The sequence below is a fragment of the Sporosarcina contaminans genome, from assembly GCF_042679045.1.
Classification (GTDB): Bacteria; Bacillota; Bacilli; order Bacillales_A; family Planococcaceae; genus Sporosarcina; species Sporosarcina contaminans.
The window spans coordinates 1-57671 of sequence record NZ_JBHTLT010000042.1; the positions used below are offsets into that span (position 1 = coordinate 1).

Consider the following 57671-nt stretch of genomic DNA (forward strand, 5'->3'; position numbering starts at 1 on the left):
ATCCGAATTCAAGCGAAACTAAACAGCCAATCGCCGGTTGAATACCGACTAAAGGCTGCTTAGAAGGTGTTTTATTATTGTCTCAAAAACGACAGGCAGTGCCTTCAGCTGATGGTTTATCATTATTTTGCAGGAACAACTGAACCGTTCCACTCTTCCAAGATAAAGTCTTGAATCTCTTTTGATTTCAATACTTCCACGAGCGCTTTGACCGCTTCTTTGTCCTCGTCGCCTGCACGCACTGCGATGATGTTGACGTAAGGTGAATCTGTCGCTTCAAGTGCAATCGCATCTTCCAATGGATTCAAGCCAGCGTCAATCGCATAGTTGGAGTTGATGAGCAATGCATCGCCCTCATTGTTTTTATACAATTGCGGCATCATTGCTGCTTCGTAATCAGGCTCGAACTTTAAGTTTTTTGGATTGTCGACAATGTCGCTTATTTCAGCTTTTACTTTTTCGACGCCATCCGCAAGCGTAATCAAACCGTTTTCTTCAAGCATTGCAAGCACGCGTCCGTGGTCAGCTACAGAGTTGCTAATTAGGATTGTCGCGCCATCCGGTAAATCATCCAAGGAATCGTATTTTTTCGAATAAATGCCGATCGGTTCAATATGGATGGCACCCGCATTTACAAAGTCGTATCCGAAATCAGCGATTTGCCCTTCGAAGTAAGGGATATGCTGGAAGTAATTTGCATCGATAATGCCAGATTCCAAATCTTTATTCGGTAAAATATAGTCTTGATAAGGCTCAATTTCCAACTTGTACCCTTTTTCCTCCATTAAAGGCGTTGCTTTTTCTAAAATAATGGAGTGAGGTGTATTGGACGCACCAACTTTAATCGTTTTTTGCTCTTCGTTGCCGCCACTTGCATTATCGCCTTTATCTTTCGTTCCGCATGCTGATAGCGCGAGGATAAGAGCAAGCAGAATGAATAGCGAACTGATTTTCTTCATAATAAGTACCCCCTACAATATTTTATATAATAAACAGGCATATCCTGTTATTAACGTTTGTCCACTTTCTTCACAGATAGGTCTCCAATGAACTGGATTGCAAATACAATAATTAAAATAATGACAGTAGCAACAAGCATGACATCGCTCCGGCTTCTTTGGAAGCCTTCATAGTATGCCAAGTTCCCTAATCCGCCTGCTCCGATCACACCAGCCATCGCAGTATAACCGACTAACGCAATTGCCGTAACTGTAATGCCCGAAAGCAAAGCAGGCAATGATTCAGGCAATAACACCTTAAAAATGATCGTTTTTGTTTTCGCACCCATCGATCTCGCAGCTTCAATAACACCTTTATCAATTTCTTGCAATCCGATTAACACCATCCGAGCATAAAACGGAGCAGCACCGATTACGAGAGCAGGTAGAGCAGCTTCCGGCCCACGCATTGAACCGACGAGTAACGTAGTAAACGGGATCAGTAAAATTATGAGTATGATAAACGGAATTGAACGAAAAATATTAACAATGGCTCCCGTGAATATGTTGACAATCCGATTTTGCCAAAGTTGCCCTGGGCCCGATAAAAACAACAGAATGCCGAGTGCTAATCCGAAAATGAAAGTAAATAAAGTTGATACACCCGTCATATATAATGTTTCGACGGTCGCCTTCCACATTTTTTCCCAATCAATATTAACAAATAAAGATTCATTCATTGCCTATCACCTCTGTTTTTACACCTTGTTCATGAAGATAGGCAATTGCCTCATCCATTTCCGCTTTCTCCCCTACAAGCTGGAGCAATAGCGTTCCGTAAGCTCCGCCTTTCGTTTGCGAAATATTTCCTTGCACAATATTCACTTCAACATCGTATTTACGAATCAAGTTAGCCAACACTGGCTGTTCTGTTCGCTCTCCGATAAAGAATAGCTTGATGATTGTGCCTTCGGAATAGTCCTTTTTCAAATTGCCAAGTGCCTCATTTGTCCCAGCAGGCTCCGTCACTTGCGAAACAAATCGTTTCGTAACAGGCGCTTGCGGTGACTGGAAAACATCTAATACTTGTCCGATTTCTACTACTTTTCCTGCTTCCATTACAGCTACCCGATGACAAATTTTCCGAATTACGTGCATCTCGTGTGTAATGAGGACAATTGTCAATCCTAACCGTTCATTGATGCTCGTCAATAATTCTAAAATCGAATCCGTTGTTTCTGGATCGAGAGCTGACGTTGCTTCATCGCATAGAAGAACTTCAGGATCGTTCGCCAATGCGCGTGCAATTCCTACCCGTTGCTTTTGCCCGCCCGATAATTGTGATGGATACGCATTTTCCCTTCCGGCCAAGCCGACTAAATCGATTAGCTCGGAAACCTTTCTGTCACGCTCCGCCTTTTTCACATCTGCTATTTCCAGTGGAAAGGCGATGTTTTCCTTTACGGTTCTTGACCAGAGCAAGTTGAAATGCTGGAAGACCATACTAATTTTCTGACGGGCTTTACGCAGCTCTTGACCTTTCATTGCAGTAATTTCCCGCTTTCCAATCTTGATGCTCCCCGAAGTCGGCATATCAAGTCCATTCAACAAGCGGATCAATGTACTCTTTCCTGCTCCGCTATAGCCGATAATCCCGAAAATTTCACCTTCCGTTATCGTAAAGGACACGCCGTCTACAGCAGCTATGCCGTTTTCTTTGGAACCGAACCTTTTTTCCACTTTAGATAATTGAATCATTTTCCCACCTCATATTTCTGATCATCCGAACGTGCAAACGCCAGCACTTTCCTTCATTTATAATTAACATAAATGAAACCTTTTTATCTTATAAAGTAAAACTCCCATAAATGAGGTTTTTCTTCAAAAATAAAAAACCTTCCTGCAGACAAGCAGAAAGGTTCAATATGTTATAGTACTATAAACATTTGTCCAATCTCTCATCTTCCAAAGCAAAAGCTTTGCGTGACTTGGCACCATTTCACATTCATGACGGTTGCCGGGCTTCATAGGGCACTTCCCTCCACCTCTCTTTATAAGAGTGACGTATTGAATTGTTAAATACATTTATATCATAATTACAGTTTAGAAGTCAACTTAACTTTTCAAGAAGATACGGGATTGATTGAAATGCGTAGATTTTATGGGTGATTTTACCGTTCTTTTGGATTAGCAGGCAAGGGACGCTTTCTATTTGGTAATCGACCGCCAAATCTTGCACGTAATTCATGTCGGCTTTCCCAATCGGCAAATCAGGCTTCATGACAGAAATGACCTCCAACATTTTGGAAGCTACCGCACATGTGCCGCATAATGGCGTATATAAATAATAGACCGATAAAGGTTTTTCCTTACTGTTTTCCCATTGTTCTCTCGTCCAATTTTCGATTCCCAACTTAACCACCCTCAATATAAAAGAAATTCGGGATGCACTTTGAAATCTGCTCTTAACAAAATTTCTGCTATTTTGCGCAAAGGGGTTTTCTCCACCTGTCCATAAAGGTGCTCCGTATAGAGATGGATCGCTTCGGGATATTCTCGGATGAATAACTGTCTAAGCTTATCGCCGGAGTCATCTGCATCCATGAAAACATAGAGATCATATCCTTCAAATGGATATAAAAGCTCTTCCACTCGATACGAGCTGACCGTTCCATTCGTGCAAATGATGGCAACTTGCTCTGACAACACCTTCTGGATTCTCTTTTTGTCGGATAAACCTTCAACAATTAAGAGCTTTTCTGCCTTCATGACATGCTCCCTCCCGAAGAAAAACGAAAAGCCCCAGTTTTCACCGGCGCTTTCACGTATGATTATTCACCAACAGTCATTTTGTCATACTCTTCAGCAGACATTAGCGCATCCAATTCTGACTCATCTGTTGCTTCAACGACGATCATCCATGCACCTTCATATGGAGATTCATTAACCAATTCAGGGCTATCTTCCAACTCTTCGTTCACTTCAATGACTTTACCGCTAATTGGAGCATAAAGTTCAGAAACAGTTTTTACAGATTCAACACTGCCAAAAGGCTCATCCACTTTCACTTCATCACCGACTTGAGGAAGTTCAACGAAAACGATATCCCCCAATTCAGATTGAGCAAAATGTGTAATACCAATTCGATATTTACCGCTTTCATCTTTTACCCATTCGTGTTCTGCAGAAAAACGCAAATCTTTAGGTGTGCTCATCCCATAACCCCTCCATCACTCTACATTTATTGATTCTATTTAATTCTGACATAATTCCATCTTAAAGACAAGGGAGTTATTCACTTCCCCCATACTTCCTCGAACTGCTCTTCTTTAAAGCCTACCGTCACTTTTTCACCATCTGTAAGAAGCGGTCTTTTCAGTAGCATGCCGTCTGAAGAAAGCAGTTTTATCTTCTCTTCGTCCGTCATTGCAGGCAATTTGTCCTTCAAGTTCAGCTCACGGTATTTCATGCCGCTCACATTGAAAAATTTCTTGAGCTCCAAATTGGAGGCTTTTATGATTTTTTCAAGTTCAGCTGCTGTTGGCGGATTTTGTGTAATATCGATTTCCTTAAATTCGATGCCTTTGTCTTCAAGCCATTTTTTAGCTTTTCTGCACGTGCCGCATTTATTGTAGCCATAGTACGTCAATGCCATACTTCTCAACACCTCCATTTAGCCCCATTATAACAGAAAAGCCACCCAGGTATACAAGCATACCCGAGCGGCATATGTGGCAATTCAATTACGATGTTTTTACGTACAGTTCATGAGTAAGACCCATGCAATCAAAACTACATAACGAAATGGTAGACTTCAACAGCTCGATATTAAAGGATATATTTTTCCGCTTCAATCAATTTTGCAGCTGCTTCACGTTTCTTCGCAATGATATTGTAAGGATTCGAACGAGTTAGCTTGCGCAGTGCTGATAACATCATGCGCTGATTGTCTCCTTCCACTGAAGCAAGCAATGTTTCTTTTGCATCCTTTTCGATTGCTTCGAATGCTTCCTGACAGAAGATTTCAGTATATAAGATCTTTTGTTGTTCTTTATCAGCGCCATTTTTCGCCACTGCTTTTTCCGTACGCAATAGTGCAGATTCCATTGCGAAAATATTGTTCGCGATATCCGCGATATTCACAAGCACTTCTTGCTCTTGTTCAAGCTTCGTTCCGAAGCGTTGCGCAGCCATTCCAGCTGCCAACAAACCGATTTTCTTCGCGTTTTTCACTAAAACTTTCTCTTGTGCCAAAGGCTCGTCGCCAATTTCTTCTGGCATCATCATAAGCAATTCTTCTTGCAAGCCTTGTGCTTTTTCAAGCAATGGCAGTTCGCCTTTCATCGCTTTTTTCAAGAATGTGCCAGGCACGATCAACCGGTTAATTTCATTTGTACCTTCAAAAATTCTATTTATGCGTGAATCGCGGTAAATACGCTCTACTTCATACTCTTGCATAAAGCCGTATCCGCCATGCAGTTGAACAGCCTCATCAACAATGTAGTCAAGCACTTCAGATCCAACAACTTTGTTAATGGAGCATTCGATTGCATACTCCGCAATCGAAGCTGCAACAGCTTTACCGTCTTTTTGCTCTTCAGGCGTCATGTGGCTATTGCGCTCTTCAAAATAACCGACTGTACGGTAAATTAAACTTTCAGTTGCGTACAATTTCGATGCCATTGTCGCAAGCTTTTCTTTCGTTAAATTAAATGAAGAAATTGGCGTTTTGAACTGCTGGCGCTGATTTGCATACGTGATCGCTAATTCAAGAGCACGTTTTGAGCCTCCGATTGTGCCTACGCCTAATTTATAGCGCCCGATATTAAGAATGTTAAACGCAATTACATGTCCTCGACCGATTTCTCCTAATAGGTTTTCAACAGGCACTTCGGCATCTTCAAGAATCAATGTACGTGTAGAAGAGGATTTAATACCCATTTTCTTCTCTTCCGCGCCGACAGATACGCCAGGGAAATCTTTTTCAACGATGAACGCAGAGAATTTATCGCCGTCAATTTTTGCGTAGACAACGAATACATCTGCAAAACCAGCGTTTGTAATCCACTGTTTTTCACCATTCAAAATGTAATGCGTTCCTGCCTCATTTAATTTTGCAGTCGTTTTCGCGCCTAAAGCATCCGATCCGGAACCTGGCTCAGTCAATGCGTAGGCAGAAATTTTTTCACCCGTTACGGAGTTTGGAAGGTACTTCTTCTTTTGCTCTTCATTTCCGAAAAGAACGATCGGCAATGTACCGATTCCAACGTGTGCACCATGCGTAATGGAAAACCCGCCAGCTACTGACATCTTCTCTGCGATTAGTGCAGATGAAATTTTGTCAAGGCCCAAGCCATCGTATTCTTCAGGAACATCCGCGCCAAGCAGACCTAATTCTCCTGCAGTTTTCAATAGTCTTACAGAGTGTTCAAATTCATGGTTTTCCAAGTTTTCAATAACGGGAGCAACTTCATTTTTTACATAGTCCTCTGTCGTTTTTGCAATCATTTTATGCTCATCTGTAAAATCCTCTGGCGTAAAGACACGTTCAGGTTCAATGTCTTCAATTAAAAATGCTCCACCACGAATTAAGTCAGTCGTTTTTGTTTCAGCCATTTGAAATTCCTCCTTAATATTTTATGAGAGGCAGCCACTTACACTTATTTAATTTAGCGTACATAAATGTAATGACTGGCACCCAAGATCGTTGATTATTGTTCAAGTAAATGCGTTTTGCAGGAATGGTTTTAGATAAAGATGTGCTGCTCTTGTATTTATGTGCACTCTACACATTGCTTTTGTTCGATGTGACAGGCAGGGCGAAGTGGTGCTCTCAACGCTGCGCTTTTGTTCGCAAAGCCTGTTCGATGTGACAGGCAGGGCTTTTATGTGCTCCTAACGCTGCGCTTTTACTCGCAAAGCCTGTTCGATGTGACAGGCTTCGCAAAGCCCGTTCTGCGTGACGGGTAGTGCAAAGATTGTGCTCCTAACGCTTCGCTTTTGTTTCCATCCAGACTCCGGGCGGCAACCCCTCGGTCACTTCAGGATTGGATTTAGGGCAAAGAGCGCCCTAAGTCCAATCCTTCCAGTGCCTGTCGGGGTTGAGCAGCCGCCCTACGCTTTAGTCACATCCAGACTCCGGACGGCAGCTCCTCGGGTCGTTTCAGATAGGAAGCTAAGGCAAAAAGCGCCTTAGTTTCCTATCTTCCGACATACAGGACGTATTAGTGCCGACGTTGCCGCAGGACGCGGCGCTCTTAGTCGGCCAACGCCTGTCGGAGCTAAACGCCCCTCTCCGCTTTTGTTATAGCATTTCAAATACTCCGGCTGCTCCCATTCCTCCACCGATGCACATTGTGACGACGCCGAATTGTTTGCCTTGGCGTTTTAGTTCGTTCATTAATTTCAATGTCAGGACAGATCCGGTTGCGCCTAGTGGGTGGCCAAGGGCGATTGCGCCGCCGTTGACGTTTACTTTATCCATATCCAAGCCTAAATGGCGGACGACTTGCAATGATTGGGAAGCGAATGCTTCGTTCAATTCCCAAAGGTCAATATCGTCAATGGAAAGCCTCGCTAATTTAAGTGCTTTCGGAACTGCTTCAATCGGTCCGATTCCCATTACTTCAGGGGGCACTCCGCCTACCGCAAAGGAACGGAATTTGGCGATTGGCTTCAAGCCTTTTCCTTCAGCCACTTCGCGATCCATTACTAGCACGGATGCTGCACCGTCTGAAGTTTGCGAAGCGTTCCCTGCTGTAACAGAGCCTTTTACTGAAAATGCTGGACGCAGCTTCGCCAACACTTCCATTGTTGTTCCGTGACGGACACCTTCATCCATTTCGAACATAAAAGTCTTTTCTTGATATTTGCCGCTGTCGTCGACGAATCGCTTAACAACTTCAACCGGCACGATTTCATCTTTAAATTTCCCCTCTGCAATCGCTGCCGCCGCTCGTTCATGCGATCTTACAGCAAATGCGTCTTGGTCTTCACGGCTCACGTCATACTTCATCGCAACTTGTTCAGCAGTATGCCCCATGCCCATATAATATTGTGGTGCTGTTTCCGCCAATTTGAAGTTTGGACGGATCGTATTGCCCATCATCGGCACCATGCTCATCGATTCAACGCCGCCAGCGATAATCGCTTCAGAATGACCTAACATAATGCGTTCTGCCGCATAGGCAATCGATTGCAATCCAGATGAACAGAAACGGTTCACTGTAATTGCAGGCGTCGTATCTGGCAATCCTGCCAAAGCGCCGATATTGCGTGCAATATTCATCCCTTGTTCAGCTTCAGGCATTGCACAGCCCATAATTAAATCATCTATCGGTCCATCATAATCATTTGCCCTCTTTAAAGTTTCCTTGATAACCAAGGCTCCCATATCATCGGGACGGACAGTCGCAAGTGAACCTCTGCCCGCTTTTCCGACCGGCGTTCTTGCACCGGCTACAATTACTGCTTCACGCATTCGACTTCCTCCTTTTTACTTTGACGCTAATCAGTTGCGCAACGGTTTCCCTTTGAGCAACATATGCTGCATGCGCTGTTGTGATTTCGGTTCAGCTACGAGGCTCAAGAACGCTTCACGCTCAAGGTCCAACATGTATTGCTCATCGACTAAAGTTCCATATGGCACTTTGCCACCAGATAATACATACGCTAATTTCTTCGCGATTTTCAAATCATGGTCGCTAATGTAACCAGACAAGTACATGCCTTCAGCACCTAAGAGCATCGTTGCATAGCCGGAATCTCCAGTCACCGGAATCTTCTCTTTCTTCGGAGGTGTATATCCACCTTCATACAATGCCAATGCCGCCTGTTTCGCATCATAAATTAAGTGATCCGGATTTACGCTAATGCCATCTGCAAAATCAAGGAAGTTGTTTTCACGCGCTTCTTCAGCAGATGTCGATACTTTTGCCATTGCAATTGTTTCAAATACTTTGTTCGCGACGTATTGATAGTCTACTTGAACACCGTTCGGTAACCCTTTCAAATGCTTTGAATAGAGGTTGACGTTTCCACCGCCGCCAGGGATTAGGCCAACTCCTGCTTCAACAAGACCTATATATGTTTCCATGGATGCTTGGATATGCGCTGCTGGCAAGCAAACTTCCGCTCCACCGCCCAACGCCATTTGGAATGGTGCAGCAACGACCGGTTTACGGCTATACTTGATTTTCATCATAGCGTTTTGGAATGAGCGGACGATGAAATCAAGCTCGAAAATATTATCGTCTTGGGCCTCCATTAAAATCATGCCAAGGTTTGCCCCTACGCAGAAGTTCTTGCCTTGGTTACCAATGACAAGACCTTTGTAATTTTTCTCAACTTCGTCAATTGCAAAGTTGATCATTTGAATGACATCAGGACCAATCGCATTTGACTGTGAATGGAATTCCAACAATGCGATGCCATCTCCAAGATCGATCAAACTTGCACCCGAATTCTTTTTAATGACGCCATGTTTCTTTTTGTAGCGCTTCAAATCAATCGCTTTTTCGTTCACTGGTACTGGTCGATACCCTTCCCCATCGTAGTAGAGAAGATCCCCATCTTCCTCTCTATAAAACGATTCGATGCCCTTTGATAGCATCGTTTCTACGAATGCAGGAATTTGTGAGCCTTCCTCTTTCATCTTCTCGACGGATTTCGCAACGCCAATCGCATCCCAAATTTCGAATGGACCTTGCTGCCAGCCAAAGCCCCATTTCATCGCATTGTCAATCGCAACGATGTCATCGGCAATTTCACCAGTCAATTGGGCAGAATAGCGTAATGTCGGCGAAAGAACATTCCATAATATTTCGCCTGTACGGTCGTTCGCGTATACGAGCGATTTCACTTTGTTTGCAAGCCCTTTTTGTTGCTTCGCCATTTCAATTGAAGGCGTTTTCAATTTCTTCGTCGGTACGTATTCAAACGTCTCAAGATCCAATTCAAGAATTTCTCTATCTTTCTTTAAATAGAAACCTTGTTTTGTTTTTGCACCTAACCAGCCATTGTCAATCATTTTCTTCATGAAAGGCGGCAATTCAAATACTTTCTGCTCTTCGCCCTCTGTTTTATCAAAAGCATTTTTCGCGACATGCATGAATGTATCCAGACCGACGACATCTAATGTTCGGAATGTTGCAGATTTCGGGCGGCCAATCAATGTACCTGTAACCGAATCGACTTCTCCGATTGAATAGCCTCGCTTCTCCATTTCTCGCAACGTAATAAGCAAGCCGTACGTTCCGATCCGGTTCGCAATAAAATTCGGAGTGTCTTTCGCAATGACAACGCCTTTTCCTAATTTGTCCTCTCCAAACTGCAACATGAAATCAAGCACTGCCGGATCTGTTTTCTTGTTTGGAATGACTTCCAATAATTTCAGGTAGCGCGGCGGATTGAAGAAATGCGTGCCAAGGAAATGCTTTTGGAAGTCTTCCGATCGCCCTTCCGCCATCGCCTCAATGCTAATCCCAGACGTATTCGATGTAACAATCGTTTGCGGACTTCTTACCGCATCTATTTTTTCGTACAGCCCTTTTTTCACATCTAAGTTTTCAACCACTACTTCGATGATCCAATCAACGTCTTTCAATCTATCTACATCATCCTCTAAGTTGCCAATTTCAATGAGTGATAGATTTTTCTTCGTCGCCAAAGGTGCAGGTTTTTGTTTCAATAATTTTTCCAGTGCAGTAGCAGCGAACTTATTGCGGATTTTCGTATCCTCTAACGTTAGTCCTTTCGCTTCTTCCTCTTCTGTCAATTTGTTCGGAACAATATCCAGCAACAATACCGGAATACCGATATTCGCCAAATGAGCCGCGATCCCTGAGCCCATGACACCAGAGCCGATTACTGCTGCTTTTTTAATTTGATATGTCACGTTAGCGAGCCTCCCTTTCTTCTTTTGAATGAATGCTCATTCATTTCATAAGTAAAAAAAATAGAAACGCAATCTATAGTCATAGTTTAGACCATTTATCCCCTTTTCGCAATATTTAATTCTATATTTATTCGAAAAATTATTGTTATCAGCCTTTTGTCGATATCGTGGGCATTTCATTTCCTCGTACGATGAAAAGATTGTAAACTGAACAGTGAAGGAGATGATATAGGATGAAATCAATTACTACTGCAGAGCAATTCAATGAAATTATTAACAAAGACGACAAAGCACTCATTAAGTTCCAAGCCGGCTGGTGTCCTGATTGCAAACGGATGGACATGTTCATTGATCCTATCGTCGAAAAATATAATACGTTCACATGGTACGACGTTGATCGCGACGTGTTGCCTGAAATCGCTGAAAAATATGAAGTGATGGGTATTCCAAGCTTGCTTGTTTTCCAAAACGGGGAAAAGAAAGCTCATTTGCATAGCGCAAATGCAAAAACGCCAGATCAAGTAGAAGATTTTCTTGAAGAAGTGAAATAATTGCTAGCAGCGGCATGACAAACTTTGCCGTTGCTTTTTTTATTCATTATAATAGATTTAACGAATTTATTATATTGAGGTGGTCCTATGGATTACGAAAAAGAGATTGAAAGGTTAAAAGGAAGGATTGCTTGTTTAGAACAAACGATACGAGAAACATCGGTTCCAATCATTTCTTCTATTGTCAATCATACAATTTTAGTTCCAATTGTCGGATATAGCGGAGGTGAGCGTTTTGAATTGATCCGGACTAAAGTGCATGAATACATAAGTAAACATCCCGATGTCAATTGTGCAATATTTGATTTTTCAGGCGCAGATTTGGATGAAAAGGATCATGCGGAATTTGATCAAATGGCAATCGAGTTAGGACTACTGAACAACACATTGAAGCTGATGGATATCCGTCCCATCTTAGTAGGCTTCAACCCGCAAATCGTCCGTAAAATAGTACTCGCTGGCATCCATATGGATTTTGAAACATACGGAACGTTCCGCGCCGCCTTGAAAGTGTTGTTAAAGGAAGAAGGCCGTTCACTTAAAAAGTAGATAGGGGCAAACATGATGAAAACAATAAAAGGATTCATTGGCAAATCGCAATTCGATGAAGATATTGAAGCCAAGTTCCGTGCTTCTGCATGTGGGCCTGTCACTGCCTTTGTCATCCTTCGCCATTTATCAGAAGCCGAGCCTCACCTTTCCATTAACAAACTATATCGCAGCTTAGGCGGAACCAAAATTGGCTTAAGCAAATATCGAATGATCCGCAATTTAAGAAAGCTATTAGGGGCGGGCTGGAACATAGAATCTTGCGGAATTGAAGATGTCCTGTTGGAAATAGATGAAGGAAGACCAGTTGCCGCCAAATTCGATAAATGGTTCACGTTTCATTGGTTAGGAAAATTTACTTTTGATTATCACTGGGTGCCGATCGTCGGCTATGAGAAACACGGAAATGATCTCATTCTACTTATACATGATAATGGCGGCCGCAATCGGACAAGCCAATTGCGTAAAGTATCTTATGAGCAGAACAAGAAAATCCTTTCTTTCGTAAAAATGAAGAAAACCGCTGCTTTTTAAATTTCAAGCAGCGGTTTTCTGATCGACCGTTTTCTTCTATTGCATTGGTGCTAAAAGTTCTTTCTCGACTAATAAAGAAAAATCACCAATAGCCGGCAAGACCCTGAAAACGTAGTACGGAGTCGTAAATAATCTTCTAATATAAGAGTCTTTGGTGTTTTTCATTTCGTACATTACTTTGTATTTCAATGCTGTGGCGATAGGAATAAGGAGTCCATTTGCCTAATGATCATGCGATAGCCTTCTTGCTCTAATTTTTCTCTTAATGACTCACCGAAAATCGGCACTGCCAATTCTTCGATTGGATCTCCGAATGACAGCTCACAATGGATTTGGGCTAATTCCCTCGATAGCATAAGCATTTCCATATCGGTTTCAATCTTTTTGCGCATGCCGGGCGTCAGCTCATCCAGTGCATTTACGACACCATCAACCGTTCCATACTCTTTAATCAATTTCAAAGCTGTTTTCGGACCGATTCCTTTAACGCCAGGATAGCCATCGCTCGGATCGCCTGTAAAAGCCTTTGTATCGACAAAACGGATCGGTTCGATTTCATATTCCTCCACGAAGCGCTCTTCGGTATAAATGTCGTAAACTGTATAACCTTTTTTCATAAGTGCGATGCGGACGCCTGGTCGCAATAGCTGCAATAAATCTTTATCGCCTGTGACGACAGTAATATCGGCACGCCCTTCCCATTCACAAATAAACGATCCGATCAAATCATCGGCTTCCATGCCTTCCACTCCGTAATTTTTCCAACCGACCCATTCCGAAACTTCCCTCGCCATATCGAATTGCGGCACAAGCTCCGGAGCCGGTTCTGGGCGATTTGCTTTATAGCCGTCGTATAAATCATTTCTGAAAGTATGGGCGCCCATATCCCAACAAACTGCCATATGTGTCGGTTTGAAAATTGAAACGGCTGTCATAGCATGACGCACGAAACCTTGTACACCATTCGTCGGAACTCCTTTATCGTTCGGAAAATAATGGCCCATCGCTGAAGTGGCAAAAAATGATCTGAATAATAGCGCCATGCCATCTACTAGTAAAATATGAGGCTTTTGTTCGCCCGTCATTGCTTTCATCTCCTAAAATAGTATAGTTTGCTTTTCCATTTTTGTTGAAATAGGTAAAGTTCGTGAAAGAGGGATAAGTACTAAACTGCCCAAAAGATCAGTATATTAGCCTACAATTTATCAAGCATCACAAAAATGCAAGTCTGCTAAAAAAGCGGATTGTCGCGTTGCTTCTATTGTTAGTTGTCGGATCCGGAACACTCATAGAGCCAACGCTCATAGTCCACGACACAAAAATGCCATATTGAAAATAACCATTCGAGGTTGGCAGTGCGTCTGTCTATACAAGTTTTATATAACACTCTAATGATAGCATGCTTCATGCATTGATTGAACAAATTGGACGCATCGATGCAATTGATTATTATCAAAACTACTTTCAGATGATAACCAACTGCCGCCAATCAAAGGGGGAGAGGAATTGTTACAGATGAATATTATTAAACGTGGAAAGCTGCAGCTATGATTTAAGAAATACGAACATTAAATAAGCGGGTCCTAAAAACCTCATTAGGACCCGATCCTCTTCGATCGCTCTCTAAACCGAAACTTCTAAAAAAACCTATGGATTATAATAGTAATTTCATGCCTTCATGGCTTGCAATAAAGCCTAAACGATCATAAAAGCGATGGGCATCCTGACGTTTTTTGTCAGTTGTTAATTGAACCATTCCACATTTTTCAGATTTTGCAATCGCGATTGCTTCTTGAAACAACGCTTCTCCTACCTTTTTTCCACGGTAATTTTGAGCAACACGAACTCCTTCAATTTGCGCTCGTTTCATGCCTTGTCTGGCTAATCCGGGAATCATTGTGAGCTGCAGGCAGCCAATCACAGAATCACCGTCAATAGCTAAGATGATTTGATTCCCGGTTTGTGCCTCAATTGCTTCAAACGCCTCATAATACGATTGTGGCAATGGAGTTTCGTTACGCTCGCGTTGAGAACCTAATTCATCATCGGCAAGAAGATTTACGATTGCTGGTACGTCATTAATCGTAGCTTTTCGAAAGTTCACTACAACTTCACCCCTCTGTGTATAGATAAGTAAACTGTTTTGAAATAAGAACACCGTTTTCTGATTATAGTGACCCAATTCTATAATTATCACCTGAAAGGCCGAGTCGCTAACCCCGCCTTTTAATCATATGCACAAAAACTGTTCGATTTTCTGAATATCCGCTGCGAAAATTCGATCTTGATCGATCGGCGATACGATATCCCTTAACGCTTCAAGCTTTTCTCTTGTACGTGGGGCCATGTTTTCAACATTTTGATACATGCATGCTGTCATTGCGCATAATGCTTCAATGGCAAGGACGTTACGGACATTTTTAATAATTTGATAAGCATGCCTTGAACCGATCGTGCCCATCGACACATGATCTTCCTGATTGCCCGAAGATGGAATGGAGTCAACAGATGCTGGATGCGCCAATGTTTTATTTTCCGAAACGAGGCTTGCAGCGGAATATTGCAAAATCATCGCGCCCGACTGTAATCCGGGCTCTGAGCTGAGAAATGGCGGTAAGCCTTCGTTTAATTGCGGATTGACAAGCCGCTCAATGCGTCGTTCGGATATATTCGCAAGCTCAGCCATACCGATTTTCAGGAAATCCATTGCAAAGGCAATTGGCTGGCCATGGAAATTTCCTCCTGAAACAACGATCTCCCCATCATCAAAAATGAGCGGATTATCCGTTGCGGCATTCATTTCAATTTCCAATTTCTCTTTTACATACGATAGAACTTGAAAAGTTGCGCCATGGACTTGAGGGATGCACCGAATGGAATATGCGTCTTGCACACGCAGTTCGCCTTGTTTTGTCGTTAAACCGCTCCCCTTCAGCCATTCCAACATCCTTTCCGCAACACTGATCTGTTCAGCATAGCCGCGCGCTTCATGGATAGCGGGATGAAAAGCATCTGTTATACCCTTTAGCGATTCCATCGTCATCGCAGCAATCCATTCACTGTCATATGCCAACTTTTCTGCTTCTAAATAATTGACGACGCCTTGAGCAGTCATCGCTTGTGTTCCGTTAATTAACGCAAGCCCTTCCTTCGCTTCAAGAACGATCGGACTTAGTCCATGTTCTCTCCAAACATCTTTAGCAGAAATTGGCTTGCCATCTTTCCAAACGAATCCTTCCCCTACTAAAACGAGCGCCAAATGGGAGAGCGGTGCAAGATCACCTGATGCGCCAAGAGAGCCTTGTTGAGGAATGACAGGATGAATTTTGTGATTCACCATATACGCAAAGCGCTCCAGCACATCAGCCCTAATGCCCGAAAAGCCTTTCATTAACGCGTTGAGCCTGAGGACGACCATCGCTCTAGAAACGACTTCAGGAAAAGGCTCTCCTACTCCACAAGCATGCGAACGGATCAAATGTAGTTGCAAAGCTTTCGTATCCTTTTCATCGATTTTCACATCACTGAATTTGCCGAAGCCCGTATTAATGCCATAGACAGTTCGATCATTTTGAACGATATTCTCGACTGCTTCACGGCCCTTCTTCACCCGTGCCAACGCATCGCTATTCAAGGTGATCTTGTCATCATTATATAAAATCTCTTCCATTTGCTTTAACGTCAATGAATCCCCAGTTAGTTCAACCATTTCAAACACCCTTTCGCCAAATTAATTTCGTTCCCTTATTCCTATCGTACACGAAAATAAATTAATTTTGTTGACTTTTGCGAAAGTTTGTTCTATGGTAATGTGCTGTTGTTTTAGTGTATTGATGCAATAAAAAATCCATGGTGATTGCCATGGATTTTTTACTATTTGATTTTCACACGGACATCTCCTTTTATATACGTTGGATAGGCATGTAGAGGGAACTCCAAAGGATTCGCAAAGTCCTCATTAGGTAATTCGACTCCGATTGTAACTTTTTTATCATTTACCCTTGAAAAAGAACCCGATTTTGAACGAAGCTCTTTCCCTTCGGCGTCATAAAATGTGGAAAATGGATCATGGTAGTAATCCTTTCCACCTTGTAATTCGACTTCCATAAAAGAAGACCCATGCATCTTTACATTGCTGAATCGTTTATCCTTTGGCTGCTGTAGAATATCTTCAGTTTCGGTATGAATAACGATAAATGCTTCGTCTTTCTCTAAAGCCATTAGCTTGTTAAATTCCAAATACAGTTCATCACTGCTTTGAAAATAATTGCTTTGTAAATAATAGATTACTTTATATGGATCTTCTACATACCTCGCGGAAATGCCGTTTTTGATGGACGTCCATTCTTCTCCATTTTCATCTACAATTCGTAGATCTTCAAAACCAAATATTTTTTTCGTATTTTCAGGAGCGTACTCAACTTCTACTGCTGTTTTAATTGGACCGACTGTGATGCTGTTGATCTTAATTGCTTGCCCTTCCACGATGGTCGTTTCATTGATCTTCATTTGTTCTTTCTTCACAGGCTGCAGTTGCACTTGGAATGGCAAGCGAACAGTTTCTGTAATTTTGGATCTGTCCGTGTCGTTTGCAAACTGAACTTCCAGCATCAATTGCTCCATTGGCAATGGTTCGTTAAATTCGATTTCCACTATGCTTGTTAGATCTGCTCCATCTTCATCGTGATAGCTACTGGATGAGTTCTTTACATTGACAGCATCTTTTCCATCAACATCCACTATCCGATAATCGGAAACAAAATCTATTTGTTCATTTGTTTTGTATTTTATTTCAATAAATGCAACAAGGCTCGATTCATCAGTAATGATCCCTTTCAATGTCACTTCCACATTTTCTGTCGAATCGGTTGAGTCGATTACTTGGAAATGATCATTTTCAATCGCCATTTGCAGTCCTTTATTGTCCTGAATCATTTCAACAATCCGCTCCATACCTGGAAATGAAGCAATTGCATTTGCGAACGCAGGCGATACGCGTATTAAGGCTGCAAAAGCGAGAATCAGAATTGCAGCTGAAACTGTAGAGAAAACGCTGCGCTTAACAACCCGCCATTTCTTTCTTCTATTCGTTTTTGCATGTTCAAACCCGTTCTGAATAGCAGCTTCCAACCGTTCTTCGGGTAGGGCTGCCTTCTCAATTTCCGCTTTCCATTTCTTCAGTTTTCTTTCCTCTTCCATCAAGTTCTTTCTCCTCCTTTCCTTCAAAAAACGTCCGCAATGATTTAACCGCCTTATATAGCCTCGTTTTCACAGTTCCTTCCGGTGTTGACGTCATATCTGCTATATCTTTTATTTTAATATCATGCAAATATTTCAAATGAATCAATTGCCGTTCCTTCTCAGACAGTCGGCTAAGCGCCTCTTCGATTTCAAGATATGTAAAATCATCGCTTATTCCTTCTAATTTACCTGCATTTGCATCAAGCACATAACGTTTCTTCTTATTTAGTACATCACGGAAATGGTTCATCATAATTCGGATAAGCCATGTTTTTGCATATTCTGGCATTCGCAACGTTTTTATTTTGTCATAGGACCGCATCGTTACTTCTTGTACGGCATCCAATGCATCTTCTTCATTTTTCAAATAGGATAGTGCCGTTCGGTAAAGAGCTTCCTTATGCTCGGAAAGCAATCGCAAAAACGCTTCATCATCTCCTTTGATCGCCTTTTTCGCAAGTTCTATGTCCGTCAATTCCCCACCTCCAATTGGTCCCTCTATCTATTAGACTCGCCGGCACAAAAAAAGTTTTTATACCCCAAGAGTCCAACCCATTTACGTTATTGTCACATAGGATATGGAGAATGCGAAAGGGGAGGAAAAATGTCGAGTATGTTTGCAAACAATCAAGATGAAGAAGAGTTTTGGTATCCAAAATTGCCAGAAGGTTATGAAGGAGAGGAAAAAACAATGGTAAACTACGGAATGAATGAATGGATGCCGGGCGCTATGCCTAATTACGGAATGGAAGGTTATGGTCAAGAAATGATGTACGCTGGTATGAACTCGACCTATGATATGCCGTACTCGCCGACATCTCAGGCCGTTCTTCCTTTTGATCCTAACTTCCCATCTGGCCAAGGTGGATCGTTTGGATTTCCCGGAGGTTCGGGATTCCCAGGAGGACCAGGTTTCCCAGGGGGATCAGGATTTCCAGGGGGACCGGGTTTTCCTGGTGGGCCAGGATTTTTTCCGGGTCAGGGAGGTCCTAACTTCCCGCCAGGCCAAGGGTTTCCACCTATAGGTTCTCCACAAGTACCGGGCAGCCCGGGCGGATTTCCGGGTCAGGGAGTACAACAAGCTCCAACAGCGCCGCCACCAAATTTCACACCGGAATACCCTGCATTCCAAACCTTCGCTGTCGATCCAGGGGCCATCCGTGGATGCCTGTTCCGATACACTTTTGTATGGACATCTAGACATAGCGGATTCTGGTTCTTCCCAGTTTTCGTTGGTCGCACCTCAGTAGCAGGCTACCGCTGGAGACCAAGTCGAAGAAGATGGGAATATTTCGGTATAGATTTGAATCGAATTGATCAGTTCACTTGTTTTTAATGAAAAAATGTCTTTCACTGCCGGCAAATATTCGTCATTTGCCGGCGGTCATTTTATTTTGGGAGGCTGGACGTGTTATGATAAAGAATTGAACAGATGCGCATGCTATCATTAGCTTCCGCTATATGAGGAGTGAAACTATGGATAATAAGGAAAGACAGCTATTTAACTTCTATTACAATAAGTTTGCTGAAAGACGATTTGATGAAAAAGACGTTTTTGGCTTTTTATCATTCGCAAGAAAATATACGGAAAATAATAGAGTCATGAAGGAACTTGGAAATTTTATCGTCCATAGAGAAAATACAACGGGGCAAGTTCAAGCATTTTTTGAGGATTGTAAACAAATAATCGACAATCTTAATCAAAGAGGCAATCGAAAGATTTATCATTTATTTTCCTTTAAGGAAATTCGGAATGACTTTAACGCATTGCTTTCCGAGATAGGTTTTGAAAAACTGTCTCCCGAAGTTATGAATGATTTCGTTTTATGTATCATTTCATTGCTGCAAGATGTAAAATTAATGTTTGGAAATAAAGAGATGGGCCATTTAAGTTTTGCAGCATCAAGCAAAGAATTATTTTTAATGGGCAATATGAAAGCCTATCATAATGGGCGCTACATACCAGTGACATTTCCGGTTTTATCGGTAAAAAATATGTACGAGACCATCAAGCCTCAAGATCATAACGATACCCCTTATCTATTTGATCATGCAATCGTAGAAATAATGAACATCGATGGCCGTCTCGTCATTACTTTCCCTACGTTATCATGAACTGCATCTAAAGAATGGAGGCACTCTACATGAAATATGATCTATTTTTATTTGACTTAGACGATACGTTAATGGATTTTAGCGAGAGTGAAAAAAATGCATTTTCACTTTCCTTTAGCTCCATTGGTTATCCAAATGGCTTAAGTGATTTTCGAGAGAGCTATCGAGCGATTAGCGATGTGCTATGGGACGATTTAGAGCACGGCCGCATCACATTGGGAGAGTTGAAAACGGAACGATTTAAACGTTTGTTTGAGATGCATAGCCTTGAGGATGACGCGGAAGCATTCGGCCAAACATATCTTGATCATTTAGGCAAGGAGATCCATGTAATTGATGGCGTCGAGGAAATGCTGAGTAGTCTTTCGGATTTCAGATTAGCGATTGTCACGAATGGCTTCAAAGACGTTCAATATTCAAGAATTAGCGGTTCAGCACTGAATAACACATTTGAGGCAATCATTACATCAGAAGAAGCAGGTGTTCAAAAGCCTTCCGCAGAAATTTTTGAGTACGTATTCAAGCAATTACAAGTGACGGACAAGTCCCGCGTCCTCATGATCGGCGACTCGTTATCCTCCGATATTTTAGGCGGCAACAACTTCGGCATTGATACGTGTTGGTACAACCCAAAACGGAAAGAAAATAAGAGCGCTGCGAAACCGACATACGAGATTCATGATTGGAAGGAATTTAGCTTTGGGAAACTCGAGGCTTGAGCAAATAAATAGCAGAACATACAAAATCCCTATTTGTACATTGGCATGGACAAATAGGGATTTTGTATGAGCAAACGAAACATTGACGCATAGCGATGTACCACTCTCAGCGTATAAATAACAATACTGTCTAATAGAATGTATAAACACAATAAAAAGGTGGATCATTGGTGTTGACATTCAGTAGACAACAACTAATCGGAATACTATTTTCTCTATTAATGTTCATAGGTTTTCTTTCCTACGAATATACAATTTATAGACATGCCTACCAAGCAATGATCTTGTCCATTTTTATATTGGGAGTAATCATCATAATTCTTGGAACAACGGAATCAAACATTCCGTTTTATCTTAAAGCCTTGAGGAACAATAATATAATTTTCGTTTTATCAAGCTCCATGCTTCTATCCACACTTCTTTCATCACTTACAGTTGGTTTGGTAACCTATCACAGTCTATTTAGCGTCTTATTGATCATTTTCACCTTTTATATATTTTTTTTATTGTTACCAACTCTGTTAAATAATCTTGATCAAAAGGCGAGAAAGCTAAGCTCACTGATCACTTTTTTTTCGGCAATCGGCATTATCATAGGAATGAAAGGAAACTTTTTAGGCTATAGTCCAACGCATTATCCAAGAGTATCATCCATTTTCTTTGATCCCAACTATTTTGGAACTCTATGTGCGATCGGTTTTATTTTGTGTATGAGCAACAAGGGTATATACAGGCTCTTCGCTTTTATTAACCTTTTAGCATTATATTTCTCCGGTTCTAGGGCGGCAATGATTAGTTTATTCATCGTTGTATTTGTATTTTATTTCCATAAAAAGAAATGGAACAAAAAAACACTACTCTCCTTTGTTGCACTATGCATAGCCGGCTATCTTTCCCTAACCTTTCTTTTAAACACAGGATATTTTAGATTTTATAATGGACTCAGTTCCCGAGACTATCTTTGGGAGCTTTCATTTAATATCATAAAAGAACAACCGATTTGGGGGTATGGTCATGGATCTGTTGCAGGAGTATTACAGAACATAGGTGCTTCTATTAGCAGCTCCCATAATGCGTATTTAGATTTTATAATCACTTACGGTTACCCGACATTCTTCCTGTACAGCTTCGTCATAATAAAAGCTTTTTATATTGGAGCTAAAAATAATATTCCACAATATGTACTGAAAAGTGCATTTCTACTTTGCATTTCCGCGAATTCCATTTCAATCAATTTAGGTGGTTTAGGCATAACTTCTTTATTATTTACTTTGTTTTTAGGTATTTGCAATGCTTCGAACTACAAATCGTTTTCTAAATAGAAGCTTACGAAGGGAGTATTATATGAAGAAAATGCTGTTCATTAGAAATGAAAAAGCGTTTCTGCCCGAAATAGAAGCTTATATCCGATATTTTAATAAAACAAAAGAGTTCATCGCCTATGATTCATCAAAGTTAAACGGAGATTTTGACCAGAATGAATATGATATACTATGGGAATTTAAAGGGGTTGGCGGATTAAAAGCAACAGACCAAATCCTTATACATGAGTATGCTTCCTTATCAACGGGAACATTTCCAGTTTTAAAAAATACAATTAAGACACTCAAAAACCGTAAGCCAAACTTACGGGTCTTTTTAAACGCCAATGTTAAATCAGGTTTCAATTTTAAAGATACGATCCCGTACTGCTATCGAGATATGGGGATTGACCGTATCTTTCTACAGAATAAAACGCAAAAAAAAGAATTCGATTTTGTTTATATCGGTTCCGTCTCAAAATGCAGGGAAATTGATCAACTATTACATACCTTCACTACTAAAATGAAAGGCAAGCTATTATTAATTGGCCCTGCGGATGATGATCTCTACACTGCTTATAAGGATAATAAAGACATTACATTCACTGGAAAGGTACGATATAACGAGGTTCCGCAAATTGCCAGTACAGCTGAATATGGCGTTAATTTCATTCCGGATCGGTATCCGTTTAATATACAAACTTCCACCAAGCTTCTTGAATATTTGGCTTTAGGATTAAAAGTAATTACGACGGATTATGAGTGGGTCAGGCAGTTTGAACAAAAAAATAACTGTTCTTTTTTCAAACTTAATATTAATCATTTTGATCATAGCCAATTAGAAAAACATGAGTTCATTTCCAATCTGAATCGTGAATATTACTTGTGGGACAACGTGATTGACCGTTCGAATATATTACAAAAAATAATAGAATTGGGTAAGCCATGAACTTGAAACAAAGAACCCATCGTCATTAATTCTGATGATGGGTTCAGACTATATAAATAAGCTATCAAGTGTTGATTTTCCCTTGATTTAGATTCATCTACGTTAAATACCTGATTATAAAATTCCCTTCGTCCATTTCACTTTTACATTACATGCTTTTAATAGAACACTTCCATACAAGGATTGTGCTTCATACCCGGAATAGACTGGCACAACCTCTCACCCGAACCCCATTTTGAATCGGCGGATGTTTTCATCATCGGTTAGGCCACCCATATCATATACTTTGCATCCCAACTCTTTGAATAAAAGCATACTTTTCCAAATAAGGTATCGATTCGAGATGCTTAATTTTTTTTTGGAAGCTGGTCATCTTTTAGTCGAAAATGTGAGGCAGAGTATACTCAAATTGAACAAAACAAACCTTCGTCCAAATATAAAAAACCACCTTTTTACTATCGGTTTCTTTACTACGTCTTGCGATTTCTTGAAATCACTAAAACTCCTTTTTGCATACTGCATAAAAAATAATGGTCATAGTAATACATCAATCATGTAATAATTTGGACAACAGTTCGATTAATACGAAAATGATTGCAGCAGTCGGGCTAGAGATTAAATAGTGAGGAGAGGTAGTTTGAATACAATTTACGACGTAGCCTTTATCGGTGTATTACTTTTTCTATTGCTTGTGTATATACTCATTGACTTTATGCAAAACGGAAAGAGGAATTTTGTAAGAAGAAGAGTGTATGTAACATAAGCCGAATTAGTAACCTTAATTTGATTATTAAGTACACTATATCCACTCAATGAGATAAAACTTTGCCCTGAGTTGCTCATGTTTTCGGGATAACGCTTTTAACAGCGGTCATTAGTATAGGTGGCACGTATTTGTATATGAATGAAAATGAAAATGTAACGAGGAATAGTAGTTCTGAAAATGAACGACAGAGTAGTGAAACAACGGATGAAAAAAGCGATAAAAAGGAATTTGTATCAACGGTTGATACGAGACTTGGTTGGGAAGATGTTATACATTCTAACTGGATTGATGAATGGGAAAGTGGCGTAAAACCGCTTTCTGAAAGTTTAATACAAGAAGTTATCCAAGAAATGACCCACCAAAAGATTATTGCGGATGAAAAAGAACAATCGATTATGATAACGCCTGTACGAATCGACACTTTGAAGCAAGTGGTGGAAGAAAATAAAGGGAAGTATGAACACGCTGATGACTATTTAGATGTGTTAAATCGTTGGGGGAACGGTGATTTCTCAATGGTTGATTATGACCATAATTTGGTGATGTATCTTCAACACTCAAAACATCCGGATGGCCTCGCAAAAGGGATTGCATCCATGGAGCAAGAAATCCATTATATATTCCAAGTCTTTTCAAAAGAGGTCGATGACGTATTAGGTAGTGATGAAAAAAATAAGTGTTTTTATGCATGGATGGAACAGGCAGCGATCTGCGATCGAGAGAGCCTTTGTATCTTTGTAGTTTGTGATTATCCAGAAGAATTGGAAGCCTTACCTCTCTTAGGTTTGTATTAAAAAATTTGAAGAGTGAATCTTTTTTTGGGTCAAAAACGTATAATTATCAAAAGGATTAAGGAGGGTTTTAAAATGAAAAAGTTATTTTTAATCTTCACTATGGCTATACTTCTTTTCGGTTGTTCTAATAAAGGCAAAGACACGGATATCTCCAAGGAAGTTAATCCTGATCAAACAGTCGATTATTCTACAAATAACTCTGGAACATTAGAAGAAAGAATTAACTCCATTATGGAGGAACAGGGTCATCCTAATTCCGAAGATATTTTTCATTACGAGATAAAGGGTGACTATATTTTTGTTTTGACTAAAAATATTCGTAAGCCAGTCGAAATAACCATACTAAAGGATGACTCCAACGAATTAAAATGGGTTTTCACTTATGAAACTGGGGAGGCAACACTTATTAGTCCCACAGAGAAGGATGGACCTTATATCATGGCTATCCAACCGAAAGACAAGAATGTAAAAGATGTAAAAGCATTTGGAAAACCAACAAAACAAATAAAAATAACTAAGGATTATAGTGGCGTTCTTACAGAAGAGGTTAATTGTTGGATTTTTATCGCTGATGACATCGGAAAATCCCCTGCGGATTATGAAGATACAGAAGATATCGAGTATATCAAGTAAATTAAATAGCATTTAGTAAACGCAAAACGGAGCCAATATAGGCTCCGTTTGTTGTTAGATCAGAAAACGATACCCCTCCATGCGAACGTCAGTTGTATACTTAAGACTGGATTCAGGCACTCGATACGTAAGAGCCCCTCCCATACCTCCAGAGGGTTGTAAGTTCCCTGCAACCCACCAACCAATTTGCGATGGTGGATTATATTGTGGCTGTCCAGAGCAAATGAATTTCTCACCACATTCACATACCGAATGGTAACTTAAGCCGTACTTGTTGGTAAGATTTACTGTTCCATCTGAATTCCATATAATTGCTTTTGCTCCTGGCCTCATTTGATGCAATCCAAATATTGGACATGGTTGTACTCCCATCCAAATCACTCCTTTTTTTTCTTACAATATATAAAGGGGAGAGAAGGATAGAAAAAACAACCGATTTTAATATTTAAGTTGTTTTTATTTGTACTTTTATCCCTTTAATTAATAGGCATACAAATAAAAAAGAAGAATGATATTAAGAATGGACCTTGGATAGCTTACTAATCTAAATGCCTTGTTATTTTTTAGAAAATTGGTATAATGTAATGTATGATAAACAAAACGCTAATCAGTTTATTTTTGACGGCATATCACTGACGTATTTTTTTAAAAAAAGAAACCGAACATACGGTCTTAAAACCATTATGAAAGGGGTTCTTATTATGATCTTAGAAAGTGACACATTGATAGAGGATTTCTTACATAGAGAGGAAAACATAAAGGTTTTGGAAGATTATATGAATAACCCGAACAAAAGAAATAAAGAGGTTTTGGACAAACAGTTTAAAAAACATTTCTATATAATTCGTTGTATTAGTTACTTCATTAAGATGATTCACTTTGAAAGTAGACATTTTGATAAAAAACAAAGAAGAAGAAATGAAATATATAAACTAACTTTAGACAAAGAAAATGATAATGGTGTGCATTATATTGATTTGGTAGTTGATTTCAAAGGAATTGAGTGCATCACAAAAAACTTAGAGGAAATTAGTGAAGATCCTATCCTACATGCTTCAATAAATAACTTAACTGAAAAGCAAAAAAGAATTCTTTATTATATTTTTGTTGAAGAGATGAAGGATATTGAGGTTGCAAGTGTTCTAGGCATTAGCCAACAAGCTGTAACAAAGGCAAAGCGTAGGGCTTTAACAAAGATTAGAAAGGGATTGTCACATGGTGCTGGAGCAATTAGTTAGTTTTATTAGTAACTTAGGATTCCCTATCGCCGTTACAGTATATCTTCTTGCAAGATTTGAAAAAAGATAGATACATTAAAAACTGCCATAAATAAACTAACTAAAGTCTTAGCTTCAAAGGAGAAACGATAATGGACTTAAAAGAAAAGGACATTGAATTCATTATCAGTAAAGTGCAGCCTAAAATATCTGCCTCGTTGTCTCAAACAAGCCCCAATTATAAAGATGACCTGGAACAGGATTTAAAAGAAATGATCATCCGTAAGATAAAAGAGGGGAGAATTGACAACAACGTCCCTGGTTTTTTTGAATATCTGAACAGAAAAAAACAAGGACATTATAGCTCTTGCTTTTCTTTTCTTGCACTTTTAGACCTAAAATTGGTCAAATAAATAAACCTCATCTAAAGATAAAGAGGCTGGGACATAACTAGCTTTAAACAATGAGAAAGGTGAATTTGAGTACGCTCAAATTCACCTTTCTCTATTTTTGCGTGTGATCCCTACTGTTGGCCGTGTATTTTCTTAGATTCACGGCCATTAGCGCAAGGCCCATTTCGTTTTCCACTTTCGATTTCCCTCGAACGGAAAATCGAGTAAAACGCAAATTAGCCTTCAAAAATCCAAAAACAGGTTCAATTTTTCGCTGACGATAAATTGAACCTGTTTTTTCTTCTGAAAGCTTTTCTCTTACATATTCTTTTGCTGTTCCCACTTCTCGTTCACCATAAGTGTTCGATTGTTTCCTTCTTTTGCTTTCGTACACAATGAACGAAATGGGCACCCTGAACAGTCTTCACATTCGTAAACTTTAAATTCTCGCGTGAAACCAGCCTTATCCGTGCGGACAGAGTGATACTTAAATAGGAGGCGCTGCTGATTCGGGCACGTATACACATCATTTTCTTCATCATACTGCCAGTTTGCAGAATTGAACTTGTTCTGTTTGTACTTCTTCTTTTGTTCTTTTAGGTACATCCCGTATGTAATTAACGCCTCCCGTTTACGATTCGAGAGGATATCATCGTAGTTCTGTTCACTGCCATACCCTGCGTCTGCGACAATATGCTTCGGTAATTCAAAGTAGTTCTGCTCGATTACATCCAGGAAAGGAATTAAGGTGCGTGTGTCTGTCGGATTCGGAAATAGACTGTAGGCGAGTGCGTATTGACCTTCGGTGGCAATTTGTACATTATAGCCGGCCTTCAATTGGCCGTTTTTCATATAGTCATCCTTCATACGCATGAAAGTCGCGTCATGGTCTGTTTTCGAATAGCTATTTCTTGTGCCAAATATTTCGAAGTCCTTCTGGTACTTCCGTTTTCGCGTGATGAAATCGATTAGGTTTTTGCGTGCCTGCTTTGGAATTTTCCGTTCACTTCTTAAGGCTTTGCGTTCTTTGACGTCCGCTGTTCCTTCAATTTTTTGATCATACTCCGAAATCACTTCGTCCACTTTTTGAACCATTTGAGCGAGTTCTTCCGGTGATAATTCCTCTTCGCTTTCCCGTTCGATTTCCGGCATGATTTCTTTTTCAAGTAGTTCATTATAAAGATGATTCGATTTTTCAATTAAGCTTTGGTGATATTGATCGACAGACTTCTTCCAGACAAACGTAAATTTATTCGCATTTGCTTCAATCTTCGTACCGTCTATAAAAACCGCTTCGTGATCGATTTGTTTTTCTTTGATCAATTGGCAACGAAATTGGACAAAACATTGGCGAATGAGATCTTTCACCTCTGAATCAACACGGAATCGATTGATTGTGCGATAGGTAGGTTCATATCCTTGAGCCAGCCACATCATACGGATACTATCTTTTAAAAGTGCTTCAATTTTGCGTCCCGAAAAGACAGATTGCGTGTAGGCGCATAAAATAATCTTAAGCATCATGCGTGGATGGTAGGCAGGGCAGCCCTCTTTTCGAAGAAATGGTTCAAATGCTTCGTAAGGAATGCTTTCAACTAAATGATGGATATGGAAGGCGATATCATTTTTTTGTAGTTTCACTTCTAAATCTAAAGGCAAAACGAGTTGATTCATGTTATAATTTTTAAACATAAGGACCCTTCTTTCCGATAAGTATTGTGTAGTGACTTTATTTTATCAGAAGTGGTCCTTATTTTTATTCGAAAATTATCGAAGCCGGTGAAATTTTACTCGTCGTAAAATTTCACCGGCTTTTTCATTTCAGAGGTGGGTTTTGTCCCAGCCTCTTTAATAAGCTACATTGGACATAGTGTTGAGTGTGTTTATTCTTCCTTGAATCCAAACGATTGACCTACGTTAAAACAACAAATTATAAAATCCCCTTCGTCAGCTTCACTTTTACATTCCGCGCCTTTAATAGGATACTTCCATACAGTGATTGTGCTTCATAACCGGAATAAACCGGCACTATATCTCCCCCGAATCCCAATTTGAATCGACGAATGTTTTCATCATCCGTTAGGCCACCCATATCATATACTTTGCATCCCATTTCTTTAAATAACAGCATGCTTTTCCAAATAAGGTACCGATTCGCGATGCCTAAATTTTTTTAGAAGGCTGATCATCTTTCAGTCGAAAATGTGAGGCAGAGTATAGATTGTTTACAAGATGCCCATCGGTAATATAAACACGATAACATAATGTTTCGCCATCCGAATCTTGTAAATAGGTAATCATAAGTGCGTTTTGTTCACGCAATAACTTCATCGTCTCCAAATGATACTCATTGCAAAGATCCGTCCTTTTGTCCCTTGCAAACGCATTGTAAAAATCTTTAAATCTTATTAAGTCGGAATCCGTCGGACTATCTAAAGCGATCAATTCAAAACCCTTTTCCATCGCGCGTCTAATTTGCCTTCGGGTGGAGCTGTTTGTCCCTAACAATAACTTTTCCTCGGATTGCAATAAATCAATTTGATTGGTTTCAAAACGTCGAAGGGATGGTCTATGAACGGAGGAATGTAAATAACCAATAATAGCCGCCCCATCATTTCTTAAGGTGGGTGCTTCCCCTTGATTGAAGTAAAATGTCTTAATACTTGTGTTAAAAACATTTCGTTCAATAACTATGATTGATATCACCTCGCACTTTTGGATTCAGTGATTCATTCGATTCATACTGTAACGCAGCTGCCGCTTCTCCCATGTTCATGCTTTGCATGCCATATCGTTCACGCATATCGGCTACATGGTGAAGTATTTTCTCCAAAAAAGCTATATTTTCATCTGTATATTTTCCGAAATTATGAGGATGCCACCATAGATGATACACTTCTCCACGCTTAGCAGCATGCTCTATTCCCTTAATAATTCTATTGAGCCGTAGTTGTTCAAAAGCCTTCAAGTTGGGATGATATGGTCTTAAAAATCTGCTAGATTGAATATTGATCGGACAATTTAGGTCTACCTGTTGAATCTTGAAAGTATGATGCCCCGTTAGATTGACGTAGCAATCTATTAGCCTTATGAGACGTTTCATTTTGTTTCTGCCTTTATATCCACTAGCATGATAAAAGCGACTCTGTTCGTTTCCACGATATGCTTCGATCCCCATCTGTTTGCAAATTGTTAAATAGGAGCGGTTCGTTTGATTCCTCGGAAAGACGAGCGATTTTATGTTTAGGTTTTTCAAACATGGAATATTTTTCGCTGCTTGTATATCCGCCTTGAATTGATCTGCATTCTGCCCATTTTCCAAACAATAAAAATGTGAAAATGTATGTGTTCCGATTTCCTGATGAGGAACTTTTACAATCTCGCAAACAAGTGATTCCCCGAAGTGATAGTAATCATTATCTTCATGATCCCCAACATCACACATCTTTCCGAAAGGCGAAAAATTTTGATCTACATAAGTGGGAAGAAGCGTCGGAAAGTGGTCAATCAATGTTTTTTTATCGGAGAAACAAAGCATCCCTACCGTTGCCCACGTTGCGTGAATATCGTATTGTCGAAACAGAGAGAGGATTTTTGGAATTGCTTGTCGGACACCTAAAATATTCTCTCCATATTGTTCTTTCGTAAAGACATCGTGGACTCCCCAATTCAGCTCAAAATCTAAAGAAACAATAAATGCCCCTCGATCACTCATTCCTTCTCCTGCTTTTTCCAAGTAATTGATTCCTCAGAATGAGTGTAAGTTTCCCTATGATCGTATTTGCCGTATAGCCGGAATAGACTGTGACCGCAACTCCCCCGAAGCCTGTTTTAAACTTGCGAATGGATGGTTCGTCCGTCAATCCTCCCATATCTAAGACTTTAACCCCTTTCATTTTAAATCTAATCATATTTTTCCAAATCAAAAAACGGTTTGCTTCACTTAATTGGCGTTTCGTCTTGGGTAGAGTCTTTAAGAATGTATTCGATGCCGAGTAAAGGGTCATCGCCATTTCTCCGTCTGTCACATATACGCGATAACAATAAATCATCTTGCAACTTTGATCTGCCATATACGTGAAGACCAAATGCCCCTTTTCAGCTAACTTCTTCATTGTTTCTATATGATAGAAACCGCATCTATATGTGTTTTTTAATTTTGCATGCCGATTATAAAACCTTTGGAACTTTTTCAACTCTGAAGCAGTTGGATTTTCCAATACAATATACTGCATCTGTTGTTTTTCCGCTTTTCGAATTTGTCTTCTGTTTTCCTTTTCGATCTCCATTAGTAATGTTTCTTCGCTTTTCAACAAGTCAATATAAACTGTTTGGAGCGGTTCTGTCCCCTCAATATGGACATTCGCGTGAGAGAAGCCAGTTAACGTGTCCTTGTTTTTCTTAGGTACAACATTCTGAACGAAGTATTGATTACAAATGCGTACACACAATAGTTTCCGTTGTATGGATATCAAAATGGCCTCTCCTATAAACGATAGTTTTCAATCAACTGGACGTTTTTCTTGCCAAATATCGTACGACTTGTAGCGAATTTTTCGATTCGGAACCCTTCATTTTCCAACATCTTAATGCCATCCAAATCTTTCGCTTCCACTTCGATTAAAATGGAATTTATGAAATGTTCCTTCTGAACGAACGTACAAATAGCCTGTAAGTTATGCTCATTCCAGCCCTCTAACCAAATGGCATTTTTTCGTAATTCTTTAATATATGGAATGTTCTTCAATCTAAGCACTTTTCTGTTTGCCCAAATGATTTCATCCCCACGCTCGCCCGTTCTATAATAGCCTTGGTATCCTCCGTATAACTTTGTACAAACAGTCTTTAATTCTTGATTGATAAATTTATTATTATAAAGCGCTTCATTTAATTGCATTTCTAAAAACCCTTCACCAAGGCCTACCTTTTTCGGCCGTTCCACTTCCTTCTTCATAATAAAAGATTGGTTTTTCTGCCAAATGGATGACTGGACAGTTCGGAACAACTTTCGGAATGCCTCTTTTCTTGCATTCCGGTCCGGATTTCTGAACAGCTTCATAGCCATATATTTCATGTAACCTAATGTATCCCTTTTGAATAGCACTGTCTTACGGTTCTTTTTCAATCGTTCAATGCTTTTTTCTCTCATTGATCGTATAATCCTTCTAATAGCGGAGCGGAATCCTTTTGATGAGAAGATAAGCTTAACAGCGTGATCAAGATGCGTATTCCATTCAAATTTATAGGGCTCATATCCAATGCTTAAATCAAAAATGGTTACGTCCGTATTCACAAAACGGATAATCGATTCTTTTTCTAACATTCTACCGGGGCTAAACGATTCAAAATCATCGTCATATCCTAAGACAAAACTTACATACCGATTACGGCATGAGAACCCATAAGCAAATGCAATCATTTTTCCCTCAACGTAAAGTGCATCGACGACTGGTCTCATTTGGCCACTATCCGTTTCCATCAATTTCTTATAAAAGGTACGTTCCGCCTCATTCGTAAAACCACTTGTGTCATTTTTCTTTTGCCATCTTTTATCATGCAAATAAAAAATCGTGTCCATTTCTTCGACCGTACACACTCGATGTTCCACTTTGCCCAATAAATGCAGCCTTTTTTCTCTCCGTTCCAACCGGTGCAGCTTTTTCCGTTTTTCCAAGTAGTGATCCATTTGAATTTTATTTAGATTAATGTATGGAGCAACAACCTTATGAAAACTGTATCCGTATTTCCCTCGTTTCAAAAGACTTATTAAAGTTGGATACGTCGGACTGCTTTCCAAAATACCATGCAAAATAAATAGAGCATTCGGTTCCTCTTCTATCATTTTTTCAAAACAGAATCGAATCGTTTCGTTTCGATCATCGTGCCGGATTATGAAGTCCATATAATTCGATTGCCCATACCCAATCATTTCATAAATAACACCAAATAAGCTCTTCTTTTTAATGAAAGGAAAAAACCCGATATAGCTTCCAAGTTCGTTCTGTATTCCAATCACTTCAATATTTTTTTGGCTGCCTAAGCATTCAATCCAGAGTGAAATCCATTCAAACTCTATGAACGGATTTGAATTTTGATTGTCTTCTAAAATTTGAGCCCATTCGCCTCTAACCTTGTGTAATTGTTCCAATGTATTGATTCGAATAAGCTTCATTGTATCGCCCTTCCATCCTAAACTCATTGCATAAGAGAAAATCATTTATTGTTTCATCCAAGCCTTCCGAAATTGAATAGATAGGGTGCCATGAAAGCTCCTTCCTTGCCCGTTCATTGGATAAGACGCTTCTATGCAACTCACCATCCCTATAGCTTAAAAAAGAAGGGGGAGCATCCGAAGACAGCTTTTCTGAAATCATTTCATACAACTGTCTTATGGAAATTTCCGTGTTGGAACTCACATTGTAAATTCCTTCTTTTTTCGCCACAATTGCTTTTAAAACGGCATCCGCAATATCCTTTACATATATGAAATCCCTCGTTTGAGCTCCACCATAAATAATACAATTTTCCTTCTCTACTATTTTTGATATAAAACGGCCAACAACGCCTGCCTCACCTTGTGTATTTTGCTTTGGCCCATAAACGTTCGAAAATCGTAAAATTGTTGAAGTAAGATTGTACTGTTGCGCAAAATTAACAATATATCTTTCAGCTGCATATTTCGATACCGCATAAAATGATTGCGGATTAACAGGATGCTGTTCACTAATTGGCAAATGGAGAGGTTCCCCATAAACGGCAGCTGAAGATGCAAATAGGAAATGATCAACACCATATTCAACGGCATATTGCAGCAATTTCACCGTTGCTGCCGTATTTGTTTGAAAATCGAAAAAAGGCTCTTTCATGGAATGCACAACAGATGTCTGGGCAGCCAAATGGATGACAATATTTGGTTTTTCTGTTTCGACTATTTTTTCAACAAAACAATCATTAATATCAAAATGATAAAATTTGACATTCTCCGGAAGATTTTCACTTGAACTTGAAGACAAATTATCGATTATGGCAACATCATATCCCTCTAAAACTAATCGGTTGGCAACATGCGAACCGATGAAGCCGGCCCCCCCTGTCAATAAAACTTTCACTAACGATCTTCCCTTCCGACAATTGATTTGTAATAGTCTACCGTCTCGTTCATCATCTTTTGAAAAGTGAACCGCTCTTTAAAAATTTCACTTCCCCATTTGCCCATTTCAATCCGTAATTCAGGATGCTCGATAAGTTTTTCAATTGCTTTTTGCAACTCAATTAAATCTCCTGCGGGAACTAAAATGCCATTTTTAGTTGTGACAGCTTCTTGCACACCGCCAACGTTTGTCGCAATAATTGGCAAACCAGCCCGCATCGCTTCCAATACGGAAAGCGGCAGCCCTTCATACTGTGAAATAAGAAGAAAAATATCAGCTATATCTAAAATTTTAGTAACGTCTTCTAGTCTCCCCTCAAACCGAACTCTATCAGCAATTCCACTCTCTTTCGCAAAACGCTTCGCCTTTTCCATCTCGGGACCGTCACCGACAAAGTGCATTGTCCAGTCAAGATGTTGTAAATGACAAAGCGATTGAAGAAGATCTATCTGTTTCTTAGGATGGGCAAAGCGAGCAACCATAACAAGGTTAAGGTTTTTAGTAGATGCGCTTGCTTTTTTATGCTCTACAAGTTCAGGCACACCATTCTGGATACAAATGATCTTCCAATCAGGAAGAACCTTCTGTTGAATTGCCAATTGCCGATCATACTCGGAAACAGCAATAATACCCGACGTAAATTGACCTGCTATCCTTTCTACGAAACGGTAAAATACCTTTTTGGAACTTGATACACCATCAGTAAACGACCATCCGTGTGCTGTAAAGACAACTGGTATGTGGAGCGATTTGGCAGCCATCCTTCCCACTATGCCGGCTTTGGAGGAATGGGTTGCCACAAGGTCAGGCTTCAATATTTTTAATAGCTTTCTAACTTCCAAAAACGCCTTTACATCATCTATTGGCCGTAAATCACGGATTAAATGATGAACGCGATGAATCGATATCGTTTCAAGTAGCTGATGTGCATTTCCACCTGCCCCTGTAACTACGTGAATCGAATGTCCTTCGGTTTGTAAATAATTTGAGATGTCCCGTACATGGATTTGTGCTCCTCCCATATGTTCCATATTCGTAATGATCTGGACGATTTTAAGTTTTGTATCTACAGCGGACACCCTATCACCTCTCACAGAACTGCAACGATTTATTGGCATTCAATAAGACCCATACCCCTTCAAGACAAGCTTTACTGTAGACAAAATTACCTTCATATCAAAAAGGATGGATTGGTTTTCAATATAATAAAGATCATGTTCAATCTTTTTGCCGTGCTGGATTTCAGAACGGCCATTGACTTGAGCATAACCAGTCATGCCAGGTTTCACTATAAGACGTTTCCGCTGATGCAAATTGTAATATGCCGTTATTTCAGGTATTTCTGGTCGTGGACCAACGATGCTCATATCGCCAATCAAGACGTTGAACAACTGAGGCAACTCGTCCAAACTATATTTCCGTAACACCTTTCCAATCGAAGTAACTCTCGAATCATAGCCGCTTTTAAATGTAAAATCATCGGGAACCCCTTCATCCCAATCGTAGAGGTGACGATCCATTTTACGTTTGTCGCATCTCATCGTTCTAAACTTATAAATTGTGAATTGCTTATTATTCAGCCCTGTCCTTGTCTGTGTGAAAAACACAGGGAATCCTGAAGCAAATGCAATGCTTACCGATAGGACTATGAATAAAGGAATACAGCAAAGTAGTAGAATAGAACTTGCTATAATATCAAAGACCCTTTTCCCGAACTGCACTTTAGTGGCTGTCAAAGGCTTTGTATCTACATGCCACTGACGATCTCGTTCCAATTCCAACCCCCTTCGCTTCTTTGTATGACAAAGACAGGAAATTCTTCCTTACGTTATATATTCTTGCTAATCAATCGTATGCATATAGATGCACTTTCATTCGAGCCACAAGGGAATTAACCGAGTATAATTTCCCAATAAAAAAGCATGCACGAATTTTTTTCGTACATGCTTTCATTCAAATGAACATCTTCTATTGTCGAAACGATAAAAACCTCTGTTTGACATATTGCATGATAACTTTCGACTCATTTACTTTTAAGAGATTAATAAAGAAAAAGTACACTACAACTCCAGAACTAACTGCGGCTGTCATTTTAATCATAGGATGCCAAGCGGATAGTACATACTCATTCAAGCCATATACTACTGCCCCCATAAGAGTTGACGCTGTCATTACTTTTATAAAAGTGATAAAAATCCTTTTTAAACCGAACTCTCCAATTTTCCTCCTTAGATTGATGAAAAGCAAAGTGGAACAAAACAGTGCTGAAATACTTGTAGCGAGTGCAAGTCCGCTAATGCCCATGATGGATGATAATATGAAATTTAAAACAATATTCAAGAATACTGCAATAGCAGCATTGTACATAGGGGTTTTCGAATCTTGAAGAGAGTAAAATGCCCGATTTAATATTTCACGGAAAGCATAGCCGATCATCCCGATTGAATAGAAAAATAGCGCATGAGCAGTCATCTTAACCGCCATCGCATCAAAATGTCCACGCCCAAAAAGTAAACCAATGATTGGCTCTGCCAAAATCATGACGCCGATGCTTGCCGGTACAACAATGACTGTTATGGTAGACAACACATCTCCAATCGAAGCCTTGAAATCTTTCATATTTTTTTTCGCTGCCATATTGGAGATGAGTGGGAACATTACCGAAACAAAAGAAATGACGAAGATCCCTTGTACAAAATCATTCAATCGGCTCGCATACGTAAGAGCGGAAACCCCACCTTCAGTTATAGTAGAAGAAATGCTTTTATCAATCATCAAGTTAATTTGATCGATCGAAATGCCAATCATAATCGGAAAAACAATAACAAACAATTTTTTTATATGCTCATCTGTAACTCGGACGGTTGGAACATATTTATAGTTCGTTTTTCGTAAAGCTGGGAATAAAAAAAGCATTTGAATGAGAGCTGCCATTACACTGCCAATTGCCAAAAAAATAGTATCCAATTGGTAGCTAATCACAATTGAAATAATAATGATTACATTAAAAGGCAAACCGATCATCGCAGGAATGATAAATTTGCCTTTCACTTGAAGAAAGCTTGTAAACAATTGGGTCAAGCTTGTGAAGTAAATGCTCACTAAACCAATTTGAGTGAAAGTGATCGCTGTTTTCATAGTCGCACCGTCAAAACCGAATGCAAATAGTTTAACGATGGAATGCGAAAAGCAAAACCCTATACAAATAACGATTGAAGTAATGATTAATACAATCGTAATAAGGTTATTCGTGAAATTTAAGGCCGAAGGATGGCCTTTTTCATGCTCAATTTGTTTAAACATCGGGATATAGGCGGTAGATATGCCTAAAATGATAAGGCTGAACAATACGGAAGTAATTGTTATTGAAATAATATAAGCATCACTAGTTGAAGTAGCACCATAAAAATACGATAAAGTGATATCACGTAGAAATCCGGTTACTTTGGATAGAACAGCAATCATCATTAAGAGAAAAGCTGTTTTTTTCATCGTTTCAATGGCAAGTCCTTCTTTGCTATTTATTTATCGTACATGCTTAAAATATAGGTGTGCATGAATTTGGGAACTATGGTAACCGTCAATGAATCCGAATTAAGTTGACCTTCGTTTCTAAGCGGAAGCTTCGATTGAGGCGTGAGATTATTCAACTAGTCAGCGTGGAGCGATTAGTTGTATTTCAGCGCCTTGTGCAGAAATGCAGGCAGCGTCTATGCTCCTCAGGCTTTGCTATTACACGCCTTTCACTTCTGACAACAGCTATAAAGAGCTAGTCTGTTTCAACATAATACTCATAGTAGTGATGATTCTTATCAAGTTTAAAATTATTCAGCACCGCTCCGACGATGTTTGCTTTTGAATGTTGAAGGGCTTCTTTTGCTTTCATCATATTTCTCTTTTCTGTCTTGCCTGAGCTGACAACTAAGATTGTCCCATCACATTTTTCAGACAAAATTTGGGCATCCGCAACGGATAATAGCGGAGGTGCATCAAAAATAATAAGATCATATTTCTTTTTTACTTCTACAATGAATTGATCCATATTGCGATGACTGATCAGTTCAGCCGGATTGGAAGGAATCGGTCCGCAAGTAATAATGTACAGCCCTTTCACCCCCGAATCTTTTACAACATCTTCGATACTCCAATTGCTTAGCAGTAAATTCGTAATCCCAGGGGAAATAAATTGGTTAAATGTAAAATGCATCGTTGGCTTTCGTAAATCTGCATCGATTAATAACACTTTTTTCCCTTCTTGAGCAAATGCAATTCCAAGATTGGAGGCGATTGTAGATTTCCCTTCCCCTACTGAAGCAGAAGTAATGAGAAGCGTTTTAGCACCTTTATCCCTTATGGAGAAATTAATATTTGCTCGAATTGAACGGAATTGCTCCGAGAAAATAGATTTGAAGTAATCCATCATGAGCATCCTTCCGGAAGTGTCCGTTTTTTTTCTTTTAATCATGTTCTCTCACCTCTTCTCAAATGCTTTTCTTTTCTCGTTTTTAGTAGCTGGGCTAACGAAACCAAGGATCGGGATGCCGATCAATTCCCGTATATCTTGCTCCGTCTTAACGGTCGTATCAAAAAACTCCAGAAAAAAGGTCATTCCTATGCCAATGATAAGTCCTAAGACAGCTGCTATTACGATGTTTAAGGGGATATTGGGGAAAACGGGTTTAATATAGGTCTTATCAATTGCAGGAGATAGAATCGTCACATTATCAACATTCATTAAGACGCTAATATCACTTTGAAATACTTCTGCTGTCATATTCGCAATGGCAGCTGCCTTTTTCAAATCCCGATCTTCTACAACTACATTTACGACTTGGGAATTTTGCTCACTCGTCACTGATATTTTTTTCGCAAGTAAATCTGGAGTAGTTTGGAGACGTAAGTTGTCAATTACTTGTGATAAAATAACTGGGCTTTTCATGATGACACTATATGTGTTAATCAACTGAAGATTCGTTTGAATATCTTGAGGATTTAATTGTTCTCCTGTCGATTCTTTTGTGTTTATTAAAATTTGAGTTGAAGCTTTGTAAATTGGAGGCAAAAAGAAATAACTAACGACGCCAGTAGCCGATACTATCAAAACAAATATGAAACTATTCAGTACTAGTCTTTTTTTAACTGCTCTTAAAAGCTCCTGAATACTTATTTTCTCTTCCATCTTCACCCTCCAACTAAACAATTTCTGTCACCTTTTATAAGCCCTCGTATGCTTAAAACTGATTGGCGGCAATGGTTGAAAATCAGTGCCTTGTAAAACATGCTTCGCATTCTCAATAAAGTAATTGCGCAGATTGGTGGAAAACTTTCTTTCGATAAATTGATAACCTTCTCTTAATAGAAAGGGACGTTGAATAGGATGGTGTGCATCTGAAGAGATAAAATGCACCAAATTGTGTTTTATCAATTCCAAAGAGCACTTTTTTGCTGTCCGTCCATTTGCTCCAAATAAGCTATTCGCTGTAACTTGAAGAAGAACACCTTTTGTAACTAACTCATAAAGCAGCTGTTTTTCCTTTCGCAAAACAACATTCCTTTCCGGATGAGGAATAATCGGAATGTAACCTTCAATTTGCAATGAAAAGAGAAGCTCAAATGTAAACTCGGGAAAATGATCATCAGGCAGTTCGATTAATAGATATTTACCCCCATCGGCTAAAGTTAGTAAATGACCATCTCCCAAGGCATTCAGACAGCTGAAAAACTGAACTTCTTGTCCCGGAAAAATGTCAACTGGGATTCTTTTTCGAAAGAGTTCCTTGTTCAGATCGGCAACCGCTTCTTTTATTTGTTTAGCATGATTCCGATACTTATCGTTCAAATGTGGAGTGGCAATAATATGTGTAACACCGTTTGCCGCAGCGTTTTCGGTAAGCAAAATTGCTTCTTCCATAGATGGCGCTCCATCGTCCAAACCGGGCAAAACATGACTATGAATATCGACGATCATCGAATCATTACACCCTCCCTCCACAGAAAAATTCTTTCACCAAATTACATAAACTAGTTAATAAGAGGAGTATATTCTCTAACACAACGAAATATTTCTACTCCTAAAAACAACAAAAACCATCCCCTCTCTAACAAGCGGGAATGATTTACATATGTACAGCATTTTCATTTATCCTCTTCTGCCATGCGATCCGTTCCCTCGCAAAAGATCGGTCGTATACTATCCCAGAAAAATCTTCAATATTCGTCGAAGCTGAACGGCGCTTACCACTAAAGAGTACCCGCCGTCCGAATCACATAGTCAGCTCTATTATTTCCGATATACCATAACGATAGTACATGCTTCGACAGCATACAAAATATGAAGAAGAGGAAGTCTTACTTCATTCTCAATTTGAACTGTAAAGGTACTGAATGATTAAATACCAAGAGTTCCTTCATCAAATATTGGAAGAATTCTTGTAGCCTGAACACGATATTGTTGGACTTGCAATACTTTTAAATACAGGTCCATTACAATTTTTTCCCGTAATGTACTGAACGTTCCTTCTGGTTCAGCTCGTACCGGAGAAAAGTCAAGTTCAAAGAAATTGGCCCCTAATAATTCTCCATATGGTTGTTCATTGTACTTCACTAAGTTTTGAAAGAAATATTTATCTAATCGAGGAACTGTATCTCTTTTTTCGTTTAAGAAATGAGCTTTGCTGCTATCTGAAACTCCAATAACAGGGAAGTTCAGGAATTCACCTTCCGTAATTTCCGCAAATCCGGAAAACGGCACATCAGCAATTCGATCGCGAAGTGCTCCATTGCAAGCACTCGAAGCATATTCGATATCCTTGCGAATGAACCCTGCTACGAACAATTTAGCTCTCGTCACTTCAAAAAAGTCTGTATTACCGATTTGTCGGAATCGAACAGGCACTAATTTGACCTGCTCTAAAAATACATTCTTTGTAACCCGCTTAATTTCTGTTGCAGCAGGTGTTAGGGTAATATCTGTTTCTACAACTATTTGAAGCTTTCTTTCCGCTAAAACTGTAGGAACTTTAATCGTCGGCGTACGGACATCTTGTTGCAGATCTACTGGATCATCGTCTAGAGGAATCTGCTGCAACGATAAAACTTCACATGCAGGGGTAATATTGTTTTCTTCAGGATTACTCATAAATAGAACCTCTCCTTAACTATTTTTTATAAGCTTACATTCATACATTATGTTTCTTTTCCTTCTGCGCTCGGGCAATATTCTTACTACTGTCTTATGTAATCGTCTAAGCAGATTCGTAGTCGGCACTGGCATATATGAATTCATAAACCTAAAGAAGATGACCCTATAACAGCGCGTGGGTCATCTCACCTTATTTCATTACATTTTTCCTTAATATGCATTTCTTGGTCTTGTAACAATTGGATCTTTAATTCCAAGAGGATTTTCTCATTTAAATAAATCGGTTCTGTCTTTTCTTTCGCTTCCTGGTCTTGATTGGGCAATTCACTATACCGAATGTTTTGCACGATTACTCCTTCCAATGAAAGCATGCCTCCGAGTGCAGCACATGCCCCATTTTGTATCGGTTTTGATAATCGCGTAGGCGTAAAATGACTATTTTCGATAATGATGTTTTTAGAATTCTCTTTAATGCTTATTACCTGTTCTTCAAACAAAATCTCTTCTTCCACACTTGTTTCAATGCTATACTCTCCGATAACTACTGGAACCTTAATCTTTTTACAATTTCCTTCGACTTCGGTCCGTTTGGATTCGCCTGCTTTCTGATTGGTGTGTAAAGGGATTACATTCGATTTGAGTTGTTTGTTTTTATGCTTTCGTCTGTCTTTTTGAGAGACATTCGAAACTGTTATGACTTCATGAATTGAAGAGCTTATTAAGTGGCAAATTATTTGCTCTGGGTAATGGGTTGTCGTGCTTACAAATTTTGTGTCCATTTGAATGCTCTTTGTATTGTCGGGGTCTAAAAAATCAAATGTATGTTGGCTAACCTCGCCAAATAAAGGAGCATGTAGAAAATCGTTCATTTCAATCATTGTTGAAAACGGGATATTGATCGTTTTACAATGAATCGTATTCGATAGCGCCATTTGAGCGGAAGGTTCAATCATTTCATCGGCGTTATCCTCAAGCCTTTCATCTTTCTGTGTAGGCAGTTTTTCTTTATTGTTCGCTATCGTTTTTACTAGCGTAATCAATCGTTCCACTGCTATTTGTTTGGGATTGCTTTGATTTCCGTCACATTCGCTTTCCACAGCTGTATTGAAGCTTTCATGAGCTTCAACGTTATTAGCAGGAGTATTTGAACTGGAGCTGTCAATAGAAGCCATTTCAGCTTGTAATAACGTTGCATCGTCGATCGGCTGTTCATTCTTAGTCAGTTGAACCTTTTTCAATACATTGATCAATTGTTCCATAATCATTTGTTTGGATTCTATATTTTCTTCGTGCCGTTCGATAACCCCGTTGATCCCGAAATCTTCACGGAGCATATTCGAGTCCGTCAATTCATTGCGGGCAGTAGAGTTTTTCAAAGTAGAACTATGTATAGACTCATTTTCAGTTTGTGAATATATTACATGCTCTACTTTTTCAGAAGTTGCTTTCTTTAACACCTCAACCTGTTTCAAAAGTCTTAGTAATCGTTCCACTTCCAATTGTTTATTTGTGCTGTTTTTTTCATTGACCTCATGTTTACGGTTCAAATCATGAATCGAATGATGAGAAGCATCTGTCGTTGTTGAGTAATCTGTTCTAATTGTTTCGATCAGTTTTAATGCATGTATTAGCTGCGATATACCGAAACCTATAGACTTATCTTCTCTATTGGAAAAATCTCCTGTACTGATTAGTGTGAGGTCTGTAATGTTGGAAGTTGTTTCATTTATCGATTCAGAAATAGAGCTTGGATGATTCGTAAGTTCGGCTATTACGGAATGATTCATTTCAACGGGAAAATCATTTTGACGCATTTCGGCAAACTCATTCACTGCTTCTAAATCGGAAAGGAATTCTTCTGGGAAGTCTTGGCTTTCATCTTGAATTCCTTTACATTTCTTTTCAATGTGACAAACACTAGTTGCTTCAACTTCTTCCGTATTTTCATCATTGACTGGGGCATGATTTTCCTCTGACTGGTCCTCTAACGCATCATGCATGGGATTGTCTGTTTCGTCATCCGTCTCGTCTTCGACACCGATCGTATGAACCACAATTTGTCGAATAAAAGCTCTCTGCTTGATTTCTTCGGAGTTCAACCATGGAGTTTTTATGCATACCACTCCCAACTAAACTAATGTCACTATTACTTTATGCTTTGCTAATGTTTTTTGACCATTTTCAAGAAGTTGCAACTGAATAGGACTCAAGTCTAAACAAATATTGGACTGTATTTGGCAATCAAGCTATGTATAAAACGGCAGTATATTTATTATGTAATACTGATAAATATTCATCGCTCATTGGCGCTTGACATGGAGCCTCTGCGAGCATAGTGTCTGTCGAAGGGCGAAAAGCCTACCATGCTCGCCACTCCATGTAAAGCGATCGTATACAAATAATATACTGCCGAAACCTACATTGTTAAACTGCCACTAACATATTGGGCATTATTCTGCTTTTCGTTAAACCTTATATTTCTTGATAGGTATCGTAAACAACGAGTATAATGAAATCAACTGGATGATCATAATAATGGTTTAGGGAGGGGAACGCTCAATGATTAGTAAGGTAGGACAAATCATGTTGTATGTTAAGAACCAAGATACGGCAAAGCAATTTTGGACAGAAAAAGTTGGGTTTCATGTCATTTCAGAAGAAGACAATGGTCAAGGTATGAGATGGATAGAAATTGCCCCAACTAAGGAAGCTGAAACAAGCATAATTCTTCACAACAAAGAATTCATTTCCAAAATGTCACCAGATTTAAATCTTGAAACCCCTTCTTTACTGTTTTTCACGAATGAATTCGATCAATTGCACAATGACTTATTAAACAAAAATGTTACAGTCGGAGAAATTATACAGATGCCTTCAGGCAGAACATTTAATTTCGCAGACGGTGAAGATAATTATTTTGCGGTCATGGAACAATAGTGAGTTTTACAAAGGCGATGCTCAAATTTGGCATCGTTTTTCTATTTTCACTTTATCGTGTAACTGATCATTCATGACAAATTACTCTAAGAGTTGGAATCGAAATTTCTACATGGGGGGATTTTAAGTAGAGTTCGTGAAGTTGCAAATCTGTGTGATCAAACAAGATTTCCCCTATTTCGATTTCGTAAATTGGGCGACCCACTTCCTCGATAGGTTCATCATCCAACAGTTTTCAGAAACATAGTACATGATCAAGATTTAACTGACCTATCTCCGTGTCTTTATAACTAAAAAACTTTTTTAAGAGGAATTTTTTCATCAACATATTCCACTAAATCGGAATAAGTGCGTAAATAAGAATATCCTTGCGGTGGATAGAAATTAAATTCTTTTCTCAAAAAATTAAGAGATAGAGGTGTTGCTAATTTGTATAAACTCTCAATAGTATAGGCGTATTTATACTTAGTCAATCCCATATTAAATCGATCATCTCCATCGCCAATAACGGCGATTTTATTTGGGTAGGATATTGGTTTTGAAACTTTTGCTATATACTTCAATGCCGAAGTAGGAGCCGACTCATAAATCCAAAAATACTCAACCTCTTCTTTTGGGATGAATGTTCTAAATTCATTCACTTTCTTTTGGCTTTCTATTAATTTACAGTATTGAGGTTTTATGCTTAAGAAAATTGCTTTCTTCATCTAATTTTTCTTCTCCTTTACACATAAATTAATGACAATTTGCAGATTTATTATTTCGTGTCATCGGAAAATAAGATTTGGTTGTTATTAACTATTACCTTCTTTTAATAATAAAAGCACCAATTCCTACAATCCAAATATACGAGAAGAAAAAGATCCAAAGATAGAATATTGAAATCGTTTCATTTCCTAAAAGTGTAAAAACTCCTAAGGCTATAAATAAAATAGCTAAGAAAATATGTGATGCGTATGCAAAAAAACGGAGCACATTACGAATGACTCGTTCATCTGCTTCGGGAAGATTATCTTTCTTTCTTTTTTGTTTAATCAATTCAACGATTGTAAGAATTACCGCTGCTACCAAACCACCTGTAAGAACTTCATACGGAAATTCCCCTTGAAAATAGTAAACAAGAAATGAACCCAAAACAGCCCCCATAAAAGTGCAAGTAATTATAAAGAAAGGCGCCCATTTTTCTAAAAATGCCCCCCATTTTTTTCTGTCCTTTACACTCATTTGTCATCCTCCTCTAAAATGAATATTTCATCAATTGGCACGTCAAAATATGCTATTAATTTCAATGCTAGCTCCAGACTGGGATTATACTTATTTTTTTCAATCGCATTTATAGTTTGACGTGTAACTTGTAAATCCTCAGCCATTTTAACTTGAGTTATCCCCTTTCTTATACGGATTTCTCGAATATGGTTAATTACCCTCATTAATCACCCCTCCAAATCAATGTAAAGATATCTTTACACATACAATAACAAAATAACGACCGACTGTAAAGAAGTCTTTACAGTCGATCGTTATTTTTTCTACAGGTAATCCAATTTATGACACTATCTTTCAACCGGATTCACACGATAATCCGAATCCTCATTATTTCTTTTTTATAAGATTCGTTAATTGGTTTTTAACAGTTTCTCACAGTTCTTCAATGAGGCTGATTTTCCCATCTTTCAACTTCTTAATGTGGCATGTGTTCAGCTGAAAATGCAGCGATCTTATCTGCTAACCAACAGAGCTAAGGAGAACGGTTTTTCAAAAAGAATGGTTATTCGTAAAAGTGTGGTAAACTTTATTAATAATTATTGTACAAAAGTAGAGTTGTGGATGTTAAAAAAATAGATATTTAAAATGCTACTCACGGAGGACAGTTATGCTAACTATTTATCTTACTCGTCACGGTGAAACTAGGTGGAATTTAGAAAATCGTTTTCAAGGCTCACAAGATTCCCCACTTACCGACAAAGGAATTCATAATGCAATGATGTTGGGAGAACGGTTGAATACGATTGACTTTCATGCGATTTATTCAAGTCCAATCAAACGAGCTTACGACACAGCCCAGTTGATTAAATCAGATAAAACTATTCCTATTGTCGCCGTTGAGGACCTAAAAGAAATCCATTTCGGTGTTTGGGAGGGAAAAACAAAAGATGAAATAGAAACGGATATTGAGTATAAAAACTTTTGGAATAAACCTCATATTTACAATCATAAACCACATAAAGGCGAGGATTTGCATACTTTTAAACAGAGAGTAGAGAATGCTGTACGAAAAATCATAGTGGAGAATAAGGACGGAAACATTTTAATCGTTGCACATGCGGTAGTGATAAAGGCTATTCTGTCATTTACCATGAATATCTCAATCGAAAAAATGTGGGACCCACCTTTTATTCACGGTACAAGTCTAACTCTTTTCAACTATGATGGAAAAGAATTTAATTTTGAAATGATTGGCGATACTGCTCATTTCTTAGAAGAGTCAAAATGATGAAACCCTTGGTTCGATACAGTAAAACCGAACAATATACAGCTTTCTTCATGAGGTAAGGTAGGGTATGTTAACAAATCAAAGGCTGCATATATGAACACGATTTTCTCTTCACCATGGGCATGAACGTTTCTTTTTTGATCTTTTATAATTTACCACGATGCTCCGTACTTATGATTGTTGTAATTGTTTAAGATTTCTTTGAAATAATTCGGGATGTGACCAAGCTTTGTATTGCTTAGGTATACTAATTTGATCCATATTTTCGTCTTGGGCAATCATTTTTTTAGATCATACATGTATTGGATAACGTCTTTATATCATTTTTTATTCCTACTGGACCGTGTATAGGAACAGCAACATGTATATTTCACATTATTAGTTCTTGAAGCGTCTGGATCCAGTTATCCACATCAGAATCTTCGAAGATGGAGGGATGAGATTTTACAAATAATAGATCGCCCATGAAAATTACTTTATCATTTGGTAGGTAAAGAAAAGAATCACATGGTGAATGTCCCCCACCCTTTGTCATTAACGTTGCCGAACGTTTTGATCCTTCGAAAGTGTACATGTTTTGAAACGTCACTGTCGGTAAAGTTAAGCGAAGGGTAGGTAATGAACGTTTAATTTCTTTTAATAAACTAATTTGAACTTCAACTTTTTCATCATTTGTTTCTTGGAATTCCGTTTCTAATGTACGAATATAGTTCTTTAATCCACTCATGTCTTTTTTCTGAGTCTCAATGCGCGAAGGTTGGGTTTCTTTTATTTTGGAATAGGTCAGATCACTCGAAAGAATAGTAGATGAAACGAAGACTTGATTGCCCTAATATGATCACCGTGATAGTGACTGTTTATTACATAGCTTACATCTCGACCAGTCAACTGTTCTGCACACTTTTTTAGATCCGCAGCTGCTTGTTAAGTATTAAACGAATCAAAAATAATTGTCTAATCTCCTAAATCTACGAAACCTGCATTTCCTACAGCACCTCCTCCTTCCTTTACGATAGCCGCAAAAATACCGTCTTTGACCCGGTGAAGTTCAAAGTGTATACTTTGGAAATCCATCATTTTAATACCCTCCATTTTACATAGATTATAAAAAACTTTTATAGATGGTTTATGAAAAAAAGTTATGTAGCTGCCAATAACTATTCAAGATGATATTGAATTTTTCCTTCCTTTATTGTCAGATTTCATTGACTCCAAACTCAAACCCTTATAACAATGTAGACTTTTGGAAAGAAGAAGCGATGTTGTGATGAAGTATTTTTTTCTGATGTTTTCATAAAAATCCTGACACCAAAAAAGAGCTGTCAAAACAGCTCAGTAATTTAAATCTTTATTATCTTTTCAATACCGGGATCCAAATCTCACTTATTACAGATTGTGAAGTTAAATCTTGTGTTTTAATCGACAAGATTTCCGGCCCCTCAACTACTTGATAATTGGAAGATGGAAACCATTCAGAATAAATTCTTCCCCACGTTTCCTGTAGTGTGCTTGGGAAAGGTCCAGTTGATTCAAAGATTGCCCAAGTTAAGGCAGGAACTTCTAACTGTGAATCGTTTTCAGGGCATCTTTGTGTGGTTGCCACCCCTATATACTGATCAAGCTCTCCTTTTTCCTCCATACGTTCTTCAGAAAAGTTTGTTGACGCTTGAATAATCCCTGCAGGTTCAACATTTGAAAGTTCTTTTAATTGTTCTATTTTTTCCATCGTCAAAGACTTCCACATTGCTGTAATTTCTGTGTTTTCGCCTTCAAAAATAATAGGAACTCTTTTCATCATACCGACTATGTTAAATTCGCCTTTTTGTTCGATACGGTAATTCATTTCATTTCCTCCTTTAATTGATAATTGGAAGGTCATTGGTGGAAAGGCTTTTAATTGCTGTCCGTTATTCCTCGCTTCTGATGGCGTTACACCGTGAAAGTTTTGAAAAGCTCTAGTAAAAGAGTCTGGTGAGTTGTATCCATATTTAATCGCCATATCAATGATCTTTACATTACGATTTGAGAGCTCAAATGCCGCCAAGCTCAATCGTCTACTACGAATGTATTCTGATAATGTTATCCCCGCAAGAAAAGAAAACATCCTTTTAAAATGATATTCGGAACACTGAGCGATTCTTGCCGCCAACATAAAATCTATTTCATTAGTGAGGTTATCCTCAATATACCGCATTGCATCATTCATGCTCTTTAGCAAATCCATTTAACTGACCTCCTTTCCTCATTAGAATAACAGGAGTTGAATGTTTCATCCCGACATTCCATGCCCGATTTTGTCGGATTCGTACGTTTTCTGATCTACCACTGTTTCATTTATGTAAAAGTTTCCTCAACCGTATTGTTAACAATAACTATATTCCCAAATAGATGGCATTTTCAATTATGAATGCAACTCGCCATCTCTAGATGTGTGAAATCACGTCCAGAAGTGTGGGACTATTTACTATAGTTCAAGACCCAAATAACAATGTATACTTTTCAAAAGGAGAAGTGATGTTGTCATGTGTTTAATTAATTTTCATTTTCAAGACCATCCGATCTACCGATTGATCGTTGCAGCGAACCGGGACGAGTTTTACGAGCGCCCGACAGCACCGGCACATTTCTGGGAGGATCAGCCTCATCTATTAGCTGGGAGGGATTTATCGCAACACGGGACATGGCTTGGCATTACGAAAAACGGTAGATTTGCCGCACTGACGAATTACAGGGATCCTTCTGAACAGAAAAAAGAGATCCGGTCGCGCGGTGAGATTGTGACCGCTTTCCTCGATTCTGATATGACCGCCGCTGAATTTCTAAAGTCGTTGCAATTGAAGCGCTCAGAATATGCAGGATTTAACGTGATTGCTGGCACTGTGGATGAGCTGTTCTATTACTCGAATGTTGAAAATGAAGTGAAGGAGATTTCCGCTGGGACACATGGACTGTGTAACCATTTTCTTAATACTCCATGGCCAAAAGTTATTAAAGGGAAAATGGATCTTCATCGAATTGTTGAACAAAAACGCGCGATTCAGCCAAGCGAATTGTTTGGCGTGCTGCAGCATGCCGAACCGTTTCCAGATGAGCAACTTCCTAATACAGGAGTGGGAAAACAATTGGAACGGATCCTTTCTCCTCTATTTATTAAATCTGAAGGATATGGCACCCGCTCATCGACAGTCCTACTCATCGATCATGAAAATACTATTACTTTCGTGGAACGGACATACAGGGACGGAATATTTATGGAAGAACGTTCATTTTCATTCCGAATAGAGAATTAATCATTTGTAGGAGTCTATTTCGGGGATACTATAGGTGTAGCGAAAGAAAATAAATGGTACAATCTTATGATGAGCAAAGGATTTTGCATGCAACAGGAGGAAACAAAATGAGTAACGAAGAAAATTTCTGGCTTGATCTACCGAAGCCGTTTTTTATATTAGCACCGATGGAAGATGTGACAGACGTTGTGTTCCGTCACGTGATCGCTGAAGCGGCACCGCCAGACGTCTATTTCACGGAATTTACGAATACGGAAAGCTATTGCCACCCGAATGGGAGGGAAAGTGTTCGCGGCCGTTTGATGTTCACAGAGGATGAACAACCAATTGTCGCCCATATTTGGGGAGACAAGCCTGAGTATTTTAAACAGATGAGCATCGACATGAAAAAGTTAGGTTTCCGTGGCATCGACTTAAATATGGGATGCCCGGTACAAAACGTTGCAGCGAACGGGAAAGGTGCAGGATTAATACGGCGCCCCGAAGTCGCAGCTGAAATAATCCAAGCCGCAAAAGCAGGTGGATTGCCGGTTAGTGTCAAAACGAGATTAGGCTATGTCGAAATCGACGAATGGCATGATTGGCTGCGTCATATCTTGGAGCAAGACATTGCAAACTTGTCCATTCACCTTCGCACAAGAAAAGAAATGAGTAAAGTGGACGCCCATTGGGAACTAATCCCTGAAATAAAAAAACTACGGGATGAAATTGCGCCAAATACATTGTTAACGATCAACGGTGATATTCCTGACCGTGCAACAGGACTGAAATTAGTGGATCAATATGGTGTTGATGGCGTCATGATCGGCCGTGGTGTTTTCACGAATCCATTCGCTTTCGAGAAAGAACCACGAGAGCATAGCGTAAAAGAATATCTCGATTTGCTACTGCTGCAATTGGATCTACATGATCAATATTCAACTGAAGAAGAACCACGCCCGTTCAAGCCGCTTCTCCGCTTTTTCAAAATCTACATTCGTGGATTTAGAGGTGCTGCTGAATTGAGAAATGAATTGATGAATACGAAAACGACGGATGAAGTACGGCGTTTGGTGAAAGAAGTTATGGAGAATGGATTGGATTAAGCTATTCAAAAAGAGAGGTTGAAAAGTGACATTATTTTTCAGCCTCTCCCTTTTCCCTTCATCCATAAGAATTCCTCATAGGTTCGACCCCTTTATTCCTTACCAAAAACATAAAGTGATTGTGCATGTCTTAACCTAATAGCTTGTACTATCTTCCAATCCTTCACCTTTATAAAATCATATCAGCATTATTAAAGCGAAAAACAAGTTTATAGCCATCGAATGTTTCTTTTTTGACCTCCGTGTAAACTCCATTCGTGTAATTTGAAATTGCCTTTCTCCAAAATTTTTGTGCAACAATATTTTTCTCCGATGGGTTCGTAAACAGCTCCCAATTTCCTTTAAATTGGTCGAATACGATATTAGCAGCTCGTTCGGCAATCCCTTTCCCTCTTAAAGATTGAATTAAAAAGAACTCATTTACAAAATAGTCAATTCCTTTATTGCAATGAGGTGGGGTTGCGAGGAGAAGAAACCCTGCTGGCACTCCATCTACTAAAATAATGTAAGGAAATAAAACTTTCGGTTTTTCCCACCAAATATTTTGAACCTCATACTGCTCAATTATTGTTCGAAAATCGTCACTCTCTTCATATATCCCGTGAACATTCGGCATTCTGCCATAGTGTCCGGAAAGGTCATATAGGTATAACGGATATAAATTTTTTATAAGATACGCTTCACTTTTATCTGTTAATCGAACATCAATATTCATCGGTTTCTCCTTTTATGGATCTATTTGTCTATGCTGTAATTGTAATAAGGACAGACAAACGAACATAGATAATAAACGATTATAAAACGTTCTTTATATAAAAAGTCACATCAGATGTAATCCAATGTGACAGATGATAACTATTTTTTTGAGTAAACAATTTTTTTAATACTATCGTGAGAAAGAAAATATTGATTTGAAAGCTGATCGATCGTTACCCCGATCGAAAATAGTTGTCGGATTTCCTTGTTTCGATAGTCCAAGAAATCTTTTGAACCCGAAACCTCTCCCCACTTTTTTTTGTGCTCTCTTTAAAATAGGGATATAAACCATCTTGCCATTTGCATACTTCTGAATTTCCCGTAACAGTTCTTTTGGAAAGATACTTTTTGCATTCACATATTTCACGTTTGCTCCGCTCCTTAAAATAAAATATTCAAGGCAGCAAAGTCATAACTATAAACGTTAAGGCGGTTCGCAATTTTCAGCCCTACACAAACAACCACCGTTGTTCATAGTGCAAACTTTGCATAGAGCGGATCTTGAACTTTCCCTTATTTATTGCCATAACATATTCCCCTTTCGATCGTAGTAAGCGTTTGTCATTCGAAGACGTAAGACGAAATTCATCTCCTCCGTAAGCCGTAATCTATTAGAACATAAGACAGATTACCCTATTGTATCAGACAATTCAGTTCAATAATGATTTTCTATAGCCTATCAGCACAATTTTTTCGAACAAACCCGTAATTTAACATTTACGAAATATAAAATAACGTGGTAAAATATCTTGAATTTAATTCCAAAAGGAAGTGGAAACCTTACAAGAAGACCGTTATTTCAAGTAATCTATTGCCCACAAACGTTTTTGATTTGAAAATTAAACAGTTTAAGAGGTGTTCGAAGTTGATAACGGATCATAAAGAGCAAACGATTTTTCATCACGTCGGAAGTAAAATTGTGACGGATCGAGAAATAGCCATCGTCGCTAGATTAGAGGAGCCACTGGTCGTCGTGTTAGGAAATGTTTTAAGTGATGAAGAATGCAATGAACTGATTAACATGTCTACAGATAAAATGAAACGTTCAAAAATTGGAACGACACGCGTAGAAAACGAGCTAAGAACGAGTAGCAGTATGTTTATTGAAGAAAGTGAAAACGACATCGTAGCAAGGGTTGAAAAAAGAGTCTCAACGATTATGAATATACCTATTGAACATGCGGAGGGTCTTCAAATCCTTCGGTATACGCCTGGTCAACAGTATAAACCGCATTATGATTTCTTTTCAGCAACAAGCAAAGTGACAAATAACCGAATTAGCACGCTCGTTATGTACTTGAATGATGTAGAAGAAGGTGGAGAAACCTTTTTCCCTAAACTGAATTTTTCAGTATCACCTAAAAAAGGGATGGCAGTTTACTTTGAGTACTTCTATAACGATCAAACGTTGAATGAGTTAACTTTACATGGTGGCGCACCAGTAATTATCGGAGAAAAGTGGGTCGCTACGCAATGGATGAGAAAACAAAGAGTAAGGGATTAGGCTTAAGGTTAGATTAATTATAAAACATCAATTCCTACTAAGGAGTTGATGTTTTTTTGACTCTTCCTCTTGAAATACCTATAGAAAATAAGCTTTCCATCATGAACATGAGTAGTATAGAGGACTGCAGAAGCGTAGTTGATTGAAAGAGCGTTATAAATCTTATCGAGAATTCTTTCTGGCAGTGTAGGCAGCATTGCCGCCCTATTGATGTAGAAAAAGTATTTTGCCAACACACTATTAGCTCCATTAGCCCTTGTGTAGTAAAAGAAAACAACCATTGGCACGAATTCCGTTTCAATGGCTGTTTTGATGTGTAAAATTTTTAAGATGAGTATCGAATTCCTTATAATCCATTAATGAGCGATTTATCCACCATCGACTACAAATGTATGACCTGCTCTAAAGGTAGCTCCAGGTGAAGATATAAATACTACCATTTCCGTAATTTCCTCAGGTTTCGCAGGGCGATCCATTGAAATATTACCAACAACTGTCTTACGGAACTCTGGATCATCCATCCTTTAGTTATTGGGGTTTCGACCAGACAAGGAGCAATTGCATTTACACGAATTCCTTTTGCTGCGTATTCAATTCCCGCTACTTTCGTTAAACCAACAACTCCATGTTTCGCCACAACATAAAGTTCGTAATAGTAGAGGTCTTTCGCTTTTTAATTCCGATCTGTCAAACCTCTCATTGCCTGTCTTGCAGCTCGTTGAATTGGATCCCAGCTGCCATTAAAAGGGGGAGCATAACTTAAGTCGAGATCCTCAAGGTCAAAGATTGTCATTTCATTGAAGAGAGCAGTGCCCAATACGTCCACTCGTTTATCGACACCTTTTTCCCCGATGACTTGTCCACCGAGCAAACGAAAATTGTCACTTCTATAAGTGAGCTTAATATGAAGTGGACGAGATCCCGGATAATAATCGGCAATGTCCTTCGCCTCAATCTTTACAACGTCATAGGGGATGTTCAATTGTTTTGCTTCCCATTCTGATAAGCCGGTCTTTCCCAATGACAAATCCATGAACTTTAGTATAGAGGAACCGGTTATTCCTTTAAACATTCTCTGTTGCCCTGCCATATTCAGCCCTGCAATACGTCCCTGTTTATTGGCCGTAGTCCCAAGTGGAATATAGTCATCCTGCTCTTTAACCATATGATAGTGAAGTGTACAATCTCCAGCCGCATAAATGTCCCTCACATTCGTTTCCATGTAACGATTCGTTTGAATAGCACCTCTTATCCCTGTAGTAATTCCAGTCCCTTGTATAAAAGATGTATTCGGCTTAATACCGGCAGAAATTAATACGAGGTCAGTGCTATACAGATTTTGATCCGTTCGTATCAATTCAACCGACCGATCTCCCTCAATGGCTGTCACATGCTCGTTCAGAATTAATTCAATGCCTTGTTTTTCAGCTTCTTTGTGGATGTATTGCGCCATATCTGCATCGAACATCTTACCAACATACGTTCCACGATGTATTAACCGAACGTTCTTTCCAACGGTTCGGAAGCTTTCCGCCATTTCGAGGCCGATATACCCTCCACCAACAACCGTCACATGTTGTATATCTTCACTAAGATTTTGAATGATTCGTTCAGCGTCTGGAATTGTTTTTAACGTGTGTACACCATTCAGACCGATCCCTTTCCAGTCGGGGATGACAGGGCTCGCACCACTGGCGATTAATAATTTATCGTAAGAAATGCTGAACATCTTCCCGGATTGTAAATCCTGACCCGCAACAGTTTTTGTCTTTGGATCGATGGATTGTACTTCGTGATAAGCCCGCGCGTCGATGCCTAATTTATTTCGGAACGTATCAACGCTTCTCGCAATGAGATCATCCGTTGAAGGAATCAAACCGTTGATCGTATACGGAAGTCCGCACTGTCCATACGAATAAATTCCACCCTTTTCTAATGTAACAACTTTTGCTTCCCGATCATGTTTAATAATTTGCATAGCAGCACTCATCCCTGCTGCATCTCCACCGATGATGACATATTTCATAAAGTACACCCCTCCCTAAGTATAGTCTATATTGTTTTCATCTTATTTAGGACGCTCTATAGCAAAAACCTCCCCGATTTTCGCATAGTTTGCTCCTGCTAATCGACTGACAGCTGCCAAACCTTCCGCATCAATTCTTCCATTTTCATAAAGCTCATTTGCGACATGGAATTGAACGACTTTACCAATGAGTAGATCACAGCCGGGCTGCTCTTTATCGCCCAATTGCAAGGAATGCTCTAAAATGCACTCCATTCGAATTTTGGCTTGTTTTACTCCCGGAACTGAAATTTTCGTACTATTTACGAGAGTGAATTGCGCCACCTCCACTTCACTTTCATTTGGCGGCAGGCTTACAGCTGTTTGATTCACCATTTCCACGTTGTCTTCATCTACAATATGAACGACAAATTCTTGTTTCTTTATACTATTTCGAGCCGTATCCTTCTGTTTTCCTCCCGAACGTTGAATCGCTAAAGAAATCATTGGAGGATTGGAAGAGACAATATTAAAATAACTAAACGGAGCGCCATTTAAAACACCATCTTCAGACAATGACGTCACGAATGCAATAGGTCTTGGAATAATGCTTCCAATCAGAAGTTTATAATTCTCCCTTTCCGTATTTCTAAGCGGATCAATGGAAAGCATGGACATCCACCTTTCTTGGTTAATTTCGTTCTTGTACTTTGAATCGGCCTTTTCCACTTTTTCTTTCAGAACATAATTCCCATCACTATCTCATATTGATCCTGATTCAACACTTCCTTTACCACTTATATTGTTGGCAGCCGCATTTCTTTTCGTATTCGAATTCATTATTATTTCTACCTCTATTTGTTTCAAATTAAGATATTCTCATTTCGAGATATTTATTAAAAGATTTATAAGAAAGCATGATTCCTTGAATCATCCTCATATTTAGGTCATCCATCAAACAATACCTCGAATTCGAGATAATTATATAACAGCTACTTCACATTTGCAATGAATTGAATAGACCTTCTATAATTGAACGTCAAAAGAGATTGAAAAATAGTTAATTTTTCAATCTCCTTTTAGTGTGTGCATTGAATCTATTACGATCGGTTACTATGCCTTCCCTATATTCAGGAAACTGCCAACCATCTTTACAGATTCATCTTTTGGGTACCTTTTATATAATTCACTTGCTGATCGAATTGGATCACCGAAAAAATATCTCTCATATTGGGTTTGCCTTGTACCAAATGAACTCATTGTGAGATCCCAAGCTAAACGAAATATTTTTACACGTTCTTCTGCGTTCTTCGTAGCCCCTTTAAGATATTTGTCTAAGTCAATTCTTATAGGGGAATAAAATGCTTTTTCAGTTGGCAATGTGATCATCCCACTTGCTCCAATTAACTGGATGATTTCAATAAAACGTGGATAGATTTTAGGAAAAATGTTACCTGCAACTTGTAATGGAAAGATGTCAGGCCGCATATATCCCCATTGATCGACCTTCGCATTGTTTTCCGCTTTTTCCAATAAGGCTCTCATCGTTTCCAGACCAATGATGATTTCTGACATTTTTTCTTGAATATGCTGATATCCGCTAATATTGATCGTTTCAATCAAAAGCTCAGCAATCCCTAAAACGAACTCTGTTTTGACAATCTGTCTACTTACTACTTGGTGCTTCGCAAAGTGATGGAAGGAGCTCTCAAGTGGAAATTGCTCGGCTACCTCCGCATTGTTATAATAAAAAACTCTCTCCCAAGGCACTAATACGTTATCAAAAACAATAATTGAATCCATCTCTTCGAACCGTGAGCTTAATGGATGATTAAAAGAAGATTCATCGCCAATGAATGTCCCTCGGCAAATGAACTTGATCCCTTTCGTATTCGATGGAATTGAAAAAGCAAAAGCTTCATCTTCATTAAATAAAAACTTCCCAACACTAAAGACTAGCACTTCATCTGTTAAGCCGCCTTGCGTAGCGAGAAGACGGGCTCCTTTAATAATAATTCCTTCTTCATTTCTATCAACTACTTTTGCGGCGATTGGCTCTTCACTGTTTTCAATGTAAGTTGGGGAACGATTTACTTGTGGAGAAATAAAAGTATGTGTCAACGACAAATCATTTTCTCTTACCATTTCATAAAATGCTTGTAAGTGATTCGGAAAACACCTATTTTTATTCTTTAAAAACTCTTTTGAAGAAGCAAAACTTGTTAAAACAGTGTTTAAATAATCTGGACTTCTTCCCATTACACCACCTGAATACCGAGCCCAATGTTCAATCATTTTTCTTCTTCTTGTTAAGTCCTCTTTCGTTTTCGGCTGCAAATAAGAAAGACCAATCGGCTCCCCAGATACTGGAGATTGAAAAGTCATCTCATTTGTGATTTTCGGATCATGCTGCATATCATAAAGTGCAGCTTTTGACTGAATAATCCCCTTAAAGGCTGGATGTTCGGAGATCGGTCCTTCAATTTTTTCACCGTCATACCAAATCTCATTGTTCAGCTGATTCAATCGGCTAATATATTCTTTTCCATTAATCGCGCCCATACTACACTCCCTAATTAAAATGGATTTACTAAGAAGTATTCGTTCATTACGGATTTAATAATTTCAATCGTTTGCTCAGATTCCTAAAATTACTTTATGTGAATAGCCTATGCCAATATTCCTTTATGCGTACCCTTTCATTGCCTACAACC

General features: G+C 39.0%; 61 protein-coding genes, 2 pseudogenes and 1 riboswitch. Of the genes and pseudogenes, 19 read left to right on the forward strand and 44 right to left on the reverse strand.

The window, feature by feature from the left end; translation table 11 throughout:
* Window positions 1-122: 122 nt before the first annotated feature.
* From ACFQ38_RS08685 to ACFQ38_RS08730, 10 genes are all read right to left on the reverse strand, one after another.
* On the reverse strand, window positions 123-959 hold the full coding sequence (locus tag ACFQ38_RS08685; protein WP_336823709.1) for a MetQ/NlpA family ABC transporter substrate-binding protein: 837 nt from the start codon (window positions 957-959) through the stop codon (window positions 123-125).
* A gap of 50 nt (window positions 960-1009) precedes the next feature.
* Window positions 1010-1678, reverse strand: coding sequence for a methionine ABC transporter permease (locus tag ACFQ38_RS08690; protein WP_336823708.1), 669 nt, complete (start codon window positions 1676-1678; stop codon window positions 1010-1012).
* Window positions 1671-2696, reverse strand: a complete 1026-nt coding sequence (locus ACFQ38_RS08695) for a methionine ABC transporter ATP-binding protein (protein ID WP_381480396.1) — start codon at window positions 2694-2696, stop codon at window positions 1671-1673. Before ACFQ38_RS08695 ends, ACFQ38_RS08690 begins: the two co-directional genes overlap by 8 nt.
* A 197-nt stretch (window positions 2697-2893) precedes the next feature.
* Window positions 2894-2998: riboswitch (SAM riboswitch) on the reverse strand.
* Window positions 2999-3048: 50 nt separating this feature from the next.
* Window positions 3049-3345, reverse strand: a complete 297-nt coding sequence (locus ACFQ38_RS08700) for a thioredoxin family protein (RefSeq protein WP_336823712.1) — start codon at window positions 3343-3345, stop codon at window positions 3049-3051.
* A 17-nt stretch (window positions 3346-3362) separates the two neighbouring features.
* Window positions 3363-3707, reverse strand: coding sequence for a toprim domain-containing protein (locus tag ACFQ38_RS08705; protein ID WP_381480397.1), 345 nt, complete (start codon window positions 3705-3707; stop codon window positions 3363-3365).
* Between the two features lie 62 nt (window positions 3708-3769).
* The gene (gcvH, locus tag ACFQ38_RS08710; RefSeq protein ID WP_381480398.1) at window positions 3770-4153 is read right to left on the reverse strand and encodes a glycine cleavage system protein GcvH; all 384 of its coding nucleotides are present in this window, start codon (window positions 4151-4153) and stop codon (window positions 3770-3772) included.
* An 80-nt stretch (window positions 4154-4233) separates the two neighbouring features.
* On the reverse strand, window positions 4234-4593 hold the full coding sequence (locus ACFQ38_RS08715) for an arsenate reductase family protein (RefSeq protein WP_336823704.1): 360 nt from the start codon (window positions 4591-4593) through the stop codon (window positions 4234-4236).
* A gap of 173 nt (window positions 4594-4766) precedes the next feature.
* Window positions 4767-6554: an acyl-CoA dehydrogenase family protein gene (locus ACFQ38_RS08720; protein ID WP_381480399.1), complete on the reverse strand. Its 1788-nt coding sequence runs from the start codon at window positions 6552-6554 to the stop codon at window positions 4767-4769.
* 688 nt (window positions 6555-7242) lie between these two features.
* Window positions 7243-8418 carry an acetyl-CoA C-acetyltransferase gene (locus ACFQ38_RS08725; RefSeq protein WP_381480400.1) on the reverse strand — a complete coding sequence of 392 codons (1176 nt, stop codon included), beginning with the start codon at window positions 8416-8418 and terminating at the stop codon, window positions 7243-7245.
* Between the two features lie 30 nt (window positions 8419-8448).
* On the reverse strand, window positions 8449-10833 hold the full coding sequence (locus ACFQ38_RS08730) for a 3-hydroxyacyl-CoA dehydrogenase/enoyl-CoA hydratase family protein (protein ID WP_336823701.1): 2385 nt from the start codon (window positions 10831-10833) through the stop codon (window positions 8449-8451).
* A 233-nt stretch (window positions 10834-11066) separates the two neighbouring features.
* Here ACFQ38_RS08730 and ACFQ38_RS08735 point away from each other — a divergent pair, with 233 nt between their 5' ends.
* The 3 genes from ACFQ38_RS08735 (at window position 11067) to ACFQ38_RS08745 (ending at window position 12467) form a co-directional block, all read left to right on the forward strand.
* Complete coding sequence (locus ACFQ38_RS08735) at window positions 11067-11384, forward strand: thioredoxin family protein (RefSeq protein WP_336823700.1); 318 nt, start codon at window positions 11067-11069, stop codon at window positions 11382-11384.
* Window positions 11385-11471: 87 nt separating this feature from the next.
* Entirely contained in the window at window positions 11472-11933 is a 462-nt protein-coding gene (locus ACFQ38_RS08740) for an STAS domain-containing protein (protein WP_336823699.1), read from the forward strand.
* 15 nt (window positions 11934-11948) lie between these two features.
* A complete protein-coding gene (locus ACFQ38_RS08745; RefSeq protein ID WP_336823698.1) occupies window positions 11949-12467 on the forward strand; it encodes a C39 family peptidase in 519 nt (172 codons plus the stop codon).
* A gap of 185 nt (window positions 12468-12652) precedes the next feature.
* Here ACFQ38_RS08745 and ACFQ38_RS08750 read toward each other — a convergent pair whose 3' ends face one another.
* The 5 genes from ACFQ38_RS08750 to ACFQ38_RS08770 form a co-directional block, all read right to left on the reverse strand.
* Entirely contained in the window at window positions 12653-13552 is a 900-nt protein-coding gene (locus ACFQ38_RS08750; RefSeq protein ID WP_336823697.1) for a 5'-3' exonuclease, read from the reverse strand.
* A 569-nt stretch (window positions 13553-14121) separates the two neighbouring features.
* Window positions 14122-14571 carry a GNAT family N-acetyltransferase gene (locus tag ACFQ38_RS08755; RefSeq protein ID WP_381480404.1) on the reverse strand — a complete coding sequence of 150 codons (450 nt, stop codon included), beginning with the start codon at window positions 14569-14571 and terminating at the stop codon, window positions 14122-14124.
* A 126-nt stretch (window positions 14572-14697) separates the two neighbouring features.
* Window positions 14698-16176 (reverse strand): histidine ammonia-lyase, encoded by a 1479-nt coding sequence (gene hutH, locus ACFQ38_RS08760; RefSeq protein WP_381480405.1) that lies wholly within the window; start codon window positions 16174-16176, stop codon window positions 14698-14700.
* Window positions 16177-16340: 164 nt separating this feature from the next.
* On the reverse strand, window positions 16341-17666 hold the full coding sequence (locus tag ACFQ38_RS08765) for a DUF4179 domain-containing protein (RefSeq protein WP_381480454.1): 1326 nt from the start codon (window positions 17664-17666) through the stop codon (window positions 16341-16343).
* Window positions 17623-18183, reverse strand: coding sequence for a sigma-70 family RNA polymerase sigma factor (locus ACFQ38_RS08770; protein ID WP_381480407.1), 561 nt, complete (start codon window positions 18181-18183; stop codon window positions 17623-17625). Before ACFQ38_RS08770 ends, ACFQ38_RS08765 begins: the two co-directional genes overlap by 44 nt.
* A 129-nt stretch (window positions 18184-18312) precedes the next feature.
* On the opposite strand from ACFQ38_RS08770, the gene ACFQ38_RS08775 reads away from it, so the two are divergent.
* The 8 genes from ACFQ38_RS08775 to ACFQ38_RS08810 all read left to right on the forward strand — a co-directional run bounded on the left by ACFQ38_RS08775 (window position 18313) and on the right by ACFQ38_RS08810 (window position 24985).
* The gene (locus ACFQ38_RS08775) at window positions 18313-19044 is read left to right on the forward strand and encodes a hypothetical protein (protein ID WP_336823693.1); all 732 of its coding nucleotides are present in this window, start codon (window positions 18313-18315) and stop codon (window positions 19042-19044) included.
* 140 nt (window positions 19045-19184) lie between these two features.
* Window positions 19185-19823, forward strand: coding sequence for a hypothetical protein (locus ACFQ38_RS08780; protein ID WP_336823692.1), 639 nt, complete (start codon window positions 19185-19187; stop codon window positions 19821-19823).
* Window positions 19824-19852: 29 nt separating this feature from the next.
* Entirely contained in the window at window positions 19853-20542 is a 690-nt protein-coding gene (locus ACFQ38_RS08785) for a YjjG family noncanonical pyrimidine nucleotidase (RefSeq protein WP_336823691.1), read from the forward strand.
* A gap of 710 nt (window positions 20543-21252) precedes the next feature.
* Window positions 21253-21864, forward strand: coding sequence for an O-antigen ligase family protein (locus ACFQ38_RS08790; protein WP_381480455.1), 612 nt, complete (start codon window positions 21253-21255; stop codon window positions 21862-21864).
* A gap of 22 nt (window positions 21865-21886) precedes the next feature.
* On the forward strand, window positions 21887-22792 hold the full coding sequence (locus ACFQ38_RS08795) for a glycosyltransferase (protein WP_381480408.1): 906 nt from the start codon (window positions 21887-21889) through the stop codon (window positions 22790-22792).
* Window positions 22793-23429: 637 nt separating this feature from the next.
* Window positions 23430-23555 (forward strand): hypothetical protein, encoded by a 126-nt coding sequence (locus tag ACFQ38_RS08800; RefSeq protein ID WP_336823689.1) that lies wholly within the window; start codon window positions 23430-23432, stop codon window positions 23553-23555.
* Between the two features lie 137 nt (window positions 23556-23692).
* Window positions 23693-24352, forward strand: a complete 660-nt coding sequence (locus tag ACFQ38_RS08805) for a DUF6241 domain-containing protein (protein ID WP_336823688.1) — start codon at window positions 23693-23695, stop codon at window positions 24350-24352.
* Window positions 24353-24424: 72 nt separating this feature from the next.
* Window positions 24425-24985, forward strand: a complete 561-nt coding sequence (locus ACFQ38_RS08810) for a putative periplasmic lipoprotein (protein WP_336823687.1) — start codon at window positions 24425-24427, stop codon at window positions 24983-24985.
* A gap of 54 nt (window positions 24986-25039) precedes the next feature.
* Here the strand turns inward: ACFQ38_RS08810 and ACFQ38_RS08815 are convergent, their stop codons facing one another.
* On the reverse strand, window positions 25040-25357 hold the full coding sequence (locus ACFQ38_RS08815; protein WP_336823686.1) for a hypothetical protein: 318 nt from the start codon (window positions 25355-25357) through the stop codon (window positions 25040-25042).
* A gap of 329 nt (window positions 25358-25686) precedes the next feature.
* Here ACFQ38_RS08815 and ACFQ38_RS08820 point away from each other — a divergent pair, with 329 nt between their 5' ends.
* The 3 genes from ACFQ38_RS08820 to ACFQ38_RS08830 all read left to right on the forward strand — a co-directional run bounded on the left by ACFQ38_RS08820 (window position 25687) and on the right by ACFQ38_RS08830 (window position 26615).
* On the forward strand, window positions 25687-26223 hold the full coding sequence (locus ACFQ38_RS08820) for a sigma-70 family RNA polymerase sigma factor (RefSeq protein ID WP_336823685.1): 537 nt from the start codon (window positions 25687-25689) through the stop codon (window positions 26221-26223).
* On the forward strand, window positions 26201-26293 hold the full coding sequence (locus ACFQ38_RS08825) for a YvrJ family protein (RefSeq protein WP_381480409.1): 93 nt from the start codon (window positions 26201-26203) through the stop codon (window positions 26291-26293). Before ACFQ38_RS08820 ends, ACFQ38_RS08825 begins: the two co-directional genes overlap by 23 nt.
* Window positions 26294-26354: 61 nt before the next feature.
* The gene (locus tag ACFQ38_RS08830; RefSeq protein ID WP_336823684.1) at window positions 26355-26615 is read left to right on the forward strand and encodes a hypothetical protein; all 261 of its coding nucleotides are present in this window, start codon (window positions 26355-26357) and stop codon (window positions 26613-26615) included.
* A gap of 11 nt (window positions 26616-26626) precedes the next feature.
* Here the strand turns inward: ACFQ38_RS08830 and ACFQ38_RS08835 are convergent.
* The 15 genes and pseudogenes from ACFQ38_RS08835 to ACFQ38_RS08905 all read right to left on the reverse strand — a co-directional run bounded on the left by ACFQ38_RS08835 (window position 26627) and on the right by ACFQ38_RS08905 (window position 42985).
* Window positions 26627-28286, reverse strand: a pseudogene (locus ACFQ38_RS08835) (IS1182 family transposase).
* 238 nt (window positions 28287-28524) lie between these two features.
* The gene (locus ACFQ38_RS08840; RefSeq protein WP_381480410.1) at window positions 28525-28686 is read right to left on the reverse strand and encodes a hypothetical protein; all 162 of its coding nucleotides are present in this window, start codon (window positions 28684-28686) and stop codon (window positions 28525-28527) included.
* 71 nt (window positions 28687-28757) lie between these two features.
* The gene (locus ACFQ38_RS08845; RefSeq protein ID WP_336823682.1) at window positions 28758-29102 is read right to left on the reverse strand and encodes a hypothetical protein; all 345 of its coding nucleotides are present in this window, start codon (window positions 29100-29102) and stop codon (window positions 28758-28760) included.
* A gap of 175 nt (window positions 29103-29277) precedes the next feature.
* Window positions 29278-30330 (reverse strand): polysaccharide deacetylase family protein, encoded by a 1053-nt coding sequence (locus tag ACFQ38_RS08850; RefSeq protein WP_336823681.1) that lies wholly within the window; start codon window positions 30328-30330, stop codon window positions 29278-29280.
* Window positions 30302-31069 carry a hypothetical protein gene (locus ACFQ38_RS08855; RefSeq protein ID WP_381480412.1) on the reverse strand — a complete coding sequence of 256 codons (768 nt, stop codon included), beginning with the start codon at window positions 31067-31069 and terminating at the stop codon, window positions 30302-30304. Before ACFQ38_RS08855 ends, ACFQ38_RS08850 begins: the two co-directional genes overlap by 29 nt.
* 11 nt (window positions 31070-31080) lie before the next feature.
* Window positions 31081-32766: a GNAT family N-acetyltransferase gene (locus ACFQ38_RS08860; protein ID WP_381480413.1), complete on the reverse strand. Its 1686-nt coding sequence runs from the start codon at window positions 32764-32766 to the stop codon at window positions 31081-31083.
* Window positions 32720-33703: an NAD-dependent epimerase/dehydratase family protein gene (locus tag ACFQ38_RS08865; RefSeq protein WP_336823678.1), complete on the reverse strand. Its 984-nt coding sequence runs from the start codon at window positions 33701-33703 to the stop codon at window positions 32720-32722. Before ACFQ38_RS08865 ends, ACFQ38_RS08860 begins: the two co-directional genes overlap by 47 nt.
* Window positions 33703-34824: a glycosyltransferase family 4 protein gene (locus ACFQ38_RS08870; protein ID WP_381480415.1), complete on the reverse strand. Its 1122-nt coding sequence runs from the start codon at window positions 34822-34824 to the stop codon at window positions 33703-33705. The genes ACFQ38_RS08865 and ACFQ38_RS08870 overlap by 1 nt, the downstream gene beginning before the upstream one ends.
* Window positions 34825-34863: 39 nt before the next feature.
* A complete protein-coding gene (locus tag ACFQ38_RS08875) occupies window positions 34864-35520 on the reverse strand; it encodes a sugar transferase (RefSeq protein ID WP_381480416.1) in 657 nt (218 codons plus the stop codon).
* A gap of 193 nt (window positions 35521-35713) precedes the next feature.
* Entirely contained in the window at window positions 35714-37237 is a 1524-nt protein-coding gene (gene murJ, locus ACFQ38_RS08880; RefSeq protein WP_381480417.1) for a murein biosynthesis integral membrane protein MurJ, read from the reverse strand.
* A gap of 277 nt (window positions 37238-37514) precedes the next feature.
* Window positions 37515-38210 (reverse strand): CpsD/CapB family tyrosine-protein kinase, encoded by a 696-nt coding sequence (locus ACFQ38_RS08885; protein WP_381480418.1) that lies wholly within the window; start codon window positions 38208-38210, stop codon window positions 37515-37517.
* A gap of 6 nt (window positions 38211-38216) precedes the next feature.
* Window positions 38217-38924 carry a YveK family protein gene (locus tag ACFQ38_RS08890; protein ID WP_381480419.1) on the reverse strand — a complete coding sequence of 236 codons (708 nt, stop codon included), beginning with the start codon at window positions 38922-38924 and terminating at the stop codon, window positions 38217-38219.
* A 27-nt stretch (window positions 38925-38951) separates the two neighbouring features.
* Window positions 38952-39713 (reverse strand): tyrosine-protein phosphatase, encoded by a 762-nt coding sequence (locus ACFQ38_RS08895; protein WP_381480420.1) that lies wholly within the window; start codon window positions 39711-39713, stop codon window positions 38952-38954.
* Between the two features lie 420 nt (window positions 39714-40133).
* A complete protein-coding gene (locus ACFQ38_RS08900; protein ID WP_381480421.1) occupies window positions 40134-40883 on the reverse strand; it encodes a CsxC family protein in 750 nt (249 codons plus the stop codon).
* A 188-nt stretch (window positions 40884-41071) separates the two neighbouring features.
* The gene (locus ACFQ38_RS08905; RefSeq protein WP_381480422.1) at window positions 41072-42985 is read right to left on the reverse strand and encodes a BC_2427 family protein; all 1914 of its coding nucleotides are present in this window, start codon (window positions 42983-42985) and stop codon (window positions 41072-41074) included.
* A gap of 460 nt (window positions 42986-43445) precedes the next feature.
* Here ACFQ38_RS08905 and ACFQ38_RS08910 point away from each other — a divergent pair, with 460 nt between their 5' ends.
* The gene (locus tag ACFQ38_RS08910; RefSeq protein WP_381480423.1) at window positions 43446-43823 is read left to right on the forward strand and encodes a VOC family protein; all 378 of its coding nucleotides are present in this window, start codon (window positions 43446-43448) and stop codon (window positions 43821-43823) included.
* A gap of 290 nt (window positions 43824-44113) precedes the next feature.
* Here ACFQ38_RS08910 and ACFQ38_RS08915 read toward each other — a convergent pair whose 3' ends face one another.
* The 3 genes from ACFQ38_RS08915 to ACFQ38_RS08925 form a co-directional block, all read right to left on the reverse strand.
* Window positions 44114-44530, reverse strand: coding sequence for a hypothetical protein (locus ACFQ38_RS08915; protein ID WP_381480424.1), 417 nt, complete (start codon window positions 44528-44530; stop codon window positions 44114-44116).
* A gap of 94 nt (window positions 44531-44624) precedes the next feature.
* Window positions 44625-45047 carry a hypothetical protein gene (locus tag ACFQ38_RS08920; protein ID WP_381480425.1) on the reverse strand — a complete coding sequence of 141 codons (423 nt, stop codon included), beginning with the start codon at window positions 45045-45047 and terminating at the stop codon, window positions 44625-44627.
* Window positions 45044-45253 carry a helix-turn-helix transcriptional regulator gene (locus ACFQ38_RS08925; RefSeq protein ID WP_381480426.1) on the reverse strand — a complete coding sequence of 70 codons (210 nt, stop codon included), beginning with the start codon at window positions 45251-45253 and terminating at the stop codon, window positions 45044-45046. Before ACFQ38_RS08925 ends, ACFQ38_RS08920 begins: the two co-directional genes overlap by 4 nt.
* 443 nt (window positions 45254-45696) lie before the next feature.
* Between ACFQ38_RS08925 and ACFQ38_RS08930 the strand changes: the two genes are divergently transcribed.
* Window positions 45697-46317 (forward strand): histidine phosphatase family protein, encoded by a 621-nt coding sequence (locus ACFQ38_RS08930; protein WP_381480427.1) that lies wholly within the window; start codon window positions 45697-45699, stop codon window positions 46315-46317.
* A 370-nt stretch (window positions 46318-46687) separates the two neighbouring features.
* Here the strand turns inward: ACFQ38_RS08930 and ACFQ38_RS08935 are convergent, their stop codons facing one another.
* From ACFQ38_RS08935 to ACFQ38_RS08950, 4 genes and pseudogenes are all read right to left on the reverse strand, one after another.
* Complete coding sequence (locus tag ACFQ38_RS08935; RefSeq protein ID WP_381480428.1) at window positions 46688-47044, reverse strand: MBL fold metallo-hydrolase; 357 nt, start codon at window positions 47042-47044, stop codon at window positions 46688-46690.
* A gap of 56 nt (window positions 47045-47100) precedes the next feature.
* Window positions 47101-47208, reverse strand: a pseudogene (locus tag ACFQ38_RS08940) (MBL fold metallo-hydrolase); the annotation flags it as partial.
* 63 nt (window positions 47209-47271) lie between these two features.
* A complete protein-coding gene (locus tag ACFQ38_RS08945) occupies window positions 47272-47394 on the reverse strand; it encodes a hypothetical protein (RefSeq protein ID WP_381480429.1) in 123 nt (40 codons plus the stop codon).
* 274 nt (window positions 47395-47668) lie between these two features.
* Entirely contained in the window at window positions 47669-48541 is an 873-nt protein-coding gene (locus tag ACFQ38_RS08950) for an AraC family transcriptional regulator (protein ID WP_381480430.1), read from the reverse strand.
* A 298-nt stretch (window positions 48542-48839) separates the two neighbouring features.
* On the opposite strand from ACFQ38_RS08950, the gene ACFQ38_RS08955 reads away from it, so the two are divergent.
* Complete coding sequence (locus ACFQ38_RS08955; protein WP_381480432.1) at window positions 48840-49607, forward strand: NRDE family protein; 768 nt, start codon at window positions 48840-48842, stop codon at window positions 49605-49607.
* Window positions 49608-49714: 107 nt separating this feature from the next.
* Entirely contained in the window at window positions 49715-50692 is a 978-nt protein-coding gene (locus ACFQ38_RS08960) for a tRNA dihydrouridine synthase (RefSeq protein WP_336823667.1), read from the forward strand.
* A gap of 169 nt (window positions 50693-50861) precedes the next feature.
* On the opposite strand, the gene ACFQ38_RS08965 is transcribed toward ACFQ38_RS08960, so the two are convergent.
* The gene (locus ACFQ38_RS08965; RefSeq protein ID WP_381480433.1) at window positions 50862-51407 is read right to left on the reverse strand and encodes a GNAT family N-acetyltransferase; all 546 of its coding nucleotides are present in this window, start codon (window positions 51405-51407) and stop codon (window positions 50862-50864) included.
* Window positions 51408-52184: 777 nt separating this feature from the next.
* Here ACFQ38_RS08965 and ACFQ38_RS08970 point away from each other — a divergent pair.
* Window positions 52185-52952: a 2OG-Fe(II) oxygenase gene (locus ACFQ38_RS08970; protein WP_381480434.1), complete on the forward strand. Its 768-nt coding sequence runs from the start codon at window positions 52185-52187 to the stop codon at window positions 52950-52952.
* A 368-nt stretch (window positions 52953-53320) separates the two neighbouring features.
* Here ACFQ38_RS08970 and ACFQ38_RS08975 read toward each other — a convergent pair whose 3' ends face one another.
* From ACFQ38_RS08975 to hpaB, 5 genes are all read right to left on the reverse strand, one after another.
* The gene (locus ACFQ38_RS08975; protein ID WP_381480435.1) at window positions 53321-53428 is read right to left on the reverse strand and encodes a hypothetical protein; all 108 of its coding nucleotides are present in this window, start codon (window positions 53426-53428) and stop codon (window positions 53321-53323) included.
* Window positions 53386-53589 carry an SDR family oxidoreductase gene (locus tag ACFQ38_RS08980; RefSeq protein ID WP_381480436.1) on the reverse strand — a complete coding sequence of 68 codons (204 nt, stop codon included), beginning with the start codon at window positions 53587-53589 and terminating at the stop codon, window positions 53386-53388. Before ACFQ38_RS08980 ends, ACFQ38_RS08975 begins: the two co-directional genes overlap by 43 nt.
* A 36-nt stretch (window positions 53590-53625) precedes the next feature.
* Window positions 53626-54978 carry an FAD-dependent oxidoreductase gene (locus tag ACFQ38_RS08985; RefSeq protein WP_381480437.1) on the reverse strand — a complete coding sequence of 451 codons (1353 nt, stop codon included), beginning with the start codon at window positions 54976-54978 and terminating at the stop codon, window positions 53626-53628.
* A gap of 42 nt (window positions 54979-55020) precedes the next feature.
* Window positions 55021-55629, reverse strand: a complete 609-nt coding sequence (locus tag ACFQ38_RS08990) for a flavin reductase family protein (RefSeq protein WP_336823662.1) — start codon at window positions 55627-55629, stop codon at window positions 55021-55023.
* Window positions 55630-56070: 441 nt separating this feature from the next.
* Window positions 56071-57519, reverse strand: coding sequence for a 4-hydroxyphenylacetate 3-monooxygenase, oxygenase component (gene hpaB, locus ACFQ38_RS08995; protein WP_336823661.1), 1449 nt, complete (start codon window positions 57517-57519; stop codon window positions 56071-56073).
* Window positions 57520-57671: the final 152 nt, after the last annotated feature.

Bases quoted from the DNA above. Each gene is read 5' to 3' on its own strand.
- ACFQ38_RS08685 (WP_336823709.1), bottom strand. From the start codon at position 959: ATGAAGAAAATCAGTTCGCTATTCATTCTGCTTGCTCTTATCCTCGCG.
- ACFQ38_RS08690 (WP_336823708.1), bottom strand. From the start codon at position 1,678: ATGAATGAATCTTTATTTGTTAATATTGATTGGGAAAAAATGTGGAAG.
- ACFQ38_RS08695 (WP_381480396.1), bottom strand. From the start codon at position 2,696: ATGATTCAATTATCTAAAGTGGAAAAAAGGTTCGGTTCCAAAGAAAAC.
- ACFQ38_RS08705 (WP_381480397.1), bottom strand. From the start codon at position 3,707: ATGAAGGCAGAAAAGCTCTTAATTGTTGAAGGTTTATCCGACAAAAAG.
- gcvH (WP_381480398.1), bottom strand. From the start codon at position 4,153: ATGAGCACACCTAAAGATTTGCGTTTTTCTGCAGAACACGAATGGGTA.
- ACFQ38_RS08715 (WP_336823704.1), bottom strand. From the start codon at position 4,593: ATGGCATTGACGTACTATGGCTACAATAAATGCGGCACGTGCAGAAAA.
- ACFQ38_RS08720 (WP_381480399.1), bottom strand. From the start codon at position 6,554: ATGGCTGAAACAAAAACGACTGACTTAATTCGTGGTGGAGCATTTTTA.
- ACFQ38_RS08725 (WP_381480400.1), bottom strand. From the start codon at position 8,418: ATGCGTGAAGCAGTAATTGTAGCCGGTGCAAGAACGCCGGTCGGAAAA.
- ACFQ38_RS08735 (WP_336823700.1), top strand. From the start codon at position 11,067: ATGAAATCAATTACTACTGCAGAGCAATTCAATGAAATTATTAACAAA.
- ACFQ38_RS08740 (WP_336823699.1), top strand. From the start codon at position 11,472: ATGGATTACGAAAAAGAGATTGAAAGGTTAAAAGGAAGGATTGCTTGT.
- ACFQ38_RS08745 (WP_336823698.1), top strand. From the start codon at position 11,949: ATGAAAACAATAAAAGGATTCATTGGCAAATCGCAATTCGATGAAGAT.
- ACFQ38_RS08750 (WP_336823697.1), bottom strand. From the start codon at position 13,552: ATGACGGGCGAACAAAAGCCTCATATTTTACTAGTAGATGGCATGGCG.
- hutH (WP_381480405.1), bottom strand. From the start codon at position 16,176: ATGGTTGAACTAACTGGGGATTCATTGACGTTAAAGCAAATGGAAGAG.
- ACFQ38_RS08765 (WP_381480454.1), bottom strand. From the start codon at position 17,666: ATGGAAGAGGAAAGAAAACTGAAGAAATGGAAAGCGGAAATTGAGAAG.
- ACFQ38_RS08775 (WP_336823693.1), top strand. From the start codon at position 18,313: ATGTCGAGTATGTTTGCAAACAATCAAGATGAAGAAGAGTTTTGGTAT.
- ACFQ38_RS08780 (WP_336823692.1), top strand. From the start codon at position 19,185: ATGGATAATAAGGAAAGACAGCTATTTAACTTCTATTACAATAAGTTT.
- ACFQ38_RS08785 (WP_336823691.1), top strand. From the start codon at position 19,853: ATGAAATATGATCTATTTTTATTTGACTTAGACGATACGTTAATGGAT.
- ACFQ38_RS08790 (WP_381480455.1), top strand. From the start codon at position 21,253: ATGAGCAACAAGGGTATATACAGGCTCTTCGCTTTTATTAACCTTTTA.
- ACFQ38_RS08795 (WP_381480408.1), top strand. From the start codon at position 21,887: ATGAAGAAAATGCTGTTCATTAGAAATGAAAAAGCGTTTCTGCCCGAA.
- ACFQ38_RS08805 (WP_336823688.1), top strand. From the start codon at position 23,693: ATGAATGAAAATGAAAATGTAACGAGGAATAGTAGTTCTGAAAATGAA.
- ACFQ38_RS08810 (WP_336823687.1), top strand. From the start codon at position 24,425: ATGAAAAAGTTATTTTTAATCTTCACTATGGCTATACTTCTTTTCGGT.
- ACFQ38_RS08815 (WP_336823686.1), bottom strand. From the start codon at position 25,357: ATGGGAGTACAACCATGTCCAATATTTGGATTGCATCAAATGAGGCCA.
- ACFQ38_RS08820 (WP_336823685.1), top strand. From the start codon at position 25,687: ATGATCTTAGAAAGTGACACATTGATAGAGGATTTCTTACATAGAGAG.
- ACFQ38_RS08825 (WP_381480409.1), top strand. From the start codon at position 26,201: ATGGTGCTGGAGCAATTAGTTAGTTTTATTAGTAACTTAGGATTCCCT.
- ACFQ38_RS08830 (WP_336823684.1), top strand. From the start codon at position 26,355: ATGGACTTAAAAGAAAAGGACATTGAATTCATTATCAGTAAAGTGCAG.
- ACFQ38_RS08840 (WP_381480410.1), bottom strand. From the start codon at position 28,686: ATGGGTGGCCTAACGGATGATGAAAACATTCGTCGATTCAAATTGGGA.
- ACFQ38_RS08860 (WP_381480413.1), bottom strand. From the start codon at position 32,766: ATGAAGCTTATTCGAATCAATACATTGGAACAATTACACAAGGTTAGA.
- murJ (WP_381480417.1), bottom strand. From the start codon at position 37,237: ATGAAAAAAACAGCTTTTCTCTTAATGATGATTGCTGTTCTATCCAAA.
- ACFQ38_RS08885 (WP_381480418.1), bottom strand. From the start codon at position 38,210: ATGATTAAAAGAAAAAAAACGGACACTTCCGGAAGGATGCTCATGATG.
- ACFQ38_RS08890 (WP_381480419.1), bottom strand. From the start codon at position 38,924: ATGGAAGAGAAAATAAGTATTCAGGAGCTTTTAAGAGCAGTTAAAAAA.
- ACFQ38_RS08895 (WP_381480420.1), bottom strand. From the start codon at position 39,713: ATGATCGTCGATATTCATAGTCATGTTTTGCCCGGTTTGGACGATGGA.
- ACFQ38_RS08900 (WP_381480421.1), bottom strand. From the start codon at position 40,883: ATGAGTAATCCTGAAGAAAACAATATTACCCCTGCATGTGAAGTTTTA.
- ACFQ38_RS08910 (WP_381480423.1), top strand. From the start codon at position 43,446: ATGATTAGTAAGGTAGGACAAATCATGTTGTATGTTAAGAACCAAGAT.
- ACFQ38_RS08915 (WP_381480424.1), bottom strand. From the start codon at position 44,530: ATGAAGAAAGCAATTTTCTTAAGCATAAAACCTCAATACTGTAAATTA.
- ACFQ38_RS08920 (WP_381480425.1), bottom strand. From the start codon at position 45,047: ATGAGTGTAAAGGACAGAAAAAAATGGGGGGCATTTTTAGAAAAATGG.
- ACFQ38_RS08925 (WP_381480426.1), bottom strand. From the start codon at position 45,253: ATGAGGGTAATTAACCATATTCGAGAAATCCGTATAAGAAAGGGGATA.
- ACFQ38_RS08930 (WP_381480427.1), top strand. From the start codon at position 45,697: ATGCTAACTATTTATCTTACTCGTCACGGTGAAACTAGGTGGAATTTA.
- ACFQ38_RS08935 (WP_381480428.1), bottom strand. From the start codon at position 47,044: ATGAGTGGATTAAAGAACTATATTCGTACATTAGAAACGGAATTCCAA.
- ACFQ38_RS08945 (WP_381480429.1), bottom strand. From the start codon at position 47,394: ATGATGGATTTCCAAAGTATACACTTTGAACTTCACCGGGTCAAAGAC.
- ACFQ38_RS08950 (WP_381480430.1), bottom strand. From the start codon at position 48,541: ATGGATTTGCTAAAGAGCATGAATGATGCAATGCGGTATATTGAGGAT.
- ACFQ38_RS08955 (WP_381480432.1), top strand. From the start codon at position 48,840: ATGTGTTTAATTAATTTTCATTTTCAAGACCATCCGATCTACCGATTG.
- ACFQ38_RS08960 (WP_336823667.1), top strand. From the start codon at position 49,715: ATGAGTAACGAAGAAAATTTCTGGCTTGATCTACCGAAGCCGTTTTTT.
- ACFQ38_RS08965 (WP_381480433.1), bottom strand. From the start codon at position 51,407: ATGAATATTGATGTTCGATTAACAGATAAAAGTGAAGCGTATCTTATA.
- ACFQ38_RS08975 (WP_381480435.1), bottom strand. From the start codon at position 53,428: ATGGATCGCCCTGCGAAACCTGAGGAAATTACGGAAATGGTAGTATTT.
- ACFQ38_RS08985 (WP_381480437.1), bottom strand. From the start codon at position 54,978: ATGAAATATGTCATCATCGGTGGAGATGCAGCAGGGATGAGTGCTGCT.
- ACFQ38_RS08990 (WP_336823662.1), bottom strand. From the start codon at position 55,629: ATGCTTTCCATTGATCCGCTTAGAAATACGGAAAGGGAGAATTATAAA.
- hpaB (WP_336823661.1), bottom strand. From the start codon at position 57,519: ATGGGCGCGATTAATGGAAAAGAATATATTAGCCGATTGAATCAGCTG.